Below are 46,266 nucleotides of genomic sequence, written 5' to 3'. Positions count from 1 at the left end.
GGTGGTGGCGGTCCGCCGGGGGGCGGCGGGGGGGGGGGCGGGGGCCCGGGGGGGCGGCGGGGCCGGGCCCCCCCCCCGGCAGCCGCCGGCGGCGGCTGCCGGGCTTCGGTCAGCGGCGGCGACCCCGTCGCACCTTCAGCTCCTCGAACCGGGGCGCGTCGCCGTCGAGGACCCTCTGCCAGGCCCTGCGGTACAGGTCGGCGACCGGTTCCGTCGGCACGATCACACCGAACGGGGCGTGCTCGCCGTGGACCACGTCGAACAGCGGCAGCTTCCAGCGCTCCAGCGGAACCCGGGGCCTCGGCTGTTCGGCCCAGCCGCCGGGCAGGAAGAGGGAGCGGCCCGCCCTGGTGCGGGTCGCCTGCACCACGAGGTCGGTGGCGGCCAGTTCGGCACGGGCCGCCTTGATACGGGCCGGCTTCCAGCCCGTCCACCGGGCGGTGGACCGGTCGGTCGGGTCGGGCATGGCGAGCAGCGTCAGATACAGCGTGGCCGCGTCCTCCCCGATGCCGTACTTCCCGGCCGCGTCGGCGACCAGGTCGGGCACGGAGCGGCCCGGGTCCTGCGGCCACCAGGTGCCGGTCTTGTCGCGGTCGCCCGCGAGCGGCTCGCCCGGATCGGCGACGAGGGCCGCGAAACGGGGGTCGCGCACCAGCTGCAGGGCGACCTCGGCCGGGTAGGGGTGGTCGTCGGTGCGGGTGGCGGGCAGATGGGGGTCCTGGCCGGCCTCGTCGAGGAGGTCGACGCGGATGCCCGGGGCGGGCCGGTCGTCGTGGGTGGCGAGGACGACGGCGCCGTAGCGCTCGAATCCCGGCCCGGTCTCGGTGGGCGCGCCCGCCGCCTTCCGGAACTCGGGGAGGCTGATGTAGCGGCCGAGGTCGAGCATGAGGCCGGGGGCCGCCAGCCGGGCCCGTACGGCGGTGAACGCGGGCGGCAGCGCGGCCCGGACCGGGTCGCCCGCGGGCAGCCGGTGGGCGAGCCAGGCCGTGAGTGCCACCGCGCCCACCAGTGTCGCCGCGGTGAATCCGGTCCCGTCGCCGACGGGCCGCACCCGGTCGCCCTTGACCTCCCAGCGCAGATCCCGGCTGAGCTGCGGGGCAACCGCCGGTTCCAGCAGCGCGGGCAGGGCTTCCCGTACGGGCCACATCGCGTGCTTGAGGGCGCGTACGGCGTCGCCGAGCAGCTCCTCGGGCACGGCGGGACGCCTGCCGACCCGGGCGTTCCAGACGGCGGCACCCGCGGCCACGTCCGGGCCCTCGGTCCACAGCAGGACCGGATCGGCGGGCAGCAGGGCGGCCACGACCGCGGCGCGCACGGCGCCGTCGAGACCGCGCAGTTCGTCCTTGGCGACCGCCGCGGGAGCGGTTTTCACCCCGATGGTGTTGCGGGCCTCGGTGGTGAGGAAGGTCCGCTCGTAGGCGTCGACTCCCGGCAGCCCGGCGACCACGAGCCGGGCCATCGTGTCGGTGACGCCGGTCAGCCGGGCGAACTCCTCGGCCGCGGCGGGGAACCACGGCGCGGGACCGCGCGCGGCCAGCTCGGCCAGGAACTCACCCAGCCCGACACGGTGCTCGCCCCGGTCGACCGGGTCGCAGGACAGCATCTTGTACGGCTCCGGAGCGGCGAACCGGCCCTCGGGGTCGTGGAAAAGGCCGGTGAAGTCGCAGCCGTCGTCGTCCAGCGACCCGTGGGCGGTCATCGCGAGGAAGGCGCCGCCCGCCAGCGGCAGCAGACCGTTCCAGGAGCCCTCCCGTCCGTCGCCCGAGGCGATACGCAGCCGGTCCGCGTCCAGGCGCAGGGTCACCGCCCGCCACCGGCCGGGCTCCGCCGACCCGCCCAGCCCCAACCGGTCGAATCCGGTCAGGAGGTGCCGCAGCGCCTCGCGGTGCTCGTCGGTGGTGGTGCCGGCGGCGGCCCGGTAGGCGAGGGCCGACATCCGGACGATCAGGGCCGACAACTCCGGGTTGCCGGTGGGCAGCTCCGGCCCGTCGAGGTGCAGCCGGGCGTCGGCCGGGCCCGGTTCGTCGTCGGTGGCCCCGGCGGCGCGGGTCAGCACGCGCAGGGCGCGGAAGACGGTGTCGGCCCGGTCGTCGTGGCCCCACCAGTGGCGGCTCGAAGCGCCGAGACCGCTCATCGCGTCACGCAGCAGACGGTCTTCGGGACCGGCCGGGCCCTCGTCCACCGGGCCGCCCTCCATGGCCTGGCTCAGCCGGGTCGCCGCCGCGTCGAGGACGCCCTGCTGGGCCGCCGCGTAGCGCACCACTCCGGCGATGCCCTTCAGCAGGGCGGGGTGGGTGACGGACAGCAGGGCGCGGATCGCGCCGGGCAGCGCCTCGGCGTCCTGGTCGGCGGCTGCCGCCAGCAGGGCGGCGGCGGAGTCGCGGTCGACGCTCCGCAGCCCCGCCGAGCCTTCCGGGTCGCGCGGGGTCAGACACTCCCAGTACTGCACCGGCGGCAGCAGAAGGGTGCCCTCGCCGAAGGAGCCCGCCGTGCGGTCGGTCTTCGCCCAGGCCGTGACGACACCGTCCGCGTCCACGAGATCGAGCTGCCAGCCGTCGCGTACGACCGCGGTGGGCCGCTCGGCGCCCGGGAACATCACCAGCGTGTACGGCAGCCCGGCCCCGGCCGGGAGCGTGAGGGTGTGCCCGGCGAGGTCCTCGACCCGGATGGATCCGTCCGGGAGCTTCAGCCTGCGCAGGCCGACGAGCCCGCCCACCGGCGCGCAGGCCGGCGTGGCGCCGGCCGTGGGGGAGGGGCGCAGCCGGACGCCCGCGAAGCTGCTGCCCTCGGGGGCGTCCCGCAGCGCGTCGGTGACGAAGGCGGGCCGGCTCATACGGCCGCGGGCGCCGGTGGCCGGGTCGTACTCGTACCAGCCGTGCGCCGCGCGGTCCTCGGAGTCCGCGTGCCACACCCAGTAGGAGGAGCCGTCGAAGAGCAGCGGGCACTCCTCCGGCACGGTGGTGTCGCCCGCGTGCACGACACCCCGGCCGGTGGTCCGGCCGCCGCCGGGCAGCGGCAGGGTGATCGGGAAGTCGCCCCGGTACCAGTCCATTTCGGTACCGCGGGTGGTGGTCGGGCCCTCCAGCGCCTCGACACGGTCGGCCCGGCCGTGCCAGTAGCCGCGCAGCCCGCCCTTGCCGCTGTTCCAGTAGACGAGGAGTTCGCCGTCGACGTGGTGGAAGCCCGGGTCGCCCCGGCGGTCGCCCGAGGGGATGCGCAGGTCGTGTGTGAGCAGGGTGCCCTCGGCGCCGATCACCCGGGCCTGGGCCGCTCCGGCGACCACGAGGTGGGGCCAGGCGTCGGCGACGATCAGATCCTCGACATCGGACTTCGGTACGAGGCCGGCCACCGCCTCCTCCCAGGCGGGCCAGCCGAGTTCGTCGAAGAGACCGGCCCGCAGCGTGCGTGCCAGTACGGGGGCGAGATCGGTGGCGACGGCCTCGCGCACCTCCTCATCGGCGAGCGCCAGCGCCTCCGACGGCAGCCACTTCAGCCGGTCCAGCGCGCCGGGCAACTGGGGCAGACCGGCCACGGTGAAGCGCTTGACGGCCGCCGCGACCCATCGGGCCAGCAGCGGGCGGCAGCCGGGAGACGCGGCCAGCAGACGGATGGCCCGCAGCCCGCCCTCGTAGTTGCCGAACTGCTCGGCGCCCTTCAGGAAGGCGTCGTGGAACCGGGCGTCGGCGCCCAGGAACAGCAGATCCCGGTGTCCGTCGCCCTGCGCCCACGGGGTCAGCGGCAGGGCCGCTTCGTGCTCCGGGGCGGCCACCGGGACGTCCAGGGACAGCAGCAGGTCGATCAGGTCGATGTCGTGGGTGACCCGCAACGCTTCGCCGGACGCGCCGAGTTCGGCCCGCAGCCGGTCCACGGCCCGCTCCACCAGCGGGTACAGCTCGGGCATCCGGGTCGAGCCACGCCAGGAGCGGGCCCGCTCGCGGAAGACCAGGAAGCGTCCCAGCCAGCCCGCCGTGCCGTCCCGCGGCCGCTCCTCCTCGGGCAGTGCGGCGTCCCACAGGCCCGCAGTGGCGCCGGAGTCCTCCAGCACGCCGAGCCAGAGCGCGGGCATCTCGTCGTCGTGGCCCGCCGGAACCATGTCCAGCAGCGTGCCGCGTACCCGCCGGTCCCGGGAGGCCAGCGCCTGCAACGCCGCCCGGTGGCCCTTCCACCAGCCGGTCGCGGCCCGCAGGGTGGCCGGCAGACCGAGCAGCTCGGACAGATACTCCTGCTCGGCGAGATCGGCGTCCCGGCCCGCGGCCCGGGCCAGCCTGCGCAGATCGCCCGCCATCTGCGCGGACGGCGGGAGGCCGCCCGCCGTGCGGCGCAGACAGAGCCGGGTGAAGCGCCGCAGCGCCTCCTCGGCCGGCACCCGGGCGGCCAGCTCCTTGCCGTAGGCGGAAAGCACCTTCACCGGCAGCGCGCCCGCCAAGGCGAATTCGAGGAACACCGCGTCGAGGCGGTCCTCGTCGACGACAAGACCGTGCTCCGCCTCGGCCTTCCGGGCCCGGGTGAACAACTGGGCCGCGTACGTCGAGTTCTCCTCGGCGAGGAAGACCCGGCCCGCCTGCTCGTAGAAGGTCGGCAGGAAGTGCGGGACGGACGCCGCCAGCCGTGCGCCGAGTTCCCCGTAGGCGTCCATGGCGGCCTTGGGCCGGGACTTCACCTGCCGGGCCGCCCGCTCCAGATCCGGTACGACACCGAGCGCGTGGTGCCCGTCCTCGGGGTGGTGCACCAGCACCCACTCCGGGAAGCCCAGCGACTGGCGCAGCCCGAGACCCACCACGGCAGGCTCCCCGACCTGCTCCAGGCCGAGGAACCCGGCGGCGAGATCCTCCGCCGCGCCCAGCTCACCGGCGACCAGCCGCACCACCACGCGGTCGTCGAGCCCCGGGTGGCGGTAGCCGCGCGCGGTCAGCGGAACCGCCCGCTCGCCCGCGTCCTCCGTGTCCGGCGGCAGTACCGCGCCCGCCGCGAGCATGTCCTCGTACGACACCTGCGTCCCCCCGCTCATGCGTTCTTGCCCTCCTCGATGTCGCGCCCGGCGTACAGCGCCGCGGCCATCCGCATCCCCTCCGACCAGGCCACCGGGCCCACCTCGCGCAGGGGCACGGCACGGCCGTCAGGACCGTGCCAGGTGAGGCCACCGGTCTCCACCGTGTCCTCCCAGTACGGCTCGCCGATCCATACGGAGGCCTCGACGGTGCGTCCGCCGTCGCGCACCCGGGCCGTGGCGTAGCCGCCCGAGACGCGGTAGCCCAGGGAGCTCGCGCGCGCCGCGAGGGCGAAGCGGGAGCGGAAGGAGCCACCGGCGAACTCGCGTATCTCGGTGGCCTCGGGGGCGAGGTCGCCGGGCCGCTGCCAGGTCGCCCGGTGGATCTGCTCGACGCGCTGGACGACGCCCAGTTCCGCGGCGAACTCCCGGATGTCGTCGAGGTCGGGCAGCAGCACCGGGTGCGGCAGGGTCACCGTGCGCGGGGAGAGACGGACGGTCTCGCCGTCGAGATTCACCAACCGCAGCTCGCCGTCCTCGGTGGTGCCCCGCAGCAGGCCGACCTCGTCGGGGTCGTCGCCGACCACGGCCAGGTCGCGCAGGGCCGACTGCCAGGCCTCGTCCGGCCACACCCGGGCCAGCAGGCCGGTGGGCACGGGCAGCGACGACACCATCCACGAGTCGACCTGCGCGACACATCCCGCGGCATGCCGATCCAGCCATTCCGCGAACCGCCGCAGCCGGTCCACCTCGGGGTGGTCCTTGAGGGCGCGCGGCAGTGATTTCAACTGCCTCCCCGCCGAACGTCCCGAGGTGGCCCGTACCGCCACCCGGCCTTCCACCAGGGCGACTTCGTACCCGTCACCCGCCGACAGCCAACCCACGATCCCCGCCTCACGCATCAGGACAGCAAGAAGAAAGCACAGTTCAGCCGGAAATTGCCGACATCTGTGCGACGACGAGTGGAACGCTAGCGGCGATGACTGACAATTGACCGGGGAACCTGTGGACGGACCGCGGGAAGCGCCCGGCGAGAACGCCGCCGGAAACCCTCCGGCCCGCGCTTCACCCCCGGCCACCGCGCCCGCGGGCCCCGCGCCGGGATACCGGTTCCGGCCACGCTCCCGGTACGCGCTCCCCCGAGCGGAGGCGCGCCGGACACGCACCGAAGGCCGTCGACCCGCGAGGTTCCCGGCCGATGCCCCGAATCCCGGCAGCGCGCCGCGGCGGGTACGCAAAAAATCCCGGCCCGCGATTCAGCGGGTCGGGATTTCTTAGGGAAGTGCCCCCGGCAGGATTCGAACCTGCGCACACGGCTCCGGAGGCCGTTGCTCTATCCCCTGAGCTACGGGGGCGCACTGTCTGCCTCGGTGTTGTCTCCGTCGGCGTGACGGGTAGAACACTACCAGCTCCACGAGGGTGCCCGTGAACAGGTAATTCGGCGGGGTGAAGGGAGGCAGGCGGGTGGATCGGGGTCGCTCGGAGGGGGTGGAAGTGGGGAAAACCCGGACGCGGTCGTCGGCGCGGACCTACTCTCGAGTTGTGTCAGGTGCGTCCGGGCGAGTGCTCGTTGTCGACGACAATCGAGTCATCCGCCAGTTGATCAGGGTCAACCTCGAGCTGGAGGGCTTCGAGGTGGTGACCGCGGCCGATGGTGCCGAGTGCCTGGAGGTCGTCGGGGACGTACGGCCCGATGTGGTGACGCTGGACGTGGTGATGCCGCGGCTGGACGGGCTGCGGACCGCCGCGCGGCTGCGGGAGGATCCCGGGACACGGCATCTGCCGGTGGCGATCATCAGCGCCTGTACGCAGTACGAGGTGGAGAGCGGGATCGCCGCGGGCGTGGACGCCTTTCTCGCCAAGCCCTTCGAGCCCGCCGATCTCGTACGGCTCGTACGACGGTTGATGTGCCGGGAAGGGCCGCCCGCAGCGGAGGACCGGCGCGGGGCCGGGCGGGCCGGGAGCGCGCGGGGCTGACCGGATGGCGAAACGGGTCGCTTACGGGAGGACGTCCTCGCCTACGCTGGTCCCGTGACGCCCGCCCAGCTCTCCCGTACCGTGCGGCACGCCGTGTGCCGTGCGGTGGCGGACGGTGTGCTCGACGTCGCGGTGCCCGACGACGTACGGGTGGAACGGCCCGGGCCCGGTGGGTGCGGGGACTGGGCCACCGGTGTCGCGCTGCGGCTCGCCGGCCCCGCCGGGCAGCCCCCGCGGGTGGTCGCCGAGCGGCTGCGGGAGCGGATCGCGGACCGGCCCGGGGTGGCCGGTGTGGAGATCACCGGGCCCGGGTTCCTCAACATCACCCTCGGCGGGGACCCCGCCGAGCGGCTGCGCGAGATCACCGAGGCCGCGGCCCGGCAGGCGCGGCGGGCCCGTGAGGCCCGGCGCGAGACACCGGTGGAGCGCGGCGGCCGCGCCGTCGTCTGGAGCGGGACCGTGGAACTGCTGCGCCGGATCGAGGGGTACGGGACGGAGTCCGGGACCCCGCCCGTGGCCGACCACGAGGACACCGCCGACGCCCTCGGGACCGACGCCACCCGATGGGCCTTCCTGTCGGCCGCCGCGCACGACCCCGCCCGGCCGGGACCCCGGCTGCTCCGGCAGCACGAGAGCAATCCGCTGTTCACCGTCCGGTACGCGCACGCCCGCGCGCACGCCCTGAGCCGTAACGCCGCTGCTCTGGGGTTCACCGCCGCCGTCGAGCCGTACGGCACCGGGGCCGGAGAAGAGAAGAACGCGGCGCGCGGTGTCGAGCGGTGGGTGGCCGACTGGCCGGCCGCGATCGGCTCCGCCGCCCGGCTCCACGCGCCCGACCGGATCGCCCGGCATCTGGAGGGGACCGCCGACGCCCTGCTCGGCTTCCAGCCCGCCGTGCTGCCCGTCGGCGGCGCGAAACCCCTGGCCGCCCACCGCTCCCGGCTCGCGCTCGCCGAAGCCGCCGGGGCGGTGCTCGCCGGCGGCCTGACCCTGCTCGGCATCAGCGCCCCCGATCATCTGTGAATGTGAAAGAGATACGACGATGAGCCGTTCCGCACACCCCGCCGGGCCCCGGCACGCCGATGTCCTGCCCGAGGGCCACTACCCGGCGCCGCCCGCCGACCTCAACGCCCTCGACCCGGCGATCTGGGCCCGTACCGTCACCCGGGGCGATGACGGGGTCGCCGCCGTCGGCGGGATCCCGGTGACCCGGCTGGCCGAGGAGTTCGGCACCCCCGCCTACTTCCTCGACGAGGAGGACTTCCGGGCCCGCTGCCGCGCCTGGGCCGAGGCGTTCGGCCCCGGCGCCGACGTCTTCTACGCCGGGAAGGCGTTCCTCAGCAGGGCCGTCGTCCGCTGGCTGCACGAGGAGGGCCTCAACCTCGACGTCTGCTCCGGCGGCGAGCTGCGCACCGCCCTCGACGCGGGCATGCCCGCCGAGCGGATCGCGTACCACGGCAACAACAAGTCCCCCGAGGAGATCGAGCGGGCCATCGAGGCCGGGGTCGGCCGGATCGTCCTCGACTCCTTCCAGGAGATCGTCCGGGTCGCCCACGCCGCCGAACGCCTCGGCAGGCGCCAGAAGGTGCTGATCCGGGTCACCGTCGGCGTCGAGGCGCACACCCACGAGTTCATCGCCACCGCCCACGAGGACCAGAAGTTCGGGATCCCGCTCGCCGGGGACCAGGCCGCCGAGGCCGTCCGGCGGGCGCTCTCCCTCGACGGTCTCGAACTGGTCGGCATCCACTCCCACATCGGTTCGCAGATCTTCGACACCTCCGGCTTCGAGGTCGCCGCCCACCGAGTGGTCGGCCTGCTCAAGCGGGTCCGCGACGAGCACGGCGTCGAACTGCCCGAGATCGACCTCGGCGGCGGCCTCGGAATCGCGTACGTCGCGGGCGACGACCCCCGTGAACCGCGTCACATCGCCAAGGCCCTCCACGAGATCGTCACCCGCGAGTGCGACGCCGCCGGGCTGCGTACCCCCCGGATCTCCGTCGAGCCCGGCCGCGCCATCGTCGGCCCCACCGCCTTCACCCTGTACGAGGTCGGCACCATCAAGCCCCTGGAGGGCCTGCGGACGTACGTCAGTGTGGACGGCGGGATGTCCGACAACATCCGCACGGCGCTGTACGACGCCGAATACAGTGTCGTCCTCGTCTCCCGCGCCTCCGACGCGCCGCCCATGCGCAGCCGGGTCGTCGGCAAGCACTGCGAGAGCGGCGACATCGTGGTGAAGGACGCCTTCCTCCCCGCCGACCTCGCCCCCGGCGATCTGATCGCCGTCCCCGCGACCGGCGCCTACTGCCGCTCGATGGCGAGCAACTACAACCACGCCCTGCGCCCGCCCGTCGTGGCGGTCTCCGGAGGCGCGGCGCGGGTGATCGTCCGGCGCGAGACGGAGGAAGATCTGTTGCGTCTCGATGTCGGTTGATGGAGATAGATGTCTCGGATACCGGACGGAGCATAGAAAATGCTGTCCGGTAAGTGAGACTGGACCCACCCCCGAATGCTGAGAAACGAGGTCGGATGATGCGTACGCGTCCGCTGAAGGTGGCGCTGCTGGGCTGTGGAGTGGTCGGCTCCGAGGTGGCGCGCATCATGACGACGCACGCCGACGACCTCGCGGCCCGGATCGGCGCCCCCGTGGAGCTGGCGGGGGTGGCCGTACGCCGCCCCGACAAGGTCCGCGAGGGCATCGACCCCGCCCTGGTCACCACCGATGCCACGGCCCTGGTGAAACGGGGCGACATCGACGTCGTCATCGAGGTCATCGGCGGGATCGAGCCGGCCCGCGCCCTGATCACCACCGCGTTCGAGCACGGTGCCTCCGTGGTGTCGGCGAACAAGGCGCTGCTGGCCGAGGACGGGGCCACGCTCTACGCCGCCGCCGAGCGGCACGGCCGCGATCTGTACTTCGAGGCCGCCGTCGCCGGCGCCATCCCGCTGATCCGGCCGCTGCGCGAGTCGCTCGCGGGCGACAAGGTCAACCGGGTCCTCGGCATCGTCAACGGCACCACCAACTTCATCCTCGACAAGATGGAGTCCTCCGGCGCCGGTTACACCGAGGCGCTGGACGAGGCCACCGCCCTCGGGTACGCCGAGGCCGACCCGACCGCCGACGTCGAGGGCTTCGACGCCGCCGCCAAGGCCGCGATCCTCGCCGGGATCGCCTTCCACACCCGGGTCCGCCTCGACGACGTGCACCGCGAGGGGCTCACCGAGGTCACCGCCGCCGACATCGCCTCCGCCAAGCGGATGGGCTGTACCGTCAAGCTCCTCGCGATCTGCGAGCGCGCCGCCGACGGCAGGTCCGTGACCGCGCGGGTACACCCGGCGATGATCCCGCTCAGCCATCCGCTGGCCTCCGTCCGCGAGGCGTACAACGCGGTCTTCGTGGAGTCGGAGGCCGCCGGGCAGCTGATGTTCTACGGGCCCGGCGCGGGCGGCGCGCCCACCGCGTCGGCCGTCCTGGGCGACCTGGTCGCCGTCTGCCGCAACAAGCTCGCCGGGGTCACCGGGCCGGGGGAGTCCGCCTACACCCAGCTGCCCGTCGGCTCCATGGGCGAGGTGGTCACGCGGTACCACATCAGTCTCGACGTGGCCGACAAGCCGGGCGTCCTCGCCCAGGTCGCGACGGTCTTCGCCGAGCACGGGGTGTCCATCGACACCGTCCGTCAGCAGGGCCGTCCGGACAGCGACGGGGAGGCATCCCTCGTCGTCGTCACCCACCGCGCGCCCGACGCCGCCCTCTCGGGGACCGTCGAGGCGCTGCGCAAGCTCGACACCGTGCGCGGTGTCGCCAGCATCATGCGTGTTGAAGGGGAGTAACCAGCAATGACCCACCAGTGGCGCGGCATCATCGAGGAGTACCGGGACCGGCTCCCGGTGACGGACACCACGCCCGTCGTCACGCTCCGTGAGGGCGGGACGCCGCTCGTCCCCGCCCAGGTGCTCTCCGAGCGCACCGGGTGCGAGGTCCACCTCAAGGTCGAGGGCGCCAATCCCACCGGGTCCTTCAAGGACCGCGGGATGACGATGGCGATCACCCGGGCCAAGGAGGAGGGCGCGAAGGCCGTCATCTGCGCCTCCACCGGCAATACGTCCGCCTCGGCCGCCGCCTACGCCGTACGTGCCGGGATGGTCTGCGCCGTCCTGGTGCCCCAGGGGAAGATCGCCCTGGGCAAGATGGGCCAGGCGCTGGTCTACGGCTCGAAGATCCTCCAGGTCGACGGCAACTTCGACGACTGCCTGGATCTGGCGCGAAATCTGTCCGAGAACTATCCGGTGGCCCTGGTCAATTCGGTCAATCCGTATCGGATCGAGGGGCAGAAGACGGCCTCCTTCGAGATCGTCGACGCCCTCGGCGACGCCCCGGACATCCATGTCCTGCCGGTCGGCAACGCGGGCAACATCACCGCCTACTGGAAGGGTTACCGGGAGTACGCGGCCGATGGCCCGGCCACCCGCACCCCCCGGATGTGGGGCTTCCAGGCGTCCGGCTCCGCGCCCATCGTCCGCGGTGAGGTCGTCAAGGACCCGTCGACCATCGCCACCGCGATCCGGATCGGCAACCCGGCCTCCTGGCAGCAGGCGCTGGCCGCGCGGGACGAGTCCGGCGGCGCCATCGACGAGGTGACGGACCGTGAGATCCTCCGGGCCTACCGTCTGTTGGCGTCGCAGGAGGGCGTCTTCGTCGAGCCCGCGTCCGCCGCGTCCGTGGCGGGCCTGCTGAAGGCCGCCGAGGCGGGCCGGGTCGACCCCGGGCAGCGCATCGTCTGCACGGTCACCGGGAACGGCCTGAAGGACCCCGACTGGGCCGTGGCGGGCGCTCCGCAGCCGGTCACCGTGCCCGTGGACGCCCCGACGGCCGCCGCCCGGCTCGGGCTCGCCTGACCCCGGCCGGGCTGCCCCGGCCGCCCGTACGGCTCCGCCCGGTCCGCCCCGTCCGGCCCTTTGCGGCCGGACCGGGCAGGCCGGCCGGGGCGGCACCCGGACACGGGTGACGGGTGCGGGTGACGGGTGCGGGGAACGGCCGGGAACGGAGTGCCCGTTCGAGGCGTTCGAACCCGGACCGGGACGTAATACCCCGGTGGAAAGCATCCCAAGCCGGGCAGTGGCGGAGGCCGAGGCACAAGAGGCTCGCGACACGCATCGTGCGCCTCCCGTGCGCCCTATGTCGCCGCAGAACCTTCCTTCGATAGGCTGTACCGAACCCACCCACCGCATATGCCGGTGCAGGGGTGCGGCCGTCCGTCGCGGCCCCCGGGGGTCGACCCCTCCCGAATCCGCGCGCCGCCCGTCCGTACATGCGTACATCCGTTCCACCTTCCGCCTTCCCCGACCCCCTGTCCCCGGATCCCCCCAACATCACAGCCCTCACAGGCACCGCCCGTCCCTTGCGTCACAAGGGTCAGAGCCAAGGAGAGTCATCGAGCGATGGCCGGTCCAGCGTTCCGCGCCGCCGCCGTCCGGGTGCGCACCCCCGCCACCAGCGCCAATCTCGGCCCGGGCTTCGACGCCTTCGGGCTGTCGCTGGGGTTGTACGACGACGTCGTCGTCAGGGTCGCGGACTCCGGGCTGCATATCGACATCGCGGGCGAGGGCGCGTCGACACTGCCCCGCGACGAGAGCCATCTGCTCGTCCGCTCCCTGCGTACGGCGTTCGACCTGCTCGGCGGGCAGCCGCGCGGTCTGGAAGTCGTCTGCGCCAACCGGATCCCGCACGGCCGCGGTCTGGGCTCCTCGTCGGCCGCCATCTGCGCCGGGATCGTCGCCGCCCGCGCGGTGACGATAGGGGGCGAGGCCAGGCTCGACGACACGGCGCTGCTGGAGCTGGCGACCGAGATCGAGGGCCACCCCGACAATGTGGCCGCCTGTCTCCTCGGCGGCTTCACCCTCGCCTGGACCGACGGGGGAGCGGCACGGGCCATCAGGATGGACCCCGCCGATTCCGTCGTTCCGGTGGTTTTCGTTCCGGCGAAGCCGGTGCTCACGGAGACCGCGCGGGGACTGCTGCCGCGTACCGTCCCCCATGTGGACGCCGCCGCGAACGCCGGTCGTGCCGCCTTGCTCGTCGAGGCCCTGACCAGGCGTCCCGAGCTCTTGCTGCCCGCCACGGAGGACCGGCTCCACCAGGAGTACCGCGCCCCGGCGATGCCGCAGAGCGTCGACCTTGTCAACCGACTGCGCGCCGACGGCGTCCCTGCAGTCATCTCCGGTGCGGGCCCCACGGTGCTCGCACTGGCCGAGAACAGTGCGGCCGACAAGGTCGCACGACTCGCGGGCGAGGGCTGGGCGGCCAACCGGCTGGCCTTCGACGCCGTGGGCGCGAGCGTGTTGCCACTCGTACCGCCCGACGCGGCGCCGTCCGCCGCGGACCCGTCCCCCGACGGCCCCGGACGGACGTACGCCGCCGGGGGCGGTACCCGGCCGGGCGATACGTCCTCCGGGTGAGCCGTCCGGGGGCGGCGGGCCGCCGCGGGGGGCGCGCCGTACGACGCGGTGACCGCGCCGGACGGGCCGTACCGGCGGCGGAGTGCCGGCGGCACGCCGCGACCCGGGTATTCCCCGGGAATCCCGGCCCGGAAGGGGCGCGGATTCCCGCGGTGATTCCCGGTGCGATTCCCGGGGACACGAGATTGCCGGTGATGGAGAGGGGGAATGTTTGTTGGAGCCGGTAGTGTTAACCTCAAGTCAGCAACCGAAGCCTTCACGGCTCGGAGCTTCGCGTCCCGTATCGGGACCACCAATTCTTCCGGGAGCCTCCCCGACTGCCTGAGCAGCCTGCCTGAGCAGTATCGAGCACGCTCCGGAACCGGCACGACACCTCACGCTCCGCCGAGAAGTGGCCGAGCAGGGGGATCTCGAGCCGGATCGCAAGTATCTGCTTCTCCGCCGTACGCAATGCCGGCGGGGACCACCGCCCCGGCACGGTCGTATCACCGACCGCGTTCGGACAGCACAACCGGTCGCCGAGCCAAAGGGCCGACGTCCGCTCCAGGGAAGGACCCTTCGTGAGCGACACCACCGATCTGATGGGCGTGACTGCCGACAATCCCGTCGACACTTCCGCGCCCGCCGCAGGTGCTGCCACCGGCACCACCTCCCGGCGCCGCCGTTCCGGCACCGGCCTCGAGGGCATGGTCCTGGCCGAGCTGCAGCAGGTCGCGTCCGGCCTCGGGATCAGGGGCACCGCGCGTATGCGCAAGAGCCAGCTGATCGAGGTCATCAAGGAGGCGCAGGCAGGCGGCGGAGCCGCCGCGGCCAAGAAGACCGCCGAGCCGGAGGCCAAGAGCGCCGAGGCGAAGCCGAAGCGCCGGGCCACCTCCAAGGCGCGCACCGGCACGGCCGGTGACACCGCCGCTGACAGTGCCGAGGCCGCCGCGCCCGCCGAGAAGGCCGCGAAGGCCGCCGCCCCCGCCGAGAAGGCGGAGAAGGCGGTCGCCCAGCAGCAGATCGAGATCCCCGGTCAGCCGGCCAGCGACGACACCCCGGCCGTCGAGCGCCGCCGTCGTCGCGCCACCGCGCAGGCGGGCAGCCCCGAGACGCACGCCGAGGGCTCCGTCGCCGTCAAGGAGGCCAAGGAGGTCTCCCGTACCGACGCGCAGGACGGCTCCGGGCAGGACGGCGACGGCCGCAAGGACCGCGGCGAGCGCGGCCAGCGCGGCGACCGCCGGGACCGCCAGGACCGGCAGGACCGCCAGCGCGGCCGCGGCAAGGGCGACGACCAGCAGGGCGGCCAGCGCCAGCAGCAGCAGGGCGGCGGCCAGCGTCAGCAGCAGGGCCCGCAGGACGACTTCGACGACGACGGCACCGGCCGGCGCGGCCGGCGCGGCCGTTACCGCGACCGCCGCGGCCGGCGCGGTCGTGAGGAGTTCGCCAACGAGCCGCAGGTCGCCGACGACGATGTGCTGATCCCCGTCGCGGGCATCCTCGACATCCTCGACAACTACGCGTTCATCCGCACCTCGGGCTACCTCCCGGGTCCGAACGACGTGTACGTGTCCCTGGCCCAGGTCCGCAAGAACGGTCTGCGCAAGGGCGATCACGTCACCGGCGCGGTCCGGCAGCCGAAGGACGGCGAGCGCCGCGAGAAGTTCAACGCGCTGGTCCGTCTCGACTCCGTCAACGGCATGGCCCCCGAATCGGGCCGCGGGCGGCCGGAGTTCAACAAGCTGACGCCGCTCTACCCGCAGGACCGGCTCCGTCTGGAGACCGACCCCGGCGTGCTGACCACGCGGATCATCGACCTGGTGTCGCCGATCGGCAAGGGGCAGCGCGGACTGATCGTGGCTCCGCCGAAGACCGGCAAGACCATGATCCTGCAGGCGATCGCCAACGCCATCACGGTCAACAGCCCCGAGTGCCATCTGATGGTCGTCCTCGTCGACGAGCGTCCCGAAGAGGTCACCGACATGCAGCGGTCGGTGAAGGGCGAGGTCATCTCCTCGACCTTCGACCGGCCCGCCGAGGACCACACCACGGTCGCCGAGCTGGCCATCGAGCGGGCCAAGCGGCTGGTGGAGCTGGGCCACGACGTGGTGGTCCTGCTGGACTCCATCACCCGTCTGGGCCGCGCCTACAACCTGGCGGCGCCCGCCTCCGGCCGGATCCTCTCCGGTGGTGTCGACTCGACCGCGCTCTACCCGCCGAAGCGCTTCTTCGGTGCCGCCCGGAACATCGAGGACGGCGGATCGCTGACCATCCTGGCCACCGCGCTGGTCGACACCGGCTCGCGAATGGACGAGGTGATCTTCGAGGAGTTCAAGGGCACCGGCAACATGGAGCTCAAGCTCGACCGGAAGCTCTCCGACAAGCGCATCTTCCCCGCGGTGGACGTCGACGCGTCCAGCACCCGCAAGGAGGAGATCCTGCTCGGCAGCGACGAGCTCGCCATCGTCTGGAAGCTGCGCCGGGTGCTGCACGCGCTCGACCAGCAGCAGGCGATCGAGCTGCTGCTGGACAAGATGAAGCAGACGAAGTCGAACGCCGAGTTCCTGCTCCAGATCCAGAAGACGACGCCGTCGGGTAACAACGACTGATCTCCGTCGCCTCCCGTGGGCCCCGCCACCTTCGCAGGTGGCGGGGCCCACGTCTGCGTACGGTGACCTCCGCGCCACGGCCGGTGGCGGTTTTCTCAGCTCCTTCTCACGCGCTTCTCAGGACCGCGTGCAACCCTTTTGGTGGCAGATGCGTCCTACCAATGGCGCAACAAAGTTGGGCATAGTCAGACATTTGTAGCCGGTGAACAGCGGAGGGTGACAACCGCGGCGCCGCAGTGGAACGCCGGGAGGCGCGCGGAGAGCGGGAGACGACATGAACGATCGGAGCGGCGGCGAAGGCCGCACAGCCGGGGGCGGCGGGAGCGGTGGCAAGCCGCGCTCCCGCCGCCGCAGGGCCGCCGTCGTCACGGCCTGGGCCACCGCCGCGCTGATCGCCGTCGGCGGGGCCGGCCTCGGCTACGTCTGGTTCCAGCTCGACGGAAACCTCCGCGGTGTCGACATCGACGCCCAGCTGTACGGCAGGGACCGGCCCCGCGACATCGGCGACGGCTCGATGGACATCCTCGTCCTCGGCTCCGACTCCCGCTCCGGGGCCAACAGCTCCTACGGCCGCGACGACGGCGCCGCCCGCGCCGACACCGCGATGATCGTCCATGTCAATGAGGGCCACCGCTCGGCCACCGTGGTCTCCATACCCCGCGACACCCTGGTCGACCGGCCCGCCTGCACCGACTCCGACGGCGGGCGAATACCCCCGGCCGACGGCGTGATGTTCAACAGCGCGTACGAGGTCGGCGGCCCGGCCTGCGCCGTCGGCACCGTGGAGCGGCTGTCCGGCATCCGCATGGATCACTATCTGGAGATCGACTTCACCGGCTTCAAGAAGCTCGTGGACGAACTCGGCGGGGTGGAGATCACCACCACCGAGGCCATCCACGACCGCGACAGCCGCCTCGACCTCCCCGCCGGCACCCACACCCTCGACGGCGAGCAGTCCCTCGCCCTGGTCCGCACCCGCAAGAGCGTCGGCGACGGCAGCGACCTGGGCCGCATACAGCTCCAGCAGACCTTTGTGAAGGCGTTCATCGCCCAGGTCAAGGACGCCGGGCTGCTCACCGACCCGGTACGGCTCTTCGGCGTCGCGAACACCGCGACCAAGGCCGTCACCACCGACTCCGACCTCGCCTCCGTATCGAAGCTGACCGGCTTCGCCCGGTCCCTCAGCGGTATCGGCCCCTCGGACGTCCAGATGGTCACCCTGCCCGTCGGCTACGACCCCTACGACCCCAACCGGGTCGTCCCCATCGACCGCGACGCCCGGCAGGTGTGGAGCGCCCTGCGCCGCGACGAGCCCGTACCCGCGTCGGCGCTGCGGAACTCCGCCGCGGGCCGGAGCGGGGCCGACGGCGTGGTGAGCGCCACCCCCGGGGCCGCGTCCCCGGCCGGATGACACCGCGCCCGGCCGTGGGCCCCCGGGGGCCGTGGGGTTCCGGGGTCCGCCGGGAGCCCCGGGGAATAGTTCCGTACCGACCCCGGTTTTGGGAGATACGGCCGGTCCTGGCAGACTGGTACGTCGGCCCCGGTTCACGCGCGAGCGTCCGCCCGTGCGACCCGGCGCCCTCCCGAAACTAGGAGAATCCCTTGAAGCGCGAAATCCACCCCGAGTACGTCGAGACCCAGGTCAGCTGTACCTGTGGCGCGTCGTTCACCACCCGTAGCACCCTCGCCAGCGGCACCATCCGTGCCGAGGTCTGCTCCGAGTGCCACCCGTTCTACACGGGCAAGCAGAAGATCCTCGACACCGGTGGCCGCGTGGCCCGCTTCGAGGCCCGCTTCGGCAAGGCCGGCTCCGCCAAGAAGTAGCGAGCCAACTGCGCCGGTCCCCGGCCGTCCCCGCCGGGACGGCCGGGACCGGCGCTTTGACGTCCCGCAGAACCTTCGTACGTAAGCAGAGCAGGAGCCCCCGATGTTCGAGGCGGTCGAGGAACTCGTCGGCGAGCACGCCGACCTTGAGCAGCGGCTGGCCGACCCCACCGTGCACGCCGACCAGGCGAACGCGCGGAAGCTCAACAAGCGGTACGCGGAGCTGACCCCGATCATCGGGACGTACCGCTCCTGGAAGAGCACCGGGGACGACATCAGGACCGCCCGCGAGCTGGCCGCCGAGGACTCCGACTTCGCCGCCGAGGTCAAGGAGCTGGAGAAGCAGCTCGAAGAGCTGACCGACAAGCTCCGGCTGCTGCTGGTGCCCCGCGACCCCAGCGACGACAAGGACGTCATCCTGGAGGTCAAGGCGGGCGCGGGCGGCGACGAGTCGGCCCTGTTCGCCGGTGACCTGCTGCGGATGTATCTGCGCTACGCCGAGCGCGTCGGCTGGAAGACCGAGATCATCGACGCCACCGAGTCCGAGCTGGGCGGCTACAAGGACGTCCAGGTCGCCGTGAAGACCAAGGGCGGCCAGGGCGCCACCGAGCCCGGCCAGGGCGTCTGGGCCCGGCTGAAGTACGAGGGCGGGGTGCACCGCGTCCAGCGGGTGCCCGCCACCGAGTCCCAGGGCCGGATCCACACCTCGGCCGCCGGGGTCCTGGTGACCCCCGAGGCCGAGGAGATCGACGTCGAGGTCAACCCCAACGACCTCCGGATCGACGTCTACCGCTCCTCCGGGCCCGGCGGCCAGTCCGTCAACACCACCGACTCCGCGGTCCGCATCACCCACCTCCCCACCGGCGTCGTCGCCTCCTGCCAGAACGAGAAGAGCCAGCTCCAGAACAAGGAGCAGGCCCTGCGGATCCTGCGCTCCAGGCTGCTCGCCGCCGCCCAGGAGGAGGCCGAGAAGGAGGCCGCGGACCAGCGCCGCAGCCAGGTCCGCACCGTCGACCGCTCCGAGAAGATCCGGACCTACAACTTCCCGGAGAACCGTCTCTCGGACCACCGCGTCGGCTTCAAGGCGTACAACCTCGACCAGGTACTCGACGGCGACCTCGACGCCGTCATCCAGGCATGTGTGGACGCCGACTCCGCCGCCAAGCTCGCCGCCGCTCAATAGGACCGGCAGTCAGACACGTTTGTACGAACCGGGTGGAGGACGACCAGTGAACCTGCTGCTTGCCGAGGTGGCCCAGGCCACCCAGCGGCTGGCCGACGCCGGCGTACCCTCGCCGCGCTTCGACGCGGAGGAGCTGGCCGCGTACGTCCACGCCGTGAAGCGGGGCGAACTCCACCTGGTCGCCGACGCCGACTTCGACGCCCGCTACTGGGAGGCCGTCGCCCGCCGCGAGGCCCGCGAACCCCTCCAGCACATCACCGGACGCGCCTTCTTCCGCTATCTGGAACTCCAGGTCGGCCCCGGCGTCTTCGTGCCCCGCCCCGAGACCGAGTCGGTCGTCGGCTGGGCCATAGACGCCGTACGCGCCATGGACGTCGTCGAACCGCTGATCGTCGACCTCTGTACGGGATCGGGCGCCATCGCCCTCGCCATGGCGCAGGAGGTGCCCCGCTCCCGGGTGCACGCCGTCGAACTCTCCGACGACGCCCTGTTCTGGGCCCGCCGCAACGCCGAGGGCTCCCGGGTCGCCCTCCACCAGGGGAACGCGCTGAGCGCCCTGCCGGAGCTGGACGGCCAGGTCGACCTGGTGATCTCCAACCCGCCGTACATCCCCCTCACCGAATGGGAGTACGTCGCCCCCGAGGCCCGCGACCACGACCCCCAGATGGCGCTCTTCTCCGGCGAGGACGGCCTCGACACCATCCGCGGCATCGAGCGCACCGCCCACCGGCTGCTGCGCCCCGGCGGACTCGTCGTCGTCGAGCACGCCGACACCCAGGGCGGCCAGGTGCCGTGGATCTTCGCCGAGGAGTCCGGCTGGACCGACGCGGCGGACCACCCCGATCTGAACAAGCGCCCGCGGTTCGCGACCGCCCGCAAGGCGACGCCGTGACCACGCCGACGACCGTTCCGCCGGCGCGGACGACGAATCCGTACGTGTACGTGCCCAAGGAGGCTTGCTGATGGCCCGGCGATACGACTGCAACGACGCCACCGACCGGACGAGCGGGCTGCGCGAGGCCTCCTCCGCCGTCCGCCGCGGCGAACTGGTCGTGCTGCCCACCGACACCGTGTACGGCGTGGGCGCCGACGCCTTCAGCTCCGAGGCCGTGGCCGAGCTGCTCACGGCCAAGGGCCGCGGCCGGAACATGCCCACACCCGTCCTCATCGGCTCCCCGAACACCCTGCACGGACTGGTCACCGACTTCTCCGAAGCCGCCTGGGAACTCGTCGACGCGTTCTGGCCCGGGGCGCTCACCGTGGTCGCCCGGCACCAGCCGTCCCTCCAGTGGGACCTCGGCGACACCCGGGGCACCGTCGCCGTCCGGATGCCGCTGCACCCCGTCGCCATCGAACTCCTCACCGAGGTCGGCCCGATGGCCGTCTCCTCGGCGAACCTGACCGGCTACCCGGCGCCGGAGGACTGCGACGCGGCCCAGCGGATGCTCGGCGAGGCGATCTCCGTCTACCTCGACGGCGGCCCGACACCGGGGATCGTGCCGTCGTCCATCGTCGACGTCACCGGCGACGTGCCGGTCCTGCTGCGGGCCGGCGCCCTCGACGCCGACGAGCTGCGCAAGGTCGTCCCCGACCTCGAGGTGGCGCCTTGATCGCCCCTGACCAGGGGCGTGGCACCGAGAAGGACGACTGCTTCCGGATACTCCACGTCAGTACGGGCAACGTCTGCCGCTCACCGATCACCGAGCGGCTGACCCGGCACGCCCTCACCGACCGCCTCGGCGATCTGATGGCGAGCGGACTGATCGTGGAGAGCGCCGGGACCTGGGGGCACGAGGGCGCGCCCATGGAGTCCAACGCCGAGATCGTGCTCGCCGACTTCGGCGCGGACGCCAGCGGGTTCACCGGCCGTGAACTGCTGGACGAGCACGTCATCCGCGCCGACCTGGTCCTCACGGCGACCCGTGACCACCGGGCGCAGGTCATCTCCATGGGCCACTCGGCGGGGCTGCGGACCTTCACCCTCAAAGAGTTCACCCGGCTGGTACGGGCGATAGACCCGGCGACCCTGCCGGACCCGCGCGACGAGGGCGTCGTCGAACGCGCCCGGGCCCTGGTACGGGCCGCGGCCGCGCTCCGGGGCTGGCTGCTGGCCCCGAGCCCCGACGCGGACGAGGTGTACGACCCGTACGGGGCGCCGATCACGTTCTTCCGCTCGATCGGCGACGAGATCGACCAGGCCCTCGACCCGGTCCTCACCGCCATGACGGGCATCCCCCGTCGCTGACGTGTGGCCCCGGGCCTCGGCCCGTGTTGCCCCTCCGCCCCTATGCCTTCGTCCGGCGGCTTCACCCCGGAACCCGTGGAGATCCTTCGCCTCCCTTGCCGACTGCGGGCAGTCTGTGGTCGTTCGCGCAGTTCCTCGCGCCCCTGGATACCCGGGGCATCGTTACCCGTAGCGGCAGGCCGGAGACCCAGGGGCGCGAGGAACTGCGCGAGCAACCACCGACGGGGCGCGGGCGCACGACGACGGCATGCGGCAGGGCCTGGGGTGCAGCCCCGGGGAACCCTGCGGCGGGAGGCCGCCCGGCATAGAGTGGGAGCCACCCGCACCGCGAGGTCCGGAGCAATGTCATGGCCATCCGTACCGCAGCCCCCGCAGGGGCCCCGGCGTCCGCGTACACCGCCGCCGCGACCGGGCCGCTGGCCCGGCAGGACCCGGAGATCGCCGAGGTGATCGCGGGGGAGACGGCCCGCCAGACGGGCTCCCTCCAGCTGATCGCCGCCGAGAACTTCGCGTCGCCCGCCGTGCTCGCGGCCCTCGGCTCGCCGCTGGTGAACAAGTACGCGGAGGGCTACCCCGGCGCCCGCCACCACGGCGGCTGCGAGATCGTCGACGCCGCCGAGCGGATCGCCGTGGAGCGCGCCGCCGCCCTCTTCGGCGCCGAGCACGTCAATGTCCAGCCGCATTCGGGCTCCGCCGCCGTGATCGCCGCGTACGCGGCCCTGCTGCGGCCCGGTGACACGGTGCTCGCGATGGGCCTGCCGTTCGGCGGGCACCTCACCCACGGGTCGCCCGCCAACTTCTCCGGACGCTGGTTCGACTTCGTCGGCTACGGCGTCGACCGCGACACCGGCCTGATCGACTACCGCGAGGTGCGCCGGCTGGCCGGGACCCGGGGGCCGAAGGCGATCGTCTGCGGGTCGGTCACCTATCCCCGCCACCCGGACTACGCGCTGTTCCGCGAGATCGCGGACGAGGTGGGCGCGTATCTCATCGTCGACGCGGGCCATCAGACGGGTCTGATCGCCGGGGGCGCCGCGCCCAGCCCCGTACCGTACGCGGACGTCGTCTGCGCGACCACGCACAAGGTGCTGCGGGGGCCCCGCGGCGGTCTGCTGCTCTGCGGCGGCGAGCTGGCCGGGCGGATCGACCGGGCGGTCTTCCCGTTCACGCAGGGCGGGGCGCAGATGAACACCGTCGCGGCGAAGGCGGTGGCGTTCGGCGAGGCCGCGGCCCCGGCCTTCGCCGCGTACGCCCACCGGGTGGTCGCCAACGCCCGGGTGCTCGCCGCCGGTCTGGAGGCGGAGGGCTTCGCGGTCCTGACGGGCGGTACGGACACCCATCTCATCGGGGTGGACCCTGCACCCCTGGGGGTGGACGGGAGGACCGCACGCGGCCGTCTGGCGGCCTGCGGGCTGGTCCTCGACACCTGCCCGCTCCCGTACGGCGACGGGCGCGGGATCCGGCTGGGAACGGCCGCGGTCACCACCCAGGGAATGGGTGAGCCCGAGATGGCCCGGATCGCGGTGCTCTGCGCCGCGGCCCTGTACGCCGAGGGCGACGCGGTGCGGGCCTTGCGTGCGGAGGCGGCCGGGCTGGCCGGTAGATTTCCGCCTTATCCGGGGTGACCGCGATCGGATGCAACCGTCCGCGGCACCCGCTTGTCCTCCACCATGCGGCCACCACGGCTAGGGTGTGGGGCTGAGATGGCCAGCGATTCCTGTGGGGCAGCCCGTGCGTGATTATCTGCTGACGCTCTGTGTCACAGCCGCGGTGACCTATCTGCTGACCGGTCCGGTGCGGAAGTTCGCCATCGCGACCGGGGCGATGCCGGAGATCCGCGCGCGCGACGTGCACCGAGAACCGACGCCGAGGCTCGGCGGTATCGCCATGTTCTTCGGGCTGTGCGCGGGGCTCCTGGTCGCGGACCACCTGACGAACCTGAGCAGTGTCTTCGAGCTGTCCAACGAGCCCCGCGCGCTGCTCTCCGGCGCGGCGCTGATCTGGATCCTCGGCGTCCTCGACGACAAGTTCGAGATCGACGCGCTGATCAAGCTCGGCGGCCAGATGATCGCCGCCGGTGTGATGGTCATGCAGGGTCTGACGATCCTGTGGATCCCGGTCCCCGGCGTCGGTACGGTCTCGCTCACCTCGTGGCAGGGCACCCTGCTGACCGTGGCGATCGTGGTGATCACCATCAACGCGGTGAACTTCGTCGACGGTCTCGACGGTCTCGCGGCCGGCATGGTCTGCATCGCCGCCGCCGCGTTCTTCCTCTACTCGTACCGGCTCTGGGTCGGGAACATGATCGAGGCGGCGGCCCCCGCCGCCCTGTTCACGGCGATCCTGATGGGGATGTGCCTGGGCTTCCTGCCGCACAACATGCATCCGGCGCGGATCTTCATGGGCGACTCGGGATCGATGCTGATCGGCCTGGTGCTGGCCGCGTCCGCGATCTCGGTGACCGGCCAGGTGGACCCGGACACCCTGCGGATCTTCGTCTACGAGGGCTCCGCCCGGGACGCCACCCACGCGATGCTGCCGGTCTTCATCCCGCTGCTGCTGCCGCTGACGATCATCGCGATCCCGGTCGCCGACCTGGTGCTGGCGATCGTCCGCAGGACCTGGAAGGGTCAGTCGCCCTTCGCGGCGGACCGCGGCCATCTGCACCACCGGCTGCTGGAGATCGGCCACTCGCACAGCCGCGCGGTGCTGATCATGTACTTCTGGTCGGCGGTCTTCGCCTTCGGCGTCGTCGGCTACTCGGTGCACTCCGCGTCCCTGTGGATCGTGATGGTGATCGTCGGGCTGAGCGCCATCGGTCTGGTGCTTCTGCTGCTGCCGCGGTTCACCCCGCGGGCGCCGCGATGGGCGGAGGCGTTCGTACCGCCGCGCTACCGGCGCCGCAAGCGGCCCGTGGGCACCGCGGAGTCCGAGCCGGAGCCCGCGCACGCGTACGCCGCCGGTACGGGCGAGGACGCCGGTACGGGCGAGACCGCGGAGCCGGGCCGGGCCCGTACTCGGGTACCCGACGGCGTCAACGGGGCGACCGCCATCGGATCCCGTTCGCGGCGCTCCGAGCGCTGGAAGGCCGGCACCCGGGGGTGACTTTTCCCATGTCGGGCCCCATTAGCAGATATGTCGCCCCGAATTCCCCGCACACACGGGCACGTTCACTCTCATGTGTGATTGCAGGCACACGAACGGGTAAAGGTCTCCTCAAATAGCTTGTGATACGATTCACGAGAACCGGCGACAGTGCCGAAGGACCGTAGTGCGACAGTCCTCCGGCCCCCGAGAACACATCTCGGACCCGGCTTACGCTCGTCCATGACGACACCACTGCCACCACCAGCAAGCGGAGATGCCGCCATGCCGTCAACTGACGCACGCACCCTTCTGCACACCGCGGTACCGACCGCCGTCATCGGCCTCGTCGCCGTCGCCGTCGGTGCCGGTATCGAGGGCGGCAAGGGCGCGTTGGGCGCCGCGATCGCCACACTGGTGGTCGTCCTCTTCATGGGGGCCGGGCTCGTGGTGCTCCAGCGCACCGCCAAGCAGTACCCGCACCTGTTCCAGGCCATGGGGCTGCTGCTGTACACGACCCAGCTGCTGCTGCTCTTCGTCTTCCTGATGGTGTTCAAGAACACCAAGCTCTTCGATCCTCAGGTCTTCGCCCTGACGCTCGTTGTGGCGACCCTCGTCTGGGTCGCGGCACAGGCCCGTGCCTATATGAAGGCCAAGATCCTTTACGTCGAACCCGGGGAATCCCAGGCCACGGGCGCCCGGGAGCCCCGGAAGACGGGGTCCACGACGTGAAGAGTAGGGCCGGGATAAATAGCGATTCGCGTTCCTGCTATCGTCCGGTTCCAACTGCGGCACTGCGGGCGCGGGCATCTGAGCTGACGTCCGCTCATCCGCGAGGCTCACGGCCCGCCCGCCGCCCCACCATCCGTTACACCAGTCCCGTGCCGAACCGCGGCTGCGAGCCGCGCCGACACAACGAGGTTGCCGTACCTATGCGCCACGCTGAAGGAGCCCGCGGTGAGTGCTGACCCCCAGATGCTCGCCTTCGAGGCCGACTGTCAAATCTTCAGTGGGTGTGGATTCAACGCCCCCGGGCTCCACACCTTCATGTACGAGCCTCTCTTCTCCGTCGGTGGCTTCGACTTCAACAAGCCCATGCTGCTCGCCTTCGTGAGCACGCTGATCGTCGTCGGCTTCTTCTGGGCGGCCTTCAACAAGCCGAAGCTGGTACCCGGCAAGGTCCAGATGATCGGCGAGGCCGGGTACGACTTCGTCCGCCGCGGTGTGGTCTACGAGATCATCGGCAAGAAGGACGGCGAGAAGTACGTCCCTCTGATGGTTTCGCTGTTCTTCTTCATCTGGATCATGAACCTCTGGTCGATCATCCCGGTCGCCCAGTTCCCGGTGACGTCGCTCATCGCCTATCCGGTGGCGCTCGCCCTCCTCGTCTACTTCCTGTGGGTCGGACTGACCTTCAAGAAGCACGGTTTCGTCGGTGGCTGGAAGAACATCACCGGCTACAACAAGGAACTCGGCCCGATCCTTCCGCTGATCGTGGTCCTGGAGTTCCTGTCGAACCTGATCATCCGGCCGTTCACCCACGCGGTCCGGCTGTTCGCGAACATGTTCGCGGGTCACCTGCTCATCGTGATGTTCACCGTGGCCACCTGGTACCTCCTGAACGGCATCGGCGTCCTGTACGCCGGTACCTCGTTCATCCTGGTCATGGTGATGATCATCTTCGAGCTGTTCATCCAGGCCGTCCAGGCGTACGTCTTCGTCCTCCTGGCCTCCAACTACATCCAGGGCGCGCTCGCCGAGCACCACTGAGCCTCCTGCCGTAGTGCACCAAACCCCACCCCAGATCTCCGGTGGCCAACCCCCACCGGGTCCTTGAAAGAGAAGGAAGAACCGGCATGTCCCAGACCCTCGCCGCTCTCACCGGAAACGTTGCCGCCATCGGTTACGGTCTCGCCGCGATCGGCCCCGGTGTCGGTGTCGGCATCATCTTCGGTAACGGCACCCAGGCCCTGGCCCGTCAGCCCGAGGCTGCCGGCCTGATCCGTACCAACCAGATCATGGGTTTCGCCTTCTGTGAGGCGCTCGCCCTCATCGGCATCGTCATGGGCTTCGTCTACCCGTCGTAAGACCCGGACGGCAGCCCACCTCAAATCACGGAAGGCACTGATGTGAGCGCCCTGATTACCATCGCGGCAGCGGGGGAGCCGATGCCGCCGCTGCTCCCGCACCCCGATGAGCTCATCATCGGCACCATCGCCTTCGCGATCGTCTTCTTCTTCCTGGCGAAGAAGCTCCTCCCGAATATCAAGAACACTCTGGAAGAGCGCCGCGAAGCCATCGAAGGCGGCATCGAGAAGGCCGATGCGGCCAAGACCGAGGCCGAGAGCGTGCTGGAGCAGTACAAGGCCCAGCTCGCCGAAGCCCGGCACGAGGCCGCCCGGCTCCGCCAGGAGGCGACCGAGCAGGGCGCCACGATCGTGCAGGACATGCGGGCCGACGGCCGGCGCCAGCGCGAGGAGATCATCGCAGCGGGCCACGCCCAGGTGGAGGCCGACCGCAAGGCCGCGTCCGCCGTGCTCCGTCAGGACGTCGGCAAGCTCGCGACCGACCTGGCGAGCAAGCTGGTGGGCGAGTCCCTTGAGGACTCCGCCCGGCAGAGCCGGACGATCGACCGCTTCCTCGACGAGCTCGAGGCGGGCAGCACGGTGAAGACGGAGGTCTCCCGGTGAACGGAGCGAGCCGAGAGGCACTGGGCGCAGCGCGCGACGCGCTCGACGCGCTGACCGACAACACCTCGGTCGACGCGGCGAAGCTCGCCGACGAGCTGGCGGCCGTCACGGCGCTGCTCGACCGCGAGGTGTCGCTGCGTCGGGTCCTCACCGACCCGGCGCAGGGCGGCGAGGCCAAGGCCGAGCTGGCCGGACGGCTGCTGGGCGGGCAGGTGGGCGGCGAGACCGCCGACCTGGTCTCCGGAGCGGTCCGCTCCCGCTGGTCGCGCTCGCGCGACCTGGTGGACGCGCTGGAGGAACTGGCGAACACCGCAGACCTCACGGCGGCCCAGCGGGCCGGCGCACTCGACGACGTCGAGGACGAGCTGTTCCGGTTCGGCCGGATCGTCGACGCCAACCCCGCGCTGCGGTCCGCGCTGACCGAGAAGTCCGCCTCCCCGGCCCGCCGGGGCGAGCTGCTGAAGAGCCTGCTCGGCGGTCGGGCGAACCCCGTCACCGGGCGTCTCGTCGGCCGACTGGTCACCGTGCCCCGGGGACGTAGCCTGGAACAGGGAATCGACTCCCTCTCCAAGCTGGCCGCGGCCCGCCGGGACCGGATGGTGGCCGTGGTCACCTCCGCCGTTCCGCTGAGCGACGGCCAGAAGGAGCGCCTGGGCGCCGGACTGGCCCGGCTGTACGGCCGTGAGATGCACCTCAATCTCGAGGTGGACCCCACGGTCATCGGCGGGATCTCGGTCCGGGTCGGTGACGAGGTCATCAACGGCACCATCGCCGACCGCCTCGACGAGGCGAAGCGCCGGCTCGCCGGCTGACGCACCCCCGTGTGTCGGCCGTCGCGCACCGCGGCGCACAACTGAAATTGGCAAGAAAGCGGCCCGGTTGGGCCGTGCAGAGATTTGCAGAAGATTCCTGGGGGTCGCCCCCAGACCCCAAAGAAACTTCGGGCCCAACAAGGAGAGCAGGGAACCTGATGGCGGAGCTCACGATCCGGCCGGAGGAGATCCGGGACGCGCTGGAGAACTTCGTCCAGTCGTACAAGCCGGACGCGGCCTCGCGCGAGGAGGTCGGTACGGTCAGCGTGGCCGGCGACGGCATCGCGAAGGTCGAGGGTCTTCCCTCGGCCATGGCGAACGAGCTGCTGAAGTTCGAGGACGGCACCCTCGGCCTGGCGCTCAACCTGGAAGAGCGCGAGATCGGCGCGATCGTCCTCGGCGAGTTCAGTGGTATCGAGGAGGGTCAGCCGGTCAGCCGTACCGGCGAGGTCCTGTCGGTCGCGGTCGGCGAGGGCTACCTCGGCCGTGTCGTCGACCCGCTCGGCAACGCGATCGACGGTCTCGGCGAGATCGAGACCTCGGGCCGCCGCGCGCTCGAGCTGCAGGCCCCCACGGTCATGGACCGCAAGTCGGTGCACGAGCCCATGGAGACCGGCTACAAGGCCGTCGACGCCATGACGCCGATCGGCCGCGGCCAGCGCCAGCTGATCATCGGCGACCGCCAGACGGGCAAGACCGCCCTGGCCGTCGACACGATCATCAACCAGCGCGACAACTGGCGCTCGGGCGACGTGAACAAGCAGGTCCGCTGCATCTACGTCGCCATCGGCCAGAAGGGCTCCACCATCGCGTCCGTGCGCGGCGCGCTGGAGGAGGCCGGCGCCCTGGAGTACACCACCATCGTCGCCGCCCCGGCGTCCGACCCGGCGGGCTTCAAGTACCTGGCCCCCTACACCGGCTCGGCCATCGGTCAGCAGTGGATGTACGAGGGCAAGCACGTCCTGATCATCTTCGACGACCTGTCGAAGCAGGCCGACGCCTACCGCGCCGTGTCGCTGCTGCTGCGCCGTCCGCCGGGCCGTGAGGCCTACCCGGGCGACGTCTTCTACCTGCACTCGCGTCTGCTGGAGCGCTGCGCCAAGCTCTCCGACAAGCTGGGTGCCGGTTCGATGACCGGTCTGCCGATCGTCGAGACCAAGGCCAACGACGTCTCGGCGTTCATCCCGACCAACGTCATCTCCATTACCGACGGCCAGTGCTTCCTGGAGTCCGACCTGTTCAACGCCGGTCAGCGCCCGGCCCTGAACGTCGGTATCTCGGTCTCCCGGGTCGGTGGCTCCGCCCAGCACAAGGCGATGCGCCAGGTCTCCGGCCGCCTCCGGGTGGACCTCGCCCAGTTCCGTGAGCTGGAGGCGTTCGCCGCCTTCGGTTCCGACCTGGACGCGGCCTCCAAGGCGTCGCTGGAGCGCGGTAAGCGCATGGTCGAGCTGCTGAAGCAGCCGCAGTACGAGCCGATGCGCACCGAGGACCAGGTCGTCTCCGTCTGGGCCGGCACCACCGGCCGTATGGACGACGTCCCGGTTCAGGACATCCGCCGCTTCGAGCGCGAGCTGCTGGAGTACCTGCACCGCGAGGAGTCCGGCCTGATGCTCTCCATCCGCGAGGGCGCCAAGATGTCGGACGACACGCTGACCGCGGTCGCGGACGCCATCGCCGCGTTCAAGAAGCAGTTCGAGACCCACGACGGCAAGCTCCTCGGCGAGGACGCCCCGGCCGCCGTCAACGTCTCGAAGTGATGACGGAAGGGACCTGACTCATGGGAGCACAGCTCCGGGTCTACAAGCGTCGCATCCGGTCCGTCAGCGCGACGAAGAAGATCACCAAGGCGATGGAGATGATCGCCGCCTCGCGCATCGTCAAGGCGCAGCGCAAGGTGGCGGCCTCCACGCCGTACGCGACCGAGCTGACCCGCGCGGTCACGGCGGTGGCGACCGGATCGAACACCAAGCACCCCCTGACCACGGAGGCGGAGAGCCCCACCCGGGCCGCGGTACTGCTCGTCACGAGCGACCGCGGACTGGCGGGCGGCTACTCCTCCAACGCCATCAAGGCGGCCGACCGGCTCACCGAGCGGCTCCGCGGCGAGGGCAAGGAGGTCGACAGCTTCATCGTCGGCCGCAAGGGTGTCGCCTACTACGGGTTCCGCGAGCGCAAGGTCGCGGGCTCGTGGACCGGCTTCACCGACAGCCCGGAGTACGCGGATGCCAAGAAGGTCTCCGCGGCGCTCATCGAGGCGGTCCAGAAGGACACCGCCGATGGCGGCGTCGACGAGCTGTACATCGTCTTCACGGAGTTCGTGTCGATGATGACGCAGACGCCGGTGGACAACCGGATGCTGCCGCTCAGCCTCGACAAGGCGGAGGAGACGGACGGGAAGACCGAGATCCTCCCGCTCTTCGACTTCGAGCCGTCGGCGGAGGACGTCCTCGACGCCCTGCTGCCGCGGTACGTCGAGAGCCGGGTCTACAACGCCCTGCTCCAGTCCGCCGCCTCCGAGCACGCGGCCAGGCGCCGCGCGATGAAGTCGGCGACCGACAACGCGGGTGAGCTGATCAATACGCTCTCCCGACTTGCCAACGCGGCCCGACAGGCCGAAATCACCCAGGAAATCAGCGAGATCGTCGGTGGCTCCAGCGCCCTGGCCGACGCGACCGCGGGGAGTGACAAGTAATGACGACCTCTGTTGAGACGGCCGCCGGCACGGGCCGCGTCGCCCGGGTCATCGGCCCGGTCGTCGACGTGGAGTTCCCCGTCGACGCGATGCCCGAGATCTACAACGCACTGCACGTCGAGGTAGCCGACCCCGCCCAGGACGGCGCGCTCAAGACGCTGACCCTCGAGGTCTCGCAGCACCTCGGTGAGGGCGTGGTCCGCACCATCTCCATGCAGCCCACCGACGGCCTGGTCCGCCAGGCCCCGGTCACCGACACGGGCAAGGGCATCACCGTCCCGGTCGGCGACTTCACCAAGGGCAAGGTGTTCAACACCCTCGGCGAGGTGCTCAACCACCCCGAGGAGAACGCCAACGTCGGTGAGCGCTGGGCGATCCACCGCAAGGCCCCGGCCTTCGACCAGCTCGAGTCCAAGACCGAGATGTTCGAGACCGGCCTGAAGGTCGTCGACCTGCTGACCCCGTACGTCAAGGGCGGCAAGATCGGTCTGTTCGGTGGTGCCGGTGTCGGCAAGACCGTGCTGATCCAGGAAATGATCATGCGTGTCGCCAACCTCCACGAGGGCGTCTCCGTCTTCGCGGGCGTCGGCGAGCGCACCCGTGAGGGCAACGACCTCATCGACGAGATGGAGGAGTCCGGCGTCCTCGACAAGACGGCGCTGGTCTTCGGCCAGATGGACGAGCCCCCGGGCACCCGTCTGCGGGTCGCCCTGGCCGGTCTGACCATGGCGGAGTACTTCCGCGATGTGCAGAAGCAGGACGTGCTCTTCTTCATCGACAACATCTTCCGGTTCACCCAGGCCGGTTCCGAGGTGTCCACCCTGCTCGGCCGTATGCCGTCCGCGGTGGGTTACCAGCCGAACCTGGCGGACGAGATGGGTCTGCTCCAGGAGCGCATCACGTCGACCCGCGGTCACTCGATCACCTCGATGCAGGCGATCTACGTCCCCGCGGACGACCTGACCGACCCGGCCCCGGCCACCACCTTCGCCCACCTCGACGCGACGACGGTGCTCTCCCGTCCGATCTCCGAGAAGGGCATCTACCCGGCCGTGGACCCGCTGGACTCGACGTCCCGCATCCTCGACCCCCGCTACATCGCCGCGGAGCACTACGAGGCCGCGATGCGCGTCAAGGGGATCCTCCAGAAGTACAAGGACCTCCAGGACATCATCGCGATCCTCGGTATCGACGAGCTGGGCGAGGAGGACAAGCTCGTCGTCCACCGTGCCCGTCGCGTCGAGCGCTTCCTGTCCCAGAACACCCACGCGGCGAAGCAGTTCACCGGTGTGGACGGTTCGGACGTGCCGCTCGACGAGTCGATCTCCGCGTTCAACGCGATCTGCGACGGCGAGTACGACCACTTCCCCGAGCAGGCCTTCTTCATGTGCGGTGGTATCGAGGACCTGAAGAAGAACGCCAAGGAGCTGGGCGTCTCCTGACCCCGGTGATCCGGTGAGGTGAGGGGGACGGGGTTCCGCCCCGCCCCCCTCACCCCTCCGACCGCCTTTCCGGCCGCGTGCCGGAGCGGGCCTCCGCGCGATCGCGTACGGAGCCCTACTAGACTGATGAACCGACACCCGGCGAAGCCGCCGGGTGGTGACCCGAGGAGCCACCCTTGGCTGCTGAGCTGCATGTCGAGCTGGTCGCCGCCGACCGCCAGGTCTGGTCCGGCGAGGCCACCCTGGTCGTCGCGCGCACCACGTCCGGCGACATCGGCGTCATGCCCGGTCACCAGCCGCTGCTCGGTGTGCTGGAGTCGGGCCCTGTGACCATCCGTACCAGCACCCCCGAGGGTGCCGGGACGGTCGTCGCCGCCGTGCACGGCGGATTCATCTCCTTCGCCGACAACAAGCTGTCGCTGCTGGCGGAGATCGCCGAGCTGGCGGACGAGATCGACGCCCAGCGTGCCGAGCGCGCGCTGGAGCGTGCCAAGTCGGATTCGGACTCCGCGGCCGAGCGCCGTGCGGACGTCCGGCTCCGCGCGGTGGCGGTGCGCTGAGCCCCCCGCCGACAGACGTCGCCCTCAGCCGCGGCCAGGACTGGAACCCTCCGGACCTGGTCGCGGCTGAGGCAATGCGGGTGCGAGTGGTTTTCGGTACGGGACAGAGTTCGGTGTCGGGTTCGGATACGAGGACGCGAGGAGGTCGGCGGAGATGTTCCTCGCGGTGCTGGTGAGCGTGCTCGCAGTCGTCGCACTGGTGGGGATCGGGCTGTTCGTCTTCGGTCTGCGCCGCCGGCTGATCCAGCGTTCGGGCGGTACGTTCGACTGCTCCCTGCGGTGGGACGTCCCCGACGACCCCGAGGCGGGACTCCCGCCGGGCAAGGGCTGGGTGTACGGGGTCGCCCGCTACAGCGGCGACCGCATCATGTGGTTCCGGGTCTTCTCGTACGCGCCCCGGCCGCGCCGGGTACTGGAACGGTCCGCGATCGAGGTCGTCGGCCGCCGTACGCCGGAGGGCGAGGAGGAGCTGGCGCTGCTGTCGGACGCGGTCGTCCTGGGCTGTCTGCACCAGGGGACGCGCCTGGAGCTCGCCATGAGCGAGGACGCCCTGACCGGTTTCCTCGCCTGGCTGGAGGCCGCGCCCCCGGGCCAGCGCGTCAACGTCGCGTAGCCCCTTGCGGGGTGCGTTCCCCCCAAGAAGCCCGGCCCCGCCATGCCATGACCCTCTGAGCCCGGTCTGCCCACCGTCCGTGGCTGAGCGCGCAGTTCCTCGCGCCCCTGGATACCGTGCTCATCGCCTCCGGAGACTTGCCGGGTCACCCCGCGAAGGCCGGAACACGGAGCTCCAGGGGCGCGGGGAACTGCGCGAGCAACCACAGACGGGGCACGGGCCGGGTACTAGGGTCGACATACGGCGCGCCCGCAGCGGGAAGACGGAAGCGGCCGGGGAGTTGTGCTCCCCGGCCGCTTCGTCATGTCACGGGTGGCTCACCGGATACGGCGGGCGACCCGGGTCGTCATTGGAGTCCGTTGTTGACCGCGGTGACCATCTCACCATTGCTGGTGTCACCGCTGAACTCCCACCAGAACGCACCGCCGAGTTCCTGGTTCTTCGCCCAGTTCATCTTGGTGCCGATGGTCGCCGGGGTGTCGTAGCCCCACCAGTTGCTGCCGCACTTGGCGTAGGCGGTGCCGCCCGCGGTGCCGGTGGCCGGGCAGGTGTTCTTCAGGACCTTGTAGTCCTCGAAGCCCGGCTCATAGGTGCCCTGGGCCGGGCCGGTGGCGGTGCCGCCCGGTGTCGCCTGGGTGACGCCGGTCCAGCCTCTGCCGTAGAAGCCGACACCGAGGAGCAGCTTGCTGGCCGGTACGCCCTTCGCCTTCAGTTTCGCGATGGCGTTGGCCGAGGTCCAGGTCGGCTCGGGGATGGGCACGTACGTGTTGAGCGGCGAGTGCATCGCCGTCGGTCCCTGCGCGGACCAGGCACCGAAGAAGTCGTACGTCATGACGTTGTACCAGTCCATATATTGTGCCGCGCCCGCGTAGTCCGCGGCATCGATCTTGCCCCCGGTCTTGGCGTCCGCGGTGATGGCGGCCGTGACCAGGTAGTTCGGGCCGAACTTGGTACGGAACGCCTGGGCCATGGTCTTCATGACCGCGGGTCCGCTGCTGTCGCAGGTGAGACCGCAGGCGTTGGGGTACTCCCAGTCGAGGTCGATGCCGTCGAAGACATCGGCCCAGCGGGGGTCCTCCACCAGGTCGTAGCAGGACTGGGCGAAGGCCGCCGGGTTCTGCATGGCCTGGCCGAAGCCGCCGGACCAGGTCCAGCCGCCGAAGGAGTAGAGGACCTTGATGTGCGGGAACTGCCGCTTCAGCTCGCGCAGCTGGTTGAAGTTACCGCGCAGCGGCTGGTCCCAGGTGTCGCCGACACCGTCGACGGAGATGTCGGCGGTGTAGTTGCGCTCGATGTCCGCGTACGAGTCGCCGATGGTGCAGCGGCCGTTCTGGACGTTGCCGAACGCGTAGTTGATGTGGGTGATCTTCGCGGCGGAGCCGGAGGTGACCAGGTTCTTCACGTGGTAGTTGCGCCCGTAGACGCCCCAGTTGGTGAAGTAGCCCATCTTGATCTTGTTGCCGCCGCCGCCGGGGATGCCGGGGGTGCGGAAGGTGTGGGCCGCGCTCACCGGGCCGAGCTGGTTGGCGTTGTCGCGGGCCTGGACCGTGTAGCTGTAGTCCGTGGCCTTGGTCAGCCCGGTGTCGTTGTACGTGAGTCCGGTGACCGTGGCGACCTTGAGGCCGTCCCGGAGGACGTCGTAGTCCTTGACGCCCTTGTCGTCGGTGGCCGCGCCCCAGGAGATGGTGGCGGAGGTCTCCGTGACATTGCTGGAGGAGACGGCGCCCGGCGCGGACGGCGGGTCGTCGCCCGGGACCACACCGCCGTCACAGGTACCGCCGTTGATCGAACAGTTGCTGGGGGCGCCCGTTCCGGTGCCGTTGAAGCCGAAGGTGGCGCTGGCTCCGGGGGAGAGTGCGGCGGCCCAGGACTTGCTCTTGGCGGTCCAGCGGTTGCCGACGTTGGTCACATCGGCGTCCCAGGCGGAGGTGACCCGCGTGCCGGCGGGAAAGTCCCACTCGACGGTCCAGGCGTTGATGGTGGTGGTGCCGGTGTTCTTGATCGTCCACTTGCCCTCGAAGCCGCCGCCCCAGTCGGAGCCCTTGGCGTAGGTGGCGGTGGCCGAGGTGGCGGCCTGGGCGGGGGACGCGAGGCCGACCATCGCGGCCAGCGGCACGACGAGCGCGGCGACGGCCGCGACCACCCGGGATCTGAGCGACCACCGGGTTCTGGGGGCGTGCAGTGGTGGGGGTTGAGTGCTCACGGGTACTCCTTGAGGAGGTCCGGACAGTGGGGGTGGGACCAGGTGGAACCGTGCACTGTGCGCACTCTGCGTGGCTCACCGCAGCGTGTGTTGCGAGGAGAGTAGGAAGGTCTGGACCAATCGTCAATAGGTCCAGACCACGTTGCACCGTCCCGGAGGGGTTGCTTCCGCCCGTTCCGTACCCCCTATTTATGACGCCTCGTCAGATCCCCAACTCCTGTGCCAGGACCGCGGCCTGGACCCGGCTGCGCAGCGCCAGCTTCCCGAGCAACCTGCTCACATGGGTTTTCACGGTGGCTTCCGCCATCCGCAGCCGCTCGGCGATCTCCGCGTTCGACATGCCCTCGCCGAGACAGGACAGCACCTCCCGCTCCCGCCGGGTGAGGGTGTCCAGGACCGCGGGATCCGGTCCGCCGGGGGCGCGAACCGGCCGGGGTGTGGCGAATTCCGCGATCAGCCGCCGGGTCACGGCGGGCGCGATCAGACCCTCGCCGCGGGCCACGGTCCGTACCGCCTCCAGCAGATCCCTGGCGTCGGTGTCCTTCAGCAGGAAGCCGGCGGCCCCGGCCCGCAACGAGCCGAAGACGTACTCGTCGAGATCGAACGTGGTCAGCACCAGGACGTCCGCCAGCCCCTCGGCGACCACCTGACGGGTCGCCGACACCCCGTCGAGCCGGGGCATCTGGACGTCCATCAGGACGAGGTCGGGGCGCAGCTCGCGGGCGAGCCGTACCGCGGCCTCCCCGTCGGCGGCCTCTCCGACGACCTCGATGTCGGGGGCGCTGCGCAGGATCAGCACCAGCCCGGCGCGAACGGAGCTCTGGTCCTCCGCGACCAGGACCCGGACGGGCGCCGGGGCGTCCTCGGGCGGCGGTTCGCCGTGCGGGTGGGCTTCGGGGGTCATGCGTCGGGCTCCTTGTCGTCGTGTACCGGCAGTACGGCCCTCACCCGCCAGATCTTCCCCGGTCCGCCGTCCGGATCCGGTTCGGGGCCGGCCTCGATCTCGCCGCCGAGCAGGGCCACCCGCTCCCGCATCCCCACCAGACCGGCGCCGGAGCCGGGCGCCCTGGGCCCGGAACGCGCACCGTACGGGCTGGTGACGGCCGCGGTCAGGCCGCGGCCCGAGGTGTGCTCGACGACGACGCGCACCTCGCCGGGGGCCGCGTGCTTGAGCGCGTTCGTCAGTGATTCCTGCACGATCCGGTACGCGGCCTGCTCCACCGGCGCCGGCAGGAGGATCGCCCCGGGGCCGCCCTTCTCGCCCCCGGGCGGGCCGCCGTCGACGCGGACGTCGAGCGCGAAGCCGAGGCCGCTGGCCGTGCCGTTGGTCCTGGCCTGTGCCACCAGCGCGTCGAGGCCCGCGAGCGACGGGCGGGCGGCGGGCTCCCAGTCGTCGCTGTTGTCCCGCAGCAGCCCGATCAGCCGCCGCATCTCCGCCAGGCCCGCGACGCTGTTCTCCCGGATGACCTCCAGTGCGTCGCGGCTGGTCACCGCGTCGTCCAGGGACAGGGCCGCGGTGGAGTGGATCGCGATCGCGGAGAGGTGGTTGGCGACCATGTCGTGCAGCTCGCGCGCCATCCGGGAGCGTTCGGCGGTGATCGCCTGCACCCGGTCCATCTCGGCGAGCAGGGCCGTCTGCTCGGCCCGCAGCCTGGCCGCGTCCGCCGCGTCGCGGTGGTTGCGGACGATGGCGCCGGTGATCGACGGGACGAAGGTCATCAGCCCGAAGAGGACACCCAGCAGCAGGGCCTCGGGCTCCCGGAGGACCGCGATCAGAACGCCGGTGACGGCGACGGTCAGCACTCCGGCGATCTTCGGGATGTGGGGGGCGGCGCGGGAGGGGCCGTAGACCACGGATACGTACACCGCGTCCGTGAACAGGAGGACGGTGATCAGCGATCCGGCCGTGAAGAGGTCACCGATCAGTGCCAGGCTGCTGACCAGCAGGGTGATCAGCGGATACGAGCGGCGCACGGTCGACTGGCAGCAGATCACCACGAGCGGCACCAGTACGGCCCACGGGGGCAGCGGACTGGTCTCCGGGCGCTGCATGAACAGGTTGAGCGACCAGAGCAGCACACCGACGAGGAGCGATGCCGCGGCGATCAGGACATCGTCGCGGTGGGGTCGGGGGATGCGCACATACCCATCAAACACGGAGCGTCGCGCGGGCGCGTCGGATGGCGGAGTGAACCGGCGCTACATCGAAGGATGCAGTTCGGGGCGGTGGCTTCTCCTCTTCGGCGACGACGAAACCCGGCGGCCCCGGGGGCAGCCTGGACGGGGTGAGAGGAGAACTGCCGTGATCGTGGCGCTGATCGTGATCTGTGAGGTCGGCTTCTGGGTTCTGCTGGCGGCCGGTCTGGGGGCGCGCTATCTGCTGAAGAAGCCCCGGCTGGGCATGGCGCTGCTGCTGTGCGAGCCGGTGCTGGAGGTCGTGCTGCTGGTCGCCACCGCGATCGATCTGAAGAACGGAGCCGAGCCGAACTGGACGCACGGTCTGGCGGCGCTGTACATCGGCTACACCGTCGGCCACGGCCATCGCACGGTGAAGTGGCTCGACGGTATCGCCGCCCACCGGCTCGGCGGCGGCCCGCCGCCGCCCAAGGCCCCGTCGTACGGCCGGGCGCGCGCCGCCCACGAGGCCCGGCTCTGGCGGGGCACGCTCATCGGCGCGGCGACCGCCAGTGTCCTGCTGCTGCTGGCGATCGCCTATGTGGGTGACGGGGCCCGGGACGACGGCCTGTGGTCGTGGCTGGGGCAGGCGTGGAAGATCGCGGGTATCCACGGACTGGTGGCGCTCTGGTACACCGTCCGGCCGCCGAAGACCCCGGAGGGCAAGGACGACTGGGGCCGGGACCTCGCCGGTGAGGGGGTCCGCGACGATGCCGAGGACCGGGCGCCGGAGCGGACGGCGAAGCGGCTGTAGGGCGCCAGCCGGACGGTACCCGGGCGGCCCCGGTGCCGGGCCCCGCCGCCCGGCGAGGTCACGGCACTAGCGTTCGCCGCCCGGCACCCACAGCACGTCGCCGCGCTCCTTGTTCGCCGTCCTGGCCAGGATGAACAGCAGGTCCGACAGCCGGTTGAGATAGGTCGCCGTCAGCGGGTTCATGGTCTCGCCGTGGACCTCCAGCGCCGCCCAGGTGGAGCGTTCGGCGCGGCGGACGACCGTGCACGCCTGGTGCAGCAGCGCCGCGCCGGGCGTACCGCCGGGGAGGATGAAGCTGCGCAGCTTGTCGAGGCCGGCCAGGAAGTGGTCGCAGTCCTTCTCCAGCCGGTCGACGTAGAACTGCTCGACCCGCAGCGGCGGGTACTTCGGGTTCTCGGTGACCGGGGTCGACAGATCGGCGCCGACGTCGAAGAGGTCGTTCTGGATCCGGACGAGCACCTTGACGACCTCGTCCGGGAGCGCCCCGAGGGCGATCGCGGTGCCGAGCGCGGCGTTCGCCTCGTTGGCGTCGGCGTAGGCGGCGATCCTGAGGTCGGTCTTGGGCGCCCGGCTCATATCGCCGAGCGCCGTTGTGCCGTCGTCGCCGGTGCGGGTGTAGATACGCGTCAGATTCACCATGCCGCCAGCGTAATGAGGTCCCGGGGTCAGCCGCCCGGGCGGCGGATCGCCCGGGTGCCGACCGCCACGGCCGCTGCCGTGAGGGCGACGGCGACGAGGGAGCCGTAGAGCATCGGGGCGGTGGTGTACGAGCCGGTGTACGCGTCCCGGACCGCGTCCACGAGATGGCGCAGCGGCATCAGCCGGGAGAGGGTGTCCAGCCAGCCGGGGCCGATGGCCGTCGGCAGGATCAGCCCCGACAGCAGCATCACCGGCATGACGGTGGCGTTGACGATCGGTCCGAAGGCGTGCGGGACGGAAAGCAGGGACGCCAGGGTGTACGAGAGCGCCGCCAGCGCCGTGGCGAGGACGCCGACGAAGACGAAGCCGATCAGTACGCCCGCCAGCGGTGCGCGCAGCCCGACGGCGAGGGCCGCGAGCACCAGCAGGACGGACTGGAGGACCAAGAGGGCGGCGTCCCGGAGGACTCGGCCGAGCAGCAGGGCCGTACGGCTCACGGGGGTGACCCGCATCCGTTCCAGGACGCCGTGGCCGCGCTCCACGATCAGCCCGAAGCCGGCGAAGGCCGCGCCGAAGAGGACGAGCTGGAGCAGGAGCCCGGGTACCAGGATCTGCCAGGAGTCGCCCCGGCCGCCGAGCGGGAGTTCGGTGAGGAGCGGGCCGAAGAAGAGCAGATAGAGCAGGGGCATCGTGATCCCGAAGGCCAGATGGATGCCCGAGCGCAGGGTCTGGCGGGCGTAGCGGCCGAAGATCAGGGCGGTGTCGCGCAGCAGCACGGTCGGGTCGTCTCCTTGGTGAGCCGTGGGTGAGCCGTGGGCGGGCCGGGCCGGTGGTGGGACGCGGTCCCGGCGGGGGCGGTGCCGGCGGTGGCGGTCTCGGGTCACACCGCGGTCGGGCCGGTGCCGACGGGTACCGGCGTACGGCCGGTGACGGCGAGGAACGCGTCCTGGAGCGTGGCGCCGTCCGACCCCGCGTGGGCGCGCTTCAGCTCATCGGGGGTCCCCTCCGCCGCGACCAGCCCCCGGTCCACGATCACCACCCGGTCCGCGAGCGCGTCGGCCTCGTCCAGATAGTGGGTGGTGAGGACGACCGTGGTGCCCAGCTCCCGGCGGAGCCCCCGGACCAGCTCCCAGACGTCCGCCCGGCTGCCGGGGTCGAGCCCGGTCGTCGGCTCGTCGAGGAAGAGGACCGCGGGGCGGTGGGTCAGTCCCATGGCGATGTCGAGCCGTCTGCGCTCGCCCCCCGAGAGCGATTCGACGGTACGGCCCAGGAGGGCTTCCAAGCCGAGCAGTCCGGCCAGCTCCTCGGCGCGCAGGGCCGCAGCCCGGCGCGACAGGCGGTAGAGCCGACCCTGGGTGGTGAGCTCCTCCCGTACCCCCAGCTGGGGATCGAGACCGCCGGACTGGGCGACGTAGCCGATCCTGGCCCGGACCGCCGCCGGATCGCGGACCAGGTCGTGTCCGGCGACCGTGGCCGCACCCCCGGTGGGCGGGAGCAGGGTCGTGAGCATCCGCAGGGTCGTCGTCTTGCCCGCGCCGTTGGGGCCGAGCAGACCGACGATCTCACCGGCGTCGACCCGGAGGTCGATACCGCGGACGGCCTCGACCGGGCCCTGACGGGTGGTGAAGGTCCGGGTCAGACCGGACGTACTGATGACTGCCATGCCCCCACCGAAGCAGAGTCGCTGAAAATTTGCAATGACCCCAAAGATTGAGCGGACCTAAAATTGGATCGAGTTGTGAAAATGGGCAGGATGCGGTAAAGGTAGGATGGCGGCATGGCCGAGGGACTGAGGGAGCGCAAGAAGCGCCGGACGCGGCAGCACATCTCCGACACCGCCACCGGCCTCTTCCTCGAACGCGGCTTCGACGCCGTCACCATCGCCGAGGTCGCCGAGGCCGCCGAGTTGTCCGTCAACACCGTCTACAACTACTTCGCCACCAAAGAGGACCTCTTCCTCGACCGCGGCGACGACCTGGTCGAGCAGCTCTCCCGCTGGGTACGCGGCCGGGAGGCGGGGGAGTCCGCGGCCGGAGCCGTACTGCGCGAGGTACGGGCCGAGGTCGAGGCCGTCTCGCCCCGGATCGGCCTCGACGCAGGACAGGAACGCTTTCTGCTGGTCCTCCAGGACGCGGCGACCCTGCGCGCCGGACTCGCCCGGCTCCAGCAACGGGCCGTCGAGCGGCTGGAGGAGACCCTCCGCGAGGAGACCGGAGCCGGACCCGGCGACCCGCTGCCCGCCCTCGTCGCGGGCCAGCTCGACTGGATCCACCGCTCCGTCATGGACGCCGTACGGCACGGGATGACGGCCGGGCGGAGCCCCGAGGACGTCTCCCGCGACACCCTCGCCGTCCTCGACGAGATCGAGACGCTCCTCGGGGAACGCGTCCTCGGGTACGCCGTCCGGACGGGCCGCTGAGGCGCTCCCGGGTGTGATGTCCGCCGGACGGAGCGTGACGCGCATCTCTTCACCGCCACACGGCCGCCCGCGGACGCTAACCTCCGCCGAGAGGCGAAAAAGTGAACGAGTGTTAAGGGGTGCCGCCGTGGCCGGGAAGCTCGCCGTCATCGGGGCCGGACTCATGGGGTCCGGGATCGCGCAGGTCTCCGCCCAGGCGGGCTGGGACGTCGTGCTGCGCGATATCACCGACGAGGCCGTCGGCCGCGGCACCGACGCGATCAGAGCGTCGTACGGCAAGTTCGTCGCGAAGGGGAAGCTCGCCGCCGAGGACGCCGACGCGGCCCTCGCCCGGATCACCACCACGACCGATCTCGACGCGGTCGCCGACGCGGATGTCGTCGTCGAGGCCGTGTTCGAGAAGCTGGAGGTCAAGCACGAGATCTTCCGGACGCTCGACAAGCTCGTCCGGGACGACGCCGTACTGGCCTCCAACACCTCCGCGATCCCGATCACCAAGATCGCGGCGGTCACCGAACGCCCCGAGCGGGTCGTCGGGGTGCACTTCTTCTCGCCGGTGCCGATGATGCAACTGGTCGAGCTGGTCCGCGGCTACAAGACGAGCGACGAGGCGCTGGCCACCGCCCGCGCCTTCGCCGAGTCCGTCGGCAAGACCTGCATCGTGGTCAACCGCGACGTCGCCGGATTCGTGACGACCCGGCTGATCTCGGCGCTGGTCGTGGAGGCCACCAAGCTGTACGAGAACGGCGTCGCGTCCGCCGAGGACATCGACCTCGCCTGCAAGCTGGGCTTCGGCCACGCCATGGGGCCGCTCGCCACCGCCGACCTCACCGGCGTGGACATCCTGATGCACGCCACCGGCAATATCTACACCGAGTCCCAGGACGAGAAGTTCGCGCCGCCGGAGCTGATGCGCCGGATGGTGGACGCGGGTGACATCGGCCGCAAGAGCGGGCAGGGCTTCTACACGTACTGACGCGCACCGGTGCGTCCGGTGCGGACGGGCGCGCTCCGGCGCGACCGGACCACCCCGCCGATACCGGAACCGGGCCGCTGCCACGGCCCGTTCGACCGGGCCGCCCGGCCCCGTCGATCACCCTTAGGAGTGATTTCGGTATCGGTTCGCTTACAACCAGCAACTGTGCGGCCCGTTGGGAAGTCAGTTGATGGAGAACCGCAGTGAACTGGACGGGTCGCACGGACCGGCGGGGTCGACGGCCCCGATACCGCCCGCGCGGCCGAAGGCCGGCACAGCGACGGACGACAGGAAGACGGCCGCGGGACGCCGGGAGGGCGCCCGGGCGGCGGTAGCCGTACGGCAGTCGAAGCACATCTCGGGGAGCGCATATGCACATCAGGGGCGACCACACCGAGCTGGTCGTCGGGGGCCGCCTCGACGTCCGCAGCGCGGCGGACGCCCGTACGGTCCTGCACTCGGCCGTCGACGACGGGGACGGGGACCTGGTGCTCGATCTCACCGCCCTCGACTCCTGGGACGCCACCGGGCTCGGGGTCATCATGGGAGCCCACCGCCGCGCCGGACGCTGCGGCCGGCGGCTCGTCCTGCGCGGAGTACCGCCGCAGATGCAGCGGTTGCTGGTGGCCACCAGGCTGCACCGCATCCTCGCGATCGAGGGCGGCCTCGCGGCGGAATCGCTGCCACGCGTCTGACCGGTCCGACCGGTACGCGAGACGTACGGAACACGCCCGGCCGCACCGGAGGTCACCGGTTCCCACGGAATCTCTCATGGGATCGTGACACCACCGGCCACACGGGACCCCCCGTGTCGGGAGATACGCTGCCAGCGTCTAGGGTCTTCCTTCCGGATCTGGCTGGATCAGTGAGCGGGGTCTGGTGCGTGCGATCGCAAGGCGGAGGATGGAGCCCACGCGGAGCGTAGGCGACTGACGACAACGTAGCGAGCGTGCGTGCCAGGGCCCGCGAGCCCAGCAAGATCCGGAAGGGAGGCCCTGGGGTTCGGGTTTCGCCGGGCTCCGACGCGGCCGTTGAGCCCGTGAAGCGGTGAGCGGCGGCGCGTATCCGCGTGACGACACCTCCGGGGGGCCCGGAAACCAATGGAGCCGATGAAGCCAAGGGAGCCGATGAAGAACGCCAGCTCCGGCGAGAGCAGTGGCACGCCGCGTGCCCCGCGCGACCCCGCCGTGGAGGGCTTCGCCCACCCCGCGGCCGGGGCCGCGCGGATCGTCCCCGTCGTCGCGGGTGACTTCCTGCTCTCCGTCAACCCCGTCGACGGCAGTGAGATCGCCCTCCGCCCGCCCGGCGGCGCACCCGACGACCAGGACTGGCCCGAGCCGCCCCGGCGGCGTACCGACGCCGAGCGCGCCGCCCACGACCGGGCCGGCCGGCCGCCCGTGCCCGCCGGTCCGGCCGCGGCGCCCGTCCCCCTCGTCGAACGCGACGAGGTCCGCGAACGGCTCACGGGCCTGCTGCGCCGGGGCCGTTCCATACGTCTCACCGGGCCCGCGGGCTCCGGCCGGTCCGCCCTGCTCGACCTGGTCGCCCAGGACTGCGCGGCCCTCGCCCCCGACGGGGTGATCCGGCTCGGCGGGGCGGGCCGGACCCCCGCCGATCCGCTGTACGCGCTGTACGCGGCCGTCCACCGCACCGACCGCTACCGCCCCGATCGCGCCGAACTCCTCACCCGGGTCGCCGGGATCGGCGCCGTGGTGATCGTCGACGATCTCGAATCCGGCGGGCCCGCCCTCGACGACCTGCTGGACGCGGCGCCCGAGTGCGCGTTCCTCGTCGCCTCTGCTCCCGACGCGGCCCCGGCCGGTACCGACGCCCGCGGCCCCGGCTCCGTCTTCGAAGAGGTCGAACTCGACGGACTCACCCGGGCCGGGGCGCTCGAACTCCTCACCGGGCTCGTGGGCCGCGAACTGACCGAGGACGAACGGAACTGGGCGGGCGACCTCTGGTTCGAGTCCGAGGGGCTGCCGCTGCGCTTCGTCCAGGCCGGTGCCCTGCTCCGGCAGAACGACGCGCTGGGCGGGGCGCCCGGCGGTGCCGACGAGACCGCCGAGGCCGAGGACGCCTCGCCCTTCGAGAAGCCCCGGAGCCGTCCCGTACGGCTGCCGACGCTGGCCCAGGGCGCGGCGCCCGCCGCGCTCCTCGCGTCCCGGCTCGGCGAATCGGCCCGGGAGACGCTGCGGTTCGCCGTCGCCCTCGGCGGCGAGGTGCCGCACCAGGCGCATCTGCCCGCGCTCATCGGCGACACCCACGCCGACACGGCCCTCGGCGAACTCATCGGCTGCGGACTGCTCTCACCCGCCGGGCCCCGCTACCGGCTCGCGCCCGGCGCGCTCGACCAGCTCAAGGACGAGGGGTACGGCGCCGACGGCGCGGGACCCGTCGACGCGGGCGCCCGCGCCCACACCGTCGCCCAGCACTACGCCTGGTGGACCGCGCACCCCTCGGTCGGCGCCGAACGTGTCGCCGTCGAGGCCGACGCCGTACTCGCCGCCCTGGCGGCGCTGCTGACGGACCGGGTGCCGGGACACATCAGTACGGCCGTACGGCTCGCCCGCGCCGCCGCCCCCGTCTTCGCCGCCGGTCTGCACTGGACGGCCTGGGAGAGCGCGCTGCGGATGGGCTCGGAGGCGGCCCGAATAGCGGGCGAGGTCGCCGAGGAGGCGTACTTCCACCACGAACTCGGCGTGCTCGCGCTCTGCACCGAACGCCTCGGCAGGGCCCGCGCCGAACTGGAGGCGTCGATCGCGCTGCGCGGCGCGCTCGCCGACAAGAACGGCACGGTCGCGGGGCGCCGCGCCCTGGCTCTGGTCACCGACCGGGAGAGCCGGGCGGCCGGGCCCGCCGCGCTCGCCGCGGCGCCGGAGCCCCGGGCGCTGGGCCCCGGCGGCCCGGCCCGGCCCCAACTCGTCCCGGTCCCGGTACCCGTATCCGTACCCGTGCCCCTGCCGGACCCGGCGGAAGGCGTCGCGTCCGCAGCATCCGAAGGATCCGAACCGTCCGATCCGGCCGAACCTTCCGCGCCGCTCGACGCGTGGCCGGAGGTACGGACCGACGGTCGTACCGAGGCGCCCCCGGTACCTCCGGTACCCCCGGCGGCGGCCCGCCCGGTGCCGCCGGTGGGCGCCGCAGCGGCGATCTCCGAACCGCTGACCGTGCCGCAGCCGGTGCTCGCCGTGCCGCCGCCGGGACAGGACGACGAGAAGCCGCTCCGGCGCCGTCTCGCCGCCCTGACGGGCGCCCGGCGCAATCTGGTCGCGGTGGGCGCGGGCGCGCTGCTCGTGGCCGCCCTGGGCGCCTTCATGGCCTTCGCCCCGGCGTCCGAGGAGAGGAAGACGCCCGGTAACCGGGTGGGGACCGGTGAGACCGCCGTCGAGGACGCGCGCGAGGAGCCGCCGGAGACGACGGACACCGGGCCCGGGTCCGAGCCGAGCGCCTCGGACCCGTACCGGCCGCCGTCGCGTACCTCGGCGGTGCCGTCGGCTTCGCGGACCGAGTCCCCGGCCACGCCGGGAGCGCGGCCCACGCGCTCCTCGTCGCCGCCGGACCCGGGGCCGACCCGCTCGACGCCCCCGCGGCCGTCGTCGTCGCAGTCGTCCGCCCCGAGCAGCCGGCCGCCGTCGTCCGCGCCGCCCGGCTCGTCGTCCCCGCCGGTGTCGTCCCCGGCGCCTTCGCAGAGCCAGTCCGTGACGCCGCCCACGGTGCCGAAGCCGAAGCCGCCGCAGGCCGGGTCGGCGCCCGGGACCGGCTTGGCCGGACCGTCCGCGTCCGACGGGCCGTCCGGTACATCCGGTACCGCCCCGGGCGCGGAGCCGGGCACCGGGAGCTGACGGCCCGGGTCGTCACCGCACGGGCAACGGACGGGCGAAGGCCGGGCACGCACTCCTCGGAGTGCGTGCCCCAGGATGATTAAAACAAAAACCAGCCCCCGA

Annotated in this window: 38 protein-coding genes and 1 tRNA gene; 30 read left to right on the top strand and 9 right to left on the bottom strand. The window is 71.8% G+C overall.

Annotated elements, in window-relative coordinates; all coding sequences use genetic code 11:
- Positions 1 to 109: 109 nt before the first annotated feature.
- The 3 genes from ACFXG1_RS25165 to ACFXG1_RS25155 form a co-directional block, all read right to left on the bottom strand.
- Positions 110 to 5,008: a DNA-binding protein gene (locus ACFXG1_RS25165; RefSeq protein ID WP_384715199.1), complete on the bottom strand. Its 4,899-nt coding sequence runs from the start codon at positions 5,006 to 5,008 to the stop codon at positions 110 to 112.
- Positions 5,005 to 5,871: a DUF4132 domain-containing protein gene (locus ACFXG1_RS25160; protein ID WP_384715206.1), complete on the bottom strand. Its 867-nt coding sequence runs from the start codon at positions 5,869 to 5,871 to the stop codon at positions 5,005 to 5,007. The genes ACFXG1_RS25165 and ACFXG1_RS25160 overlap by 4 nt, the downstream gene beginning before the upstream one ends.
- Positions 5,872 to 6,270: 399 nt before the next feature.
- A tRNA-Arg gene (locus ACFXG1_RS25155) sits at positions 6,271 to 6,342 on the bottom strand.
- 139 nt (positions 6,343 to 6,481) lie between these two features.
- Between ACFXG1_RS25155 and ACFXG1_RS25150 the strand changes: the two genes are divergently transcribed.
- From ACFXG1_RS25150 to ACFXG1_RS25030, 25 genes are all read left to right on the top strand, one after another.
- Positions 6,482 to 6,964 (top strand): response regulator, encoded by a 483-nt coding sequence (locus ACFXG1_RS25150; RefSeq protein ID WP_384715202.1) that lies wholly within the window; start codon positions 6,482 to 6,484, stop codon positions 6,962 to 6,964.
- Positions 6,965 to 7,018: 54 nt separating this feature from the next.
- The gene (gene nrtL / locus ACFXG1_RS25145; RefSeq protein ID WP_384744626.1) at positions 7,019 to 7,987 is read left to right on the top strand and encodes an ArgS-related anticodon-binding protein NrtL; all 969 of its coding nucleotides are present in this window, start codon (positions 7,019 to 7,021) and stop codon (positions 7,985 to 7,987) included.
- 19 nt (positions 7,988 to 8,006) lie between these two features.
- The gene (gene lysA, locus ACFXG1_RS25140; protein ID WP_384718168.1) at positions 8,007 to 9,398 is read left to right on the top strand and encodes a diaminopimelate decarboxylase; all 1,392 of its coding nucleotides are present in this window, start codon (positions 8,007 to 8,009) and stop codon (positions 9,396 to 9,398) included.
- 98 nt (positions 9,399 to 9,496) lie between these two features.
- On the top strand, positions 9,497 to 10,795 hold the full coding sequence (locus tag ACFXG1_RS25135) for a homoserine dehydrogenase (RefSeq protein ID WP_384718174.1): 1,299 nt from the start codon (positions 9,497 to 9,499) through the stop codon (positions 10,793 to 10,795).
- Between the two features lie 6 nt (positions 10,796 to 10,801).
- Positions 10,802 to 11,860 (top strand): threonine synthase, encoded by a 1,059-nt coding sequence (gene thrC / locus ACFXG1_RS25130; RefSeq protein WP_384718170.1) that lies wholly within the window; start codon positions 10,802 to 10,804, stop codon positions 11,858 to 11,860.
- A 543-nt stretch (positions 11,861 to 12,403) separates the two neighbouring features.
- The gene (gene thrB, locus ACFXG1_RS25125) at positions 12,404 to 13,420 is read left to right on the top strand and encodes a homoserine kinase (protein WP_384744623.1); all 1,017 of its coding nucleotides are present in this window, start codon (positions 12,404 to 12,406) and stop codon (positions 13,418 to 13,420) included.
- A gap of 560 nt (positions 13,421 to 13,980) precedes the next feature.
- Positions 13,981 to 16,008 (top strand): transcription termination factor Rho, encoded by a 2,028-nt coding sequence (rho, locus tag ACFXG1_RS25120; RefSeq protein WP_384744621.1) that lies wholly within the window; start codon positions 13,981 to 13,983, stop codon positions 16,006 to 16,008.
- 274 nt (positions 16,009 to 16,282) lie between these two features.
- Entirely contained in the window at positions 16,283 to 17,419 is a 1,137-nt protein-coding gene (locus tag ACFXG1_RS25115) for an LCP family protein (protein WP_384744619.1), read from the top strand.
- Positions 17,420 to 17,610: 191 nt separating this feature from the next.
- Positions 17,611 to 17,832 carry a 50S ribosomal protein L31 gene (gene rpmE / locus ACFXG1_RS25110; RefSeq protein ID WP_384710652.1) on the top strand — a complete coding sequence of 74 codons (222 nt, stop codon included), beginning with the start codon at positions 17,611 to 17,613 and terminating at the stop codon, positions 17,830 to 17,832.
- A gap of 103 nt (positions 17,833 to 17,935) precedes the next feature.
- Complete coding sequence (prfA, locus tag ACFXG1_RS25105) at positions 17,936 to 19,015, top strand: peptide chain release factor 1 (RefSeq protein WP_384710649.1); 1,080 nt, start codon at positions 17,936 to 17,938, stop codon at positions 19,013 to 19,015.
- 46 nt (positions 19,016 to 19,061) lie between these two features.
- Positions 19,062 to 19,907 (top strand): peptide chain release factor N(5)-glutamine methyltransferase, encoded by an 846-nt coding sequence (prmC, locus tag ACFXG1_RS25100; protein ID WP_384710646.1) that lies wholly within the window; start codon positions 19,062 to 19,064, stop codon positions 19,905 to 19,907.
- 70 nt (positions 19,908 to 19,977) lie between these two features.
- Positions 19,978 to 20,625, top strand: coding sequence for an L-threonylcarbamoyladenylate synthase (locus ACFXG1_RS25095; RefSeq protein ID WP_384710643.1), 648 nt, complete (start codon positions 19,978 to 19,980; stop codon positions 20,623 to 20,625).
- Positions 20,622 to 21,260: a protein-tyrosine-phosphatase gene (locus tag ACFXG1_RS25090; protein WP_384710640.1), complete on the top strand. Its 639-nt coding sequence runs from the start codon at positions 20,622 to 20,624 to the stop codon at positions 21,258 to 21,260. The genes ACFXG1_RS25095 and ACFXG1_RS25090 overlap by 4 nt, the downstream gene beginning before the upstream one ends.
- A 347-nt stretch (positions 21,261 to 21,607) precedes the next feature.
- Positions 21,608 to 22,885 (top strand): serine hydroxymethyltransferase, encoded by a 1,278-nt coding sequence (glyA, locus tag ACFXG1_RS25085; RefSeq protein ID WP_384744615.1) that lies wholly within the window; start codon positions 21,608 to 21,610, stop codon positions 22,883 to 22,885.
- 94 nt (positions 22,886 to 22,979) lie between these two features.
- Positions 22,980 to 24,365 carry an MraY family glycosyltransferase gene (locus ACFXG1_RS25080; RefSeq protein ID WP_384710631.1) on the top strand — a complete coding sequence of 462 codons (1,386 nt, stop codon included), beginning with the start codon at positions 22,980 to 22,982 and terminating at the stop codon, positions 24,363 to 24,365.
- Positions 24,366 to 24,629: 264 nt separating this feature from the next.
- On the top strand, positions 24,630 to 25,076 hold the full coding sequence (locus tag ACFXG1_RS25075; protein WP_384710628.1) for a hypothetical protein: 447 nt from the start codon (positions 24,630 to 24,632) through the stop codon (positions 25,074 to 25,076).
- 225 nt (positions 25,077 to 25,301) lie between these two features.
- Positions 25,302 to 26,114: a F0F1 ATP synthase subunit A gene (gene atpB / locus ACFXG1_RS25070; RefSeq protein WP_384710625.1), complete on the top strand. Its 813-nt coding sequence runs from the start codon at positions 25,302 to 25,304 to the stop codon at positions 26,112 to 26,114.
- A gap of 86 nt (positions 26,115 to 26,200) precedes the next feature.
- Complete coding sequence (gene atpE, locus ACFXG1_RS25065) at positions 26,201 to 26,431, top strand: ATP synthase F0 subunit C (RefSeq protein WP_358827635.1); 231 nt, start codon at positions 26,201 to 26,203, stop codon at positions 26,429 to 26,431.
- 42 nt (positions 26,432 to 26,473) lie between these two features.
- On the top strand, positions 26,474 to 27,034 hold the full coding sequence (locus ACFXG1_RS25060; protein WP_384710621.1) for a F0F1 ATP synthase subunit B: 561 nt from the start codon (positions 26,474 to 26,476) through the stop codon (positions 27,032 to 27,034).
- Entirely contained in the window at positions 27,031 to 27,846 is an 816-nt protein-coding gene (locus ACFXG1_RS25055) for a F0F1 ATP synthase subunit delta (protein ID WP_384710619.1), read from the top strand. Before ACFXG1_RS25060 ends, ACFXG1_RS25055 begins: the two co-directional genes overlap by 4 nt.
- A 158-nt stretch (positions 27,847 to 28,004) precedes the next feature.
- Positions 28,005 to 29,603, top strand: a complete 1,599-nt coding sequence (gene atpA, locus ACFXG1_RS25050; RefSeq protein WP_384710616.1) for a F0F1 ATP synthase subunit alpha — start codon at positions 28,005 to 28,007, stop codon at positions 29,601 to 29,603.
- A gap of 20 nt (positions 29,604 to 29,623) precedes the next feature.
- Positions 29,624 to 30,538 carry a F0F1 ATP synthase subunit gamma gene (locus ACFXG1_RS25045; RefSeq protein WP_384710613.1) on the top strand — a complete coding sequence of 305 codons (915 nt, stop codon included), beginning with the start codon at positions 29,624 to 29,626 and terminating at the stop codon, positions 30,536 to 30,538.
- Positions 30,538 to 31,980 (top strand): F0F1 ATP synthase subunit beta, encoded by a 1,443-nt coding sequence (gene atpD, locus ACFXG1_RS25040; protein ID WP_384744611.1) that lies wholly within the window; start codon positions 30,538 to 30,540, stop codon positions 31,978 to 31,980. Before ACFXG1_RS25045 ends, atpD begins: the two co-directional genes overlap by 1 nt.
- A 176-nt stretch (positions 31,981 to 32,156) precedes the next feature.
- Entirely contained in the window at positions 32,157 to 32,540 is a 384-nt protein-coding gene (locus ACFXG1_RS25035; RefSeq protein WP_384724193.1) for a F0F1 ATP synthase subunit epsilon, read from the top strand.
- A 154-nt stretch (positions 32,541 to 32,694) separates the two neighbouring features.
- The gene (locus ACFXG1_RS25030; protein WP_384724191.1) at positions 32,695 to 33,153 is read left to right on the top strand and encodes a DUF2550 domain-containing protein; all 459 of its coding nucleotides are present in this window, start codon (positions 32,695 to 32,697) and stop codon (positions 33,151 to 33,153) included.
- A gap of 346 nt (positions 33,154 to 33,499) precedes the next feature.
- Here the strand turns inward: ACFXG1_RS25030 and ACFXG1_RS25025 are convergent, their stop codons facing one another.
- The 3 genes from ACFXG1_RS25025 to ACFXG1_RS25015 all read right to left on the bottom strand — a co-directional run bounded on the left by ACFXG1_RS25025 (position 33,500) and on the right by ACFXG1_RS25015 (position 37,498).
- The gene (locus ACFXG1_RS25025) at positions 33,500 to 35,254 is read right to left on the bottom strand and encodes a glycosyl hydrolase family 18 protein (protein ID WP_384712877.1); all 1,755 of its coding nucleotides are present in this window, start codon (positions 35,252 to 35,254) and stop codon (positions 33,500 to 33,502) included.
- Positions 35,255 to 35,558: 304 nt separating this feature from the next.
- Complete coding sequence (locus ACFXG1_RS25020; protein ID WP_384712851.1) at positions 35,559 to 36,260, bottom strand: response regulator; 702 nt, start codon at positions 36,258 to 36,260, stop codon at positions 35,559 to 35,561.
- The gene (locus ACFXG1_RS25015) at positions 36,257 to 37,498 is read right to left on the bottom strand and encodes a sensor histidine kinase (protein ID WP_384712854.1); all 1,242 of its coding nucleotides are present in this window, start codon (positions 37,496 to 37,498) and stop codon (positions 36,257 to 36,259) included. Before ACFXG1_RS25015 ends, ACFXG1_RS25020 begins: the two co-directional genes overlap by 4 nt.
- A gap of 160 nt (positions 37,499 to 37,658) precedes the next feature.
- Between ACFXG1_RS25015 and ACFXG1_RS25010 the strand changes: the two genes are divergently transcribed.
- Positions 37,659 to 38,285: a hypothetical protein gene (locus ACFXG1_RS25010; protein WP_384712857.1), complete on the top strand. Its 627-nt coding sequence runs from the start codon at positions 37,659 to 37,661 to the stop codon at positions 38,283 to 38,285.
- Positions 38,286 to 38,351: 66 nt separating this feature from the next.
- Here ACFXG1_RS25010 and ACFXG1_RS25005 read toward each other — a convergent pair whose 3' ends face one another.
- From ACFXG1_RS25005 to ACFXG1_RS24995, 3 genes are all read right to left on the bottom strand, one after another.
- The gene (locus tag ACFXG1_RS25005) at positions 38,352 to 38,924 is read right to left on the bottom strand and encodes a cob(I)yrinic acid a,c-diamide adenosyltransferase (RefSeq protein ID WP_384712860.1); all 573 of its coding nucleotides are present in this window, start codon (positions 38,922 to 38,924) and stop codon (positions 38,352 to 38,354) included.
- A gap of 26 nt (positions 38,925 to 38,950) precedes the next feature.
- Positions 38,951 to 39,700 (bottom strand): ABC transporter permease, encoded by a 750-nt coding sequence (locus ACFXG1_RS25000; RefSeq protein ID WP_384712862.1) that lies wholly within the window; start codon positions 39,698 to 39,700, stop codon positions 38,951 to 38,953.
- 104 nt (positions 39,701 to 39,804) lie between these two features.
- A complete protein-coding gene (locus tag ACFXG1_RS24995) occupies positions 39,805 to 40,587 on the bottom strand; it encodes an ABC transporter ATP-binding protein (RefSeq protein ID WP_384712865.1) in 783 nt (260 codons plus the stop codon).
- Between the two features lie 114 nt (positions 40,588 to 40,701).
- Here ACFXG1_RS24995 and ACFXG1_RS24990 point away from each other — a divergent pair, with 114 nt between their 5' ends.
- The 4 genes from ACFXG1_RS24990 to ACFXG1_RS24975 all read left to right on the top strand — a co-directional run bounded on the left by ACFXG1_RS24990 (position 40,702) and on the right by ACFXG1_RS24975 (position 46,164).
- Positions 40,702 to 41,343, top strand: coding sequence for a TetR/AcrR family transcriptional regulator (locus tag ACFXG1_RS24990; protein WP_384712868.1), 642 nt, complete (start codon positions 40,702 to 40,704; stop codon positions 41,341 to 41,343).
- A gap of 127 nt (positions 41,344 to 41,470) precedes the next feature.
- Entirely contained in the window at positions 41,471 to 42,319 is an 849-nt protein-coding gene (locus tag ACFXG1_RS24985) for a 3-hydroxyacyl-CoA dehydrogenase family protein (RefSeq protein WP_384712871.1), read from the top strand.
- A gap of 371 nt (positions 42,320 to 42,690) precedes the next feature.
- Entirely contained in the window at positions 42,691 to 43,014 is a 324-nt protein-coding gene (locus ACFXG1_RS24980; protein WP_384712874.1) for an STAS domain-containing protein, read from the top strand.
- A gap of 432 nt (positions 43,015 to 43,446) precedes the next feature.
- A complete protein-coding gene (locus tag ACFXG1_RS24975; RefSeq protein WP_384744606.1) occupies positions 43,447 to 46,164 on the top strand; it encodes an ATP-binding protein in 2,718 nt (905 codons plus the stop codon).
- Positions 46,165 to 46,266: the final 102 nt, after the last annotated feature.

Source organism: Streptomyces sp. NPDC059248 (genome assembly GCF_042753905.1).
In the GTDB taxonomy this organism is placed as follows: Bacteria; Actinomycetota; Actinomycetes; order Streptomycetales; family Streptomycetaceae; genus Streptomyces.
This window is presented reverse-complemented; position numbering and strand designations above follow the sequence as displayed.

Bases quoted from the DNA above. Each gene is read 5' to 3' on its own strand.
- ACFXG1_RS25165 (WP_384715199.1), bottom strand. From the start codon at position 5,008: ATGAGCGGGGGGACGCAGGTGTCGTACGAGGACATGCTCGCGGCGGGC.
- lysA (WP_384718168.1), top strand. From the start codon at position 8,007: ATGAGCCGTTCCGCACACCCCGCCGGGCCCCGGCACGCCGATGTCCTG.
- ACFXG1_RS25135 (WP_384718174.1), top strand. From the start codon at position 9,497: ATGCGTACGCGTCCGCTGAAGGTGGCGCTGCTGGGCTGTGGAGTGGTC.
- thrC (WP_384718170.1), top strand. From the start codon at position 10,802: ATGACCCACCAGTGGCGCGGCATCATCGAGGAGTACCGGGACCGGCTC.
- thrB (WP_384744623.1), top strand. From the start codon at position 12,404: ATGGCCGGTCCAGCGTTCCGCGCCGCCGCCGTCCGGGTGCGCACCCCC.
- ACFXG1_RS25115 (WP_384744619.1), top strand. From the start codon at position 16,283: ATGAACGATCGGAGCGGCGGCGAAGGCCGCACAGCCGGGGGCGGCGGG.
- prfA (WP_384710649.1), top strand. From the start codon at position 17,936: ATGTTCGAGGCGGTCGAGGAACTCGTCGGCGAGCACGCCGACCTTGAG.
- ACFXG1_RS25095 (WP_384710643.1), top strand. From the start codon at position 19,978: ATGGCCCGGCGATACGACTGCAACGACGCCACCGACCGGACGAGCGGG.
- glyA (WP_384744615.1), top strand. From the start codon at position 21,608: ATGGCCATCCGTACCGCAGCCCCCGCAGGGGCCCCGGCGTCCGCGTAC.
- ACFXG1_RS25075 (WP_384710628.1), top strand. From the start codon at position 24,630: ATGCCGTCAACTGACGCACGCACCCTTCTGCACACCGCGGTACCGACC.
- atpE (WP_358827635.1), top strand. From the start codon at position 26,201: ATGTCCCAGACCCTCGCCGCTCTCACCGGAAACGTTGCCGCCATCGGT.
- atpA (WP_384710616.1), top strand. From the start codon at position 28,005: ATGGCGGAGCTCACGATCCGGCCGGAGGAGATCCGGGACGCGCTGGAG.
- ACFXG1_RS25045 (WP_384710613.1), top strand. From the start codon at position 29,624: ATGGGAGCACAGCTCCGGGTCTACAAGCGTCGCATCCGGTCCGTCAGC.
- atpD (WP_384744611.1), top strand. From the start codon at position 30,538: ATGACGACCTCTGTTGAGACGGCCGCCGGCACGGGCCGCGTCGCCCGG.
- ACFXG1_RS25030 (WP_384724191.1), top strand. From the start codon at position 32,695: ATGTTCCTCGCGGTGCTGGTGAGCGTGCTCGCAGTCGTCGCACTGGTG.
- ACFXG1_RS25025 (WP_384712877.1), bottom strand. From the start codon at position 35,254: ATGGTCGGCCTCGCGTCCCCCGCCCAGGCCGCCACCTCGGCCACCGCC.
- ACFXG1_RS25020 (WP_384712851.1), bottom strand. From the start codon at position 36,260: ATGACCCCCGAAGCCCACCCGCACGGCGAACCGCCGCCCGAGGACGCC.
- ACFXG1_RS25005 (WP_384712860.1), bottom strand. From the start codon at position 38,924: ATGGTGAATCTGACGCGTATCTACACCCGCACCGGCGACGACGGCACA.
- ACFXG1_RS24995 (WP_384712865.1), bottom strand. From the start codon at position 40,587: ATGGCAGTCATCAGTACGTCCGGTCTGACCCGGACCTTCACCACCCGT.
- ACFXG1_RS24990 (WP_384712868.1), top strand. From the start codon at position 40,702: ATGGCCGAGGGACTGAGGGAGCGCAAGAAGCGCCGGACGCGGCAGCAC.
- ACFXG1_RS24980 (WP_384712874.1), top strand. From the start codon at position 42,691: ATGCACATCAGGGGCGACCACACCGAGCTGGTCGTCGGGGGCCGCCTC.
- ACFXG1_RS24975 (WP_384744606.1), top strand. From the start codon at position 43,447: ATGAAGAACGCCAGCTCCGGCGAGAGCAGTGGCACGCCGCGTGCCCCG.